Raw genomic sequence first — 46,308 nt, 5'->3', positions numbered from 1 at the left:
GTGGCGGGGACCGCCCTCCGGGTTGCGGTACTGGTTCTCCAGGAACAGCTCTCCCTTGATGCCGGTCTCGCGGACGAAGTGCTGGACGCCGTGTGCGATCGCCCCGCACACCCAGGCGCGCACTTCGCTGGAGGAGTTGCCTCCGAGCGCCGGACGGTTCTGGACCAGCACCACGGCGCTTTCCTGCCGGGCCGCTGCGATCACCGCGCAGATCCCGGCAAGGCCTCCTTTCCCCGATGGTCAGGTCGGTACGGATGTCGAGTTGTCGCATGCGGAAACACCCCGGGGATTGATGTGAACGGTCGGCAGCGGCTCGAGCAGGGTAGCGATTCAGCGCACCCCACATGCTCGATTCTGTTGGATTTCAATGGATTGTGCGAGAGGTCTAGACAACTGGCGACAGTGACCATACCGTCCCGCCAACTGGCCAACCACTGCTAGGAGTTGCCCCATGCGCCGTGCCTCCCTGTGTCTGCTCGCGGGGGCGGTGGTCATCTCCACCGCAACCGTGGCCGTCCCCTCGGCCGTGGCCACGGTCGCGCCGTCGGCCGCCGCACTTCCGGCTGCGACCGACGGTGCCAACGACCGGTTCGCCGACGTGATCGACCGCACCGGCATGCCGACCGTCGCGGAGAACGGCTTCGCGAGCAGACTGAGCCCGATGGCTGACCTGGGGTCTTACCACGCCTACGGCCTCCCGGCCGTGGGCGACACCCACGCCTTCGGCGGTTTCACGGGCCCCTGGTACATGGCCCAGGAGTTCCCGTGGTGGATGAGCAAGGCCTTCACCCGGATCCGGCTGACCGACACCGAGACCGGCAAGGTCCTGCCCCTCTCCGCACCGACGACCCACTCCTACCCCGGACGTCTCACCCAGACCTACTACACCGACGGGGTGACGCTCGACCTGACGCTGCGCTTCACCGCCCAGCACACCGCCTTCGTCACGGCCGACGTGACGTCCACCTCGGCGCGGAAGCTCAAGGTCGCTTGGACCGGCTCGCTCCTGCGCCCGGCAGACGAGCCGCAGCGCTCGGCACTCGGTCTCGCCGGCACCTCCACGGGGGTGGAGGTCCGCTTCAAGGCCACGAAGACCGGCGGCTTCTACGCCGACGGCACCGAGAAGCTGGCCGTGCGCCACGCGGACGGGGTGACCACCACCGTCACCGGCGACTCCTACGTCACCGAGCGCCGCAAGGTGCTGGCCACCTCCCCGAAGCCGAAGCGCCTGGTGTGGACGGAGTCGTTCACCTTCGACGACGAGGAGCGCGCCGCCGAGGAGTCCGCGATCACCGCGACGCTCGACTCCCCCGACACCGCCGCCCGGCAGACGGACAACCGGTGGCAGGGCTACGTCGACAGGGCGACCGAGGGTGTCGACCCGGCGTACCACCGCGTGACGGTCAAGGCCGTCGAGACCCTGGTCGGCAACTGGCGCGGCCCCGGCGGCCGGTTCGAGAACGGCGGCATCGTCCCGTCGATGAGCCACCGGTTCTACGCCGGCGGCTACTGGCCCTGGGACTCCTTCAAGGAGGCGGTCGGCACCGCGACCTTCTCTCCGGAGCTCGCCAAGTCCGTGGTCCGCGCGCAGTTCGAGCACCAGATCGCCTCCGGCAACGAGCACGGCATGCTCCCCGACGTCACCGGCTTCCGTGAGCCGTCCACCGGTACCGGACACCACAACCTGCGCAACACCAAGCCGCCGCTCGCCGGCTGGGCGGTGGCGGAGATCTACGAGGCCGACGCGGACAAGGACTTCCTGGCCGAGATCTACCCGAAGCTCGTCGCCGAGCACGCCTGGTGGATGCGCAACCGCGACCACGACCGCAACGGCGTCCTGGAGTACGGCGGGACCGCCGAGCACAACAAGACCGTGGAAGACGCCCGGCTGTCCGCCGCCTGGGAAAGCGGCATGGACGACGAGCCCCGCTTCGACTTCGGCAACGGCCTGGAGGTGCTGAAGAACACCGACAGCACCGGCAACCACATCGGCTGGTCCCTCAACCAGGAGTCCGTCGACCTCAACGCCTTCATGGCGAAGAACAACCGCGCACTGTCCGAGATCGCCACGGCACTGGGCAGGACGGACGAAGCGAAGTCCTTCGCGGACCAGGCCGCGCACCTGGACCACAAGATCCGCACCACGATGTACGACCCGGTCAGCGGCTACTTCTACGACACCCGGCTCGGCACCGGTGCGCCCCTGACCGTGAACGGCAAGGGCATCGAGGGCATGGTCCCGCTGTTCTCCGGCTCCGCCACGTACGAGCAGGCGAACGAGACGCGCAAGGCGCTGCTCGACCCCGAGCAGTTCAACACCCACGTCCCCTTCCCGCCCGTCCCGAAGAACCACCCCACGTACGACCCCGACTCCTACACCCGCGGCAGCGCGTGGCCGGACCAGGTCTCGTTCGGAGTGACAGGGCTGGAGTCGTACGGTTTCGGCAGCGACGCCCACGCGCTGCGCTCCAAGCTCTTCGACAACGCCTACGGACTGCTCGACGGCGACGAGCCGATCTGGGAGAAGTACGACTCTGCCACCGGCGCCGGCAACAACACCGGCAACTTCAGCTGGTCGGCCGCCGGCATCCTGAAGCTGGTGCACAGGGGATCCTCCGGACCCGTCCGTTCGGCCTCGGGCAAGTGCGTCGACGTCAAGGGCGCCGACCCGGCCGACGGGACGCCGCTCCAGCTGTACACCTGCAACGGCACCCCCGCCCAGGACTGGAGCCTGCCCGGCGACGGGACCGTCCGCGCCCTGGGTAAGTGCATGGACGCCCAGAACGGCGGCACCGCCAACGGCACCGTCGTCCAGCTCTACACCTGTAACGACACCGCGGCGCAGCAGTGGGTGAACCACGCGGACGGCAACCTGGTCAACACCAAGTCCGGGCGCTGCCTCGACATCGAGAACGGCGGCACCGCGGACGGTACGCGCCTGCTGCTCTGGGACTGCCACGGCGGCGGCAACCAGAGGTGGACCGTGGGCGGCTGACCTCACCCGGCCTCCCACAGGAACGGTGCTCCACGTCGTCGGCGGCGTGGAGCACCGCGCTGTTCCACCACAGGTCACGGGCGACCGCAGGGCTGGGCCGGGAGGCACAGTTCGGCCCAGACCACATGGCCGGAGCGGATCCGGCGGTAGCCCCACCGCGTGCTGAGGGCGGCCACGATCAGCAGACCGCGCCCGTCGCAGCGTTCCACCGACTCCTCGAACGAGCATGCCCCGGCACGCTGGACCCGCTCCAGGTCGAAGCCGGGCCCGGAGTCGGTGAACTCCAGGCGGACGACGCCCCCTCCGTCGGCCGTGCGCGTCACGGTCATGGTGACGTGGGCCGGGGCTCCGCCGTGCCGCAGGGCGTTGGCGGCGAGTTCACCGGCGATCAGGGTGAGGTCGTCGGAGAGGCCGGAGAGTTCCAGCCGGACGAGGTGCTCCCGCACCCAGTGCCGCAGGCGGCCCGGCTCCTGCTCCTCGGGCAGGAGGTCACGGGCGCAGACCGTACTGGACGGGCGGAGGGTCTGGACTTCTGCGGTGGGGGTCATCGCGGACTCCTGCCATGGGGGGAGGGGCCGGTCCCGGGGTGTGCGGTCCCCGGGACCGGTGGCGGCGATGAGGCCGACCCTGGCAGCGGATGTTCTCATCAACCAAGAGGAGAATATCGTATACGAACTAAATAGGACAAGGGATGCGGCAAGCAAACGGATATCGCATACGATGGAGGGATGACGCAAGGGAAACGAGTGGGCACGCTGCCCCCAGTGAAGAGCAAGGCCGACCTCGTCTACGACAACCTTCACGAGGCGATCGTCAGCGGCGGACTGCGCCCGGGCGAACGTATCAACATGGACGAACTCGCCCGCACGTTCGGCGTCAGCAAGATCCCCATCCGGGAAGCGGTCAAGCGCCTCGAATCGGAGGGACTGGTGGTGTCCCGCGTCCACTCGGGCGTCACCGTCGCCGAGATCGACCGCCACGAGATGCGAGGGGTGTTCCTCGCGCGCGAGGCGATCGAGGGCCTCGTCGGCCGACTCGCGGCGGAGAACGCCGACGACGAGCTGCTGGCCGAGCTCGACCGCGTCCAGGCGAAGATGGGCGCGGCGCTGGAGGCGGGCGAGGTCGACGCGCTGATGGGCCTCAACTCCGAGTTCCACGGCGCGCTCGCCGCGGCGAGCGGCTACCGCATCCTCGCCGAGCTCACCGAGCAGCTCCTGGTGACCGTGCGGCGATACCGGATCGTGGCGCCGGTCGACGACATGAACTGGCGCTCGGTTCTCACCGAGCACGAGGCCATCGTCGACGCCGTCCGCCGGCGCGACCCCGAAGCCGCCGCCAAGGCGGCGCGCGACCACACCAACGCCCAGGCCGACCACGAGACCGCCCCGCAGGGGGACGCGGTCGAAGCCTGAGCCGGGGAGCCGCCCGGCGGCGCCTGAAGCCCTGTGCCCGTCGACAGGCCTGGCACCTACATTTCGTATACCTTATATTCTCCTGCGGCCGTAGGGAGCCTCCCACGGTCACGCCGTGGTGGCGACGGTCTCGGGCCCTCTGCTCCGCTCCTGGCCGTTCGCCGCGCGATCCCCAGGAGGACGGATGAACGGCTCGGGACCACAGGAGACGAGCGCGCTCGAAGGAGCCCCTCGACCACGGTCCGGCGGGCTCGCCGACATGCTGTTCGACGACGCCGGCGCCCCACCGCGACGAGTCGCCGTGAGCGTCCCTGGCGACGGTGGGATACGGCATCTGGACATCCGGGCCTTCCGACAGGAGGTCCTGGCCCTCGCGAAGGGGTTCCTGGCCTCCGGCGTCGGGCCGGGCGACCGGGTCGGCGTGATGTGCCGGACCCGGTACGAGTGGACCTTGATCGACTTCGCCCTGTGGTCGATCGGAGCGGCGTCCGCCCCCGTCCCGTACGGCTCCCCGCTCGCCGAGGCCGAACGGATCCTCGGCGACTCCCGGGCGCGCGCCTGCGTCGTGGAGGACGTGGAGCAGGCCATGACCGTGGCCCCGCTCCTCAGCCGCCTGCCCGCCCTCGACCAGCTGTGGCAACTCGACGCGGGAGCCCTGGACCTGCTGTTCAGGGCCGGAGCGGGGTTCGACGACACCGCCGTGCACCGCTACCGCCTGTCCGTCGGCCCGGGGACCGTCGCGAGCGTCGCACACACCGCCGGAACCACCGGCCGCCCCAAGACGTGCCTGGTCACCCACGGCAACCTGTGGGCGGCGGCCACCGGACTGCTCCACGTCTACGGGGATGTCATGGGGAGCCGCGGCGGAGGGAGCGTGCTGCTCCACGCGCCGTTCGACGACGTCACCGCGCGCGTGGTCGGGATCGCCGCCCTCCTCTCCGGTCACGTCCTCGCCCACCAGCCGCCCTGCTCCCCCGCCGAACTCCTCGCGGTCCTGCAGGAGCTGCGGCCGACCGTGCTGGTGACGGAACCCAGGACGACGGAAGCCCTCGTCTCGTCCTTCCGCAGGAGCGCGGAACTCGAAGGCAGGGCCGGGGGGTTCGGCGCGGCCCTCGACATCGCGGTCCGGCACGCCGAGGCCCGCGAGCGCGGGGCCCTCGGGCAGGGCGCCCGGGTGTGCGTCCAGCACGACGTGCTCGACCGGGGGACCTTCGCGGAACTGCGCCAGTCCCTCGGCGGAAGGCTGGGCCACATCCTCCTCTGCGGCTCCGGCCTGCGCCGCCGTCTCGGACTGTTCTGGGCCGGCGTCGGCATCCAGGCGCACGAGAGCTACGGCCTGACGGAACTGACGGGGGCCGTCACCCTGGGCCCCCCGGGGCGGCTCAGCCAGGGCACGGCGGGCCTGCCGCTCCCGGGCAACACGCTGCACGTGGACGAGACCGGCCACCTGTGGGTGCACGGAGAGCACACGGCGACGTCCTACGCAGCCGACGGTGGAGCCCTGCCGAGGCGCGAGTGGATCGCCACCGGCGACCTCGGCCGACTCGACCCCGAGGGGCGTCTGACGGTCGTCGGGCGGGTGGCCGACGTACTGGTCACCACCGGGGGCACCGAGGTCATGCCACTGCCTCTGGAAGAGGAGATCCGGGCCCACCCCCTGGTCGTCCACTGCGTCGTCGTCGGACACGGGCGCCCTTACGCCGGTGCGCTCATCACCCTCGACCGCGACGCCGTGGCGCACTGGCTCCGCATGTGCGGCAGGCGTCCACTGACGCCGCGCGAACTGACGCACGACCCGGAGCTCCTGGCGGAGATCCACCGGGTCGTTCTCGCGGCCAACAGGAAGGCGCCCGCCGGCGCCGCGATCCGCACCTTCCGTCTGCTGACGGGTCAGTTCACCGTCGAGCAGGGGCTGCTCACCCGGGCCTCGCAGCCGCGCAGGGAGCGCATCGTGCAGACCCACCCCGCGGAGGTAGAGGCGCTCTACCGGGTCTGACCCCATCCGTACGAGCTCGGAGCCGGCCCCGCGCGGGGCCGGCTCCGAGCTCGTACGTTCCGCCGGGAGCGCTGGTCAGACGTGATCGTCCCGGTCGTGGGCCGTCTCCCGGCCCGCGAGCACCGCGAAGGCGGTCACCACGCAGCCCGCGATCACGTACAGGGCCACCGGCGCGACCGAACCGGTCGCGGAGTGCAGCGCGGCCCCGATGAAGGGCGCGGTGCCGCCGAAGAGCGCGCCGCCGAACTCGCGGCCCACGCTGACGCCGCTGTAGCGGATCCGCGCGTCGAACAGCTCGGCGACCAGGGCGGCCTGCGGCCCGAAGACCATGTCCTTGCAGACCGGGATGGCGATCAGCATCGCGAGCACCACCATTCCGGTGCTGCGCGTCTCCAGGAGCCAGAAGAACGGGAACGCGTACAGGACCGTGCACAGGAGCCCGATGCAGACCATCGCGCGCCGCCCGATCCGGTCGCTGAGCCACCCCCAGAAGGGGATGGCCACGATCTCCAGGGCCGAGGCGAGCGTGATCGCCCAGAGCACCGTGGACTTGTCCATGCGCAGCGTCCCGGTGGCGTACGCGACGGCGAACGCCTGGATCATGTACCCCCACACGAAGCCCGAGACCGTGATGCCGAGGACGCGGATCACGGCCAGCGGCTGCCGGCGGAGGATGGCCACGAGGGGACGCTTCTCCCTCTCTCCGTACTCCTCCAGTTCGGCGAAGACCGGCGTCTCCTTGATGCCGTGGCGGACGACGAGTCCGAACAGCACGAGCACCGCGCTCAGCAGGAACGGCACTCGCCACCCCCAGGACTCGAACGACTCCTGGGGAAGCATGGACACCAGCCCGAACACGCCGGCGGCCAGGACGAACCCGGCGCCGGTGCCCATGGCGGGGATGGCGCCGAAGAGGCCCCTGCGGCCCGGCGGCGCGCTCTCCACCGTCAGGAGCGTGGCCCCCGCGAACTCCCCGCCCACGGCGATCCCCTGGCACACGCGGAGGATCACGAGGAGCACGGGTGCCCAGATCCCGACGGCGGCGTACGTGGGGAGGACGCCGATCAGGGTGGTGGTCACGCCCATGCCGAGCATCGTCAGGAGAAGGACGTGCTTGCGTCCGACCCGGTCACCGAGGTGGCCGAAGAGCATCCCTCCGATCGGACGGGCGGCGAAGCCGACCGCGAAGGTGGCGAAGGAGGCGAGGATTCCGCCGGTCGCCGAGGAACCGAAGAAGAGGGGCCCGAAGACGAGGGCCGACGCCAGACCGTAGAGGTTGAAGTCGTACCACTCCATGACCGTGCCGACGGTACTCGCGACCATCGTGCGCCGGTCCGTCCGGGTGCGCGAGGGGAGGGGGCCGGTCGATTCTGCGACGACGACGGTTGTCATGGGCTCACCTTGAGGACAGCGGATCAGAGCAGAGGGAGAGTATTCGATATACTAAGGCAGCACCAGGTCACGGAATAATAGATATCGTATACGATGAACGAATGAACGCGCAGACATGGGCGGGGCGCCTGCCCGTCGTGAAGAGCAAGGCGGATCTCGTCTACGACAGTCTCCGGGCCGCGATCGCCTCGGGTGAACTGCGGCCGGGCGAGCGCATCAACATGGAGGAGCTCGGCCGTACCTTCGGGGTGAGCAAGATCCCGGTCCGCGAGGCGGTCAAACGCCTGGAGTCCGAGAACCTCCTAACGTCACGCGTCCACACCGGCATGACGGTGACGGAGGTGGATCCGGACGAGATCCGCGGCGTATACCTGGCCCGGCAGGCCATCGAAGGGCTCGTCGCCCGCCTCGCCGCGGAGGGGGGCGACGCCCTGCTCGTCGACGATCTGACCACCGCCCACGAGGCGATGCTCCGGGCGATGGAGGAGGACGACGAACAGGCGCTCTCCCGGCTCAACACCGAATTCCACCGCCGGATCGCAGCCGCCAGCGGATACCGCGTACTGGCCGACGTCACCGAGCAGCTGCTCCTCACGATCCAGCGCTACCGCCTGATCATCCCCCGGCGGGACGCGGACTGGCGCTCCGTCCTGGCGGAGCACGAGGCCGTCATCGAGGCACTGCGCACCGGCGGACCCGACGCGGTGGCGGACGCGGCCAGGACCCACACCACCTCACAGGCGCGGCGCGAGGCCGAGGCGCGCCGCTGAGGGCGACGCGCCTCACCCTTCCCCACCCGGGCGCCGGCCTCGTGCCCCGGCTCTGCACCACGTAAGGCCGCAGCCGCCGCCCCCTCCACACGCCCCCCTCGATCGCGAGATAGGGAAGAGGGCGCCGCCCCGAAAGACAGCGGGCCCTACAAGGGCGGCAGGCCCATCCGTCCCCGGTGGGCGTCCCGGAGCAGACTGGCCGGACTCACCACGGAGGCGCCGGCGTCCAGCACCAGCTCCGCCCCGGTCAGCAGGGCGGCCCCGGGGCTCGCCGCGTACGCCACGGCGTCCGCGATCTGCTCGGGCTCGCCGAGCAGGCGCAGCGGATTGCTCTGACGCAGCCGCTCCAGGTCGTCCGGGCCGTCGAGGCGCGACTCCGTCGCCGGGGTGCGCACCCAGCCGGGCGAGACCGTGACGAAGGAGATTCCGTACTGGCCGTAGTCCACGGCGAGTTGACGCGTCAGCGCGGCGATGGCCCCCTTCGCCGCCGCGTACGCGGGCAGCCCCGGCGCGGCGGTGCGGTGGAGGACGGAGCCGACGGTCACCACGGCGCCGGAGCCCGCCTCGATCATCCCCGGCAGGACCTCGCGCACGCACAGGTAGACGGAGCCGAGGTTCGCCCGGAGCACCCGGTCCCACTCCTCCTCGGCGGTCCGGTGCAGCGGCTGCCCCTCGGTGATGCCCGCGCAGGTGACGAGGACGTCGACCGCGCCCCCCTCGGGCACCGCCGAGCGCACCGCGGCGGCGACCTCCGCGGCGACGGTGACGTCCGCCCTGGCAAAACGCACGCCGGGGAGCCCGGGGTCGGACAGGTCCACGCCGACGACCCGGTAGCCGTCGGCGACGAAGCGGGCGGCAACGGCCCGGCCGATGCCGCCGCCGGCTCCGGTGATCAGGGCGGTACGGGTCATCTGTGGCACCTCACTCGTGATGGCCTGGGCGCGGAGCGGATCCCGACGCGTCGGCGGGGTTGAACTGGAGACATGAAAGTATACGATCTACTAAACATCTTCTATGGGCAGGAGGCCCTCGTGCAACCCTCCGACCTTCTCTCCGCGTTCCGGACCCGCCGCGTGATCGCCATCGTGCGCGGAAGCGACAAGGAAGCCGCGCTCGACACGGTGCTGACGCTGGTGCGCAACGGCATAGACCTCGTCGAGGTCTCGCTCAGCGGCGCCGACGCGCTGGACGTCATCCGCGGGGCGCGCGCCGCCCTGGGCCCGGACGCCCTGCTGGGCGCGGGGACCGTCCTCACCGCCGGGGACGCGCGGCGGGCGGCCGAGGCGGGAGCCGCCTTCATCGTGACTCCTGCCGTGACCGAGGCCGTCGGGGCATCCCGCGCGCTCGGGCTGCCGGTGCTCGCCGGGGCGCTGACCCCGACCGAGGTCGTCGCCGCCCGGGCCGCCGGGGCGACCGCCGTGAAGCTCTTCCCCGCCGGCCCGGGCGGCGTGGACCTGCTGCGCGCGCTGCGGGGCCCCTTCCCCGACGTGCCCTTCGTCCCCGTCGGCGGGGTGGACGCGGCCGTCGCCCGGGACTACCTGACGGCCGGCGCGCTCGCGGTCGGTGTCGGCGGCCCCCTCGTGGGGCGCGCTGCGGACGGAGACCCCAGGGGCCTCGACGAGCGCATCACCTCCTTCACCGCCCTCGGCGCCCTCACCTCACACGGCAAGGGGATGTCATGACCGACGTCCTCACCTTCGGCGAGGCGATGGTCTCGCTGCGCGCCGATGGCCCCATCGGCACGAACGGCACGCTGCGGCCGTCCGTCGCGGGGGCCGAGGCCAACGTCTCGATCGGACTGGCGCGCCTCGGCCACCGGGCGCGCTGGGTCGGCCTCACCGGCAAGGACGCCTTCGGGGACCTCGTCCTGCGCACGCTGCGCGCCGAGGGGGTCGACATCGGCCACGCCCGCCGCGTCGGCCATCCCACCGGCATCGTCGTCTTCGAACCGCGGATCTCGGAGCTGGTCCGGGTGGACTACCACCGCCGGGGTTCGGCGGGGTCCCGGTTGGCTCCCGAGGACCTCGGCGACGCCTTGGCGGCGCTCCCCCGGGTGGTCCACGCGACCGGAGTGACCGCCGCCCTGGGGCCCGCCCCGCTGGAGGCGGTCCGCTTCGCCCTGCGGACGGCCTCGGAGGCGGGCGTGGCCACCTGCTTCGACGTGAACCACCGCATGAAGCTCTGGTCCCGCGACCAGGCCGCCGACGCCCTGCGCCCGCTCGTCCGGCACGTCGACGTGCTGGTGGCCTCGGACGACGAACTGGCGCTGGCGGCCCCGGCCGGGGCCCGGACCGAGGCGGACCGGGTCGCGGCCCTGCTGGCCGCCGGGGTCCGCGAAGTGGTCGTGAAGCGCGGAGCGGACGGCGCGGAGGTCTTCGACTCCACGGGGTCCACCGCGCGTCCGGCCGTCCGGGTCGCCGTCCGCGACACCGTGGGCGCCGGGGACGCCTTCGTCGCCGGGTACCTGTCCGGCCTCCTCGACGGTGAGCCGGTGGCCGGCCGGCTGGACCGGGCCGTGACCACCGGCGCCTTCGCGGTCGCGTCCCTGGGCGACTGGGAGGGGCTGCCCGGGCGCGAGGAGCTCGACCTGTTGCGGATCGCCCCGGGGAACGTGCTCCGGTGACCGGGCGCGAGGCCCCGGCGAAGTGGCGGCCCCACTCCTCGGTCCGCCATCACCTGGCGGAGGGCGCCCGGTGGCACGAGGGCCGGCTTCTTCATGTCGATCTGCTCCGCGGCGACCTGTTCCGGAGCGACGTCCGTTCCACGGACCGTCCGGCCCATGTGCTCAGCCTCGGCGTCCCGCTCGGCGCGGTCGCGCCCGTGGCCGCCGGGGGGAGCGACTGGATCGTCGCTGCCGGTGACGGCATCGCCCTGGTCGGCGCCGGCCGGCCGGAGTGGCTGGCCCGCCCCGAGCGCGCTACCGGGCGCTCCATGCGGATGAACGACGGGGCGTGTGATCCGGCCGGCCGGTTCTGGGCGGGCAGCATGGAGGTCCGTGCGGCGGTCGGCGCCGGTTCGCTCTACCGGACGGGGCCGGACGGCTGCGTGGAGCGGGTCCTCGACGGCCTGACCGTGCCGAACGGACCGGCCTTCAGCCTCGACGGGACGTCCATGTACCTGGCGGACAGCGCGCACGGCACGATCACCCGCCACACCGTGGCCCCCGGGACGGGCCGCCTCCTCGGCTCCGAGCCCTTCGCCGAGCTCGCCGCGTACGAAGGGCGCCCCGACGGCATGACCGTCGACGACGACGGGAACCTCTGGGTCGCCCTGTGGGGTTCCGGCCGTGTCCGGTGCTACGGCCCCGGCGGCGAGGTCCTGCGCGACCTCGCGGTGCCCACTCCCCACCCCAGCAGCGTCGCCTTCGGGGGCGGGCTGATGGCCGTGACCACGGCACGGCACGGCCTGGAGCACCCCGACGGCCTGGCGGGCGCCGTCCTGCTCCGGCCGACAACGGTCTCGGCGCCTCCCGCCGCTCCGTTCGGCTCGATACCCGCGGCCTAGAGACCCCTCTGGCCGCGGGGAAGGCGCGCGCGGAAACGGCGGGGAAACTTTCCGGCCACACCCCCTGGCGCGGATTTCGTATATGGAATACCTTCATTCGTATACCCCGCATTCGACCGTTGACCGAGGCGGTGACCCTCCCCCATGAACACGTCCCTCGCGGAGACCCCTGCCATGAACCCCCACAGCCCGGCCGAGAAGCGTCGGCGGACCATGCTGGCGAGCACCGTCGGCACGGTGATGGAGTGGTACGACTTCAACCTCTACGGTCTGGCGTCGGCCCTCGTCTTCGGCCCGCTGTTCTTCGGCTCCACGTCGACCGGAGCCACGCTGGCCTCGTTCGCCACCTTCGCGGTGGGCTTTGCCGCCCGCCCCATCGGCGGCGTGCTGTTCGGCCACCTCGGTGACCGGATCGGACGCAAGCAGGTCCTGCTGATCACCCTGCTGGTCATGGGACTGGCCACCGCTCTGGTCGGCCTCCTGCCGACCCACGCGGCGATCGGCGTCTGGGCCCCGGTCCTGCTGATCGTCCTCCGGGTCGCCCAGGGCGTCGCGGTCGGCGGGGAGTTCGCCGGCGCCACCCTGCTCACCGTCGAGAACGCGCCTCCCGGCAGGCGCGGCCTCTACGGTGCCGTGCCCGCCATGGGCACGGGCGCGGGATTCGTCCTGGCGAGCGCCGTCTTCGGTCTCGTCTCGATGCTTCCGGACGACGCCTTCCTCTCGTGGGGCTGGCGTGTGCCGTTCCTCCTCAGCTTCGGCCTCGTCCTCTTCGGGTTCTGGGTGCGACGCGGCATCGAGGAGACGCCCGTCTTCACGGAGCTGGAGGACGCCGGCGAGAAGGTCCGGTTCCCGATCCTGCACGCCCTCCGCACCGCTCCCGGCGCGGTGGTGCGCACCCTGGGGATCACGGTCTCCGGCTTCGTCTGGGGCTATCTGATCCAGGCGTTCACCCTCGCCTACGCCACCGCCGAGCTGGGCGTCCCCAAGTCCACGATGCTGTGGTCCATCGCGCTCGCCTCGGCCCTGTCGATCGGCACGGTGCCCCTGTGGGGTCTGCTGTCCGACCTCATCGGGCGCCGGACGACGGTCGCCATCGGACTCGGGATGACGGTGCTGTTCGTCTTCCCCTTCTTCGAGATGCTGCAGACCCGCGACGCGTGGGCGATCTTCCTCGCGTACGTCATCGCCATCCCGATCTGCAAGGACATGGTCTTCGGCCCCCAGGCCGCACTCGTGGCGGAGCAGTTCGACGCGAAGGTCCGGTTCAGCGGCGTCAGCGCCGGGCGCGAGCTCGGCGGCGCCCTCTTCGGAGGCACCGCTCCCTTCATCGGGACCGCGCTCCTCGCCTCCACAGGCTCGATCACCCCGGTCGCCCTCTACGTCGTCGCCGGCTGCGCGCTGACCGCCGTCGCGGTCTTCACCGGCCGCGAGACGGCCCGGGACTGACCACATCACCACCGCGGCCGGGCGGACTCCCGCCCCGGCGGCATCACCCACTGGAGAACCACCACATGACCACCCAGCCCGTGCGCATCGCCAAGGTCGAGGCGCTGGCCCTGTCGGCCAGCTTCGACGACCTCTACGACTCCCCGGACGACGTGCCGGACTGGCTCCGCTACCCCGCCTCCAGCCATCTGGTCCTGCCCCGGCGCGGACAGTACGCGACCCTCGTCAAGGTGCACGCCGAGGACGGCACCATCGGCATCGGCGAGTGCTACGGGCTGCCCTCGCCGCAGGTGACCGCCACGGTGGTGAGCACGGTCCTCGCCCCGCTCCTCGTCGGCCAGGACGCCCTCGCCACCACCGCCGTGTGGGAGCGGCTGTACCAGGGGCAGGCCGCCGGCGGACACAACCGCGGGTTCTACCTGGAGGCCCTCGCGGGCATCGACCTCGCCCTGTGGGACCTGCGGGGCAAGCTCGCCGGCGTCCCGGTCCACCGGCTGCTCGGCGGCCCGATACGCGAAAAGATCGACTGCTACGCCAGCCCCGTCGCACTGCACGCCGACCCGGCCGACTCCGCGCGGCAGGCCCTCGGCTTCGTCGAGCAGGGCTTCAAGGCGTTCAAGGTCAAGATCGGCCGGGGCGAACGCACGGACCGGGCGCATCTCACGGCCGTACGCGAGGCCGTCGGAGGTGACATCGAGATCCTCACCGACGTCAACTGCGCCTACGACCTCGACGAGGCCACCCGCGTGGCCCGCGTCCTGCGCGACCTGGACATCTCCTGGTACGAGGAGCCGCTCCAGGTCGACGACCTCGCCAACCTCGGCGAGTTGCGCCGTCGCACCGGCCTGACGATCGTCAACGGCGAGACCCACTTCACCCGCTTCGACCTGCGCGACTCGCTGCTCCACCGGGCCATCGACGTCTTCATGCCCAACGTCGCACGCTGCGGCGGCATCACCGAGGCCACCCGCCTCTCCGCGCTCGCCTCCGCCTTCCACGTCGACATCGCCCCGCACGGCGTCGGCTCCGGCGTCAGCCTGTGCGCGGCGCTCCAGCTGTGCGCGGCCACCCCGAACCTGCGCACCTACGAGTACAACCGCCTCCCCAACCCGATCCGCGAGCGCATCCTCACCAACCCGCCGGAGTTCCACGACGGCGTGCTGTACGTCCCCCAGGGTCCCGGCCTCGGCGCGACGCTCGACGACGACATCGTCGACCGCTACACGATCTCCGCCCACTGACCCCTTCCAGACCGACGGTGGCCGGGTCCCGTCCCGGCGCCGGCCACCGTCCTCCGTGCACCACCCCTGCCCCGTCTCTTTCCTGCCATCAAAGGAGATGCCATGTCCTTGCACGGTTCCCAGGGTCCGAGCCGAAGGTCGATCCTGCGGGGGGCGGCCGTCGCCGGCGCCGCCGCCGCGCTGTCCTCGGTCGTCAACCTCTCGACCGCGCAGGCCGCCACGTCCGGCGCCTACACCATCCGGTTCGACAGCGGCCGCCGCCAGACGATCTGGGGTCTCGGCTTCGAGATCCAGTCGGACTCGATCGGCTCGAACAACGAGGGCCTTCCCGACACCGTCAGCGGCGTGCCGTACGACCTGACCGACTCCGAGCGCACCCGCTTCTACAACGAGATGCTCAAGGGCGGACGCTCGGACCGGGGATTCCGCTACTGTCGGCTCGCCATGGGCCTGTACTACCGCGGCCTCGACCCGACCAAGAAGCTCATGCGCGGGCGCTACCCCGGCCAGACCGCACTCCTCGCCGACATGTGCGACCGGGCCGGCGTCGAGGGACTCTCCGTCGAGTACTGGTCCCCCGCGCCCGGCTGGAAGTCCAACGACTCGTACATCGGCGGCACGCTCAAGTCCTTCGAGCCCGCGTTCCTCGACCAGTTCGGCGACGCCCTCGTCGCCGACCTCGACTACCTGACCGCCGGCGGCCTGCGGATCTCGCAGTGGGGGCTGCAGAACGAGCCGCGCTACAGCACCCCGTACTCGTCTTGCGTCTACAACGCCGAGCAGTACCTGAAGACGTTCAAGGCCGTGGCGCCGAAGATCCGCGCCAAGTACCCGAACGCGCTGATCACGGCGGACAGCCAGGACGGCTGGGGCGGGGCGATCGGCGGCGCCCTCCTCGGCGACGCGGCGGCGCTGGACCTCGTCGACGCCTGGACGTACCACCGCATCGGCTACGACAGCAACTACCAGATCGACAACGACTTCAACCGGCTCGCCCAGGGCAAGATCGTCTTCAACAACGAGTTCGAGTACCTCGACAACAAGACCTCGGACTGGCGGACCATCAACACAGCCCAGTCGATCATGAACTGGATGACCTTCCAGAACTCGCCCACCTGGTACTGGCTCCACGCGCTGAAGCCGATCGCCAACGCGGAGGCACCGGGTTACTCCCTCGGGTTCTGGCGTCCGCCGCACGACACGGACTTCTCCCGCTTCCCGGACCTCAAGCCCGGTCACTGGACGTGGAACGCGCAGAACTGGAACGGGCTCGCCGGCTTCGTGAAGTACATGCCGTGGGACTCCGTGCGCTACCACGTCGAGGAGTCCACCACCCAGCGGGACCAGCGGATCATGGCCTGGAAGACCCCGGCCGGCAAGCCCGTCTTCGCCATCACCAACCGGTCGGCCACCGAGTCGTTCACGTACACGATCGACACCCAGACGGCCGCCGCCTTCGAGGGCCACCGCTACAGCCCCACCATCAACGACCAGCGTCTCGCCACGAAGGCCGGCCCGACGCTCACCATCACGGTCCCGCCCCTGTCCGTCGAGTTCTGGGTCCGTACGCCGTAGCCGCTGCTCGGCACACGACCACGGCACCCGCACAACAGCGCCCCCACAGCGCACAGTTCTAGGAGAACGCACCATGGCACGACCCAGAAGCCGCCTGCTGCTGGCGGCATCGCTCGCCACCGCCTGCGCGATGACCGCCTCCGCCTGTTCCACCGCCCAGGGAGGCGGCGGCTCCGCCGGCGACGGCAAGGGCACCATCGAGTTCTGGTCCATGCCGTTCTGGATCGGGCAGGACGGCAAGGTCAAGGAACTCGTCGACGAGTTCAACAAGTCTCAGGACGACGTCACCGTCAACCTCACCCAGCTGGAGTGGAAGGACGGCCGGGACAAGATCAAGCAGGCGATAGCCGCCGGCAAGGGGCCGGACGTCTGGCTCATGAACAACGGCCTGGAGCTCGACTACCTCAAGGCCGGCTCCCTCGCCCCGCTCGACGACCTCGGCTACACGAAGAACGACACCGCCGCCTTCCTCGACCTCGTCAAGGTCAACGAGTACGAGGACAAGCTCTACGGCGCCCCGCTGTACTTCGACGTCAGCGTCATGCTCTACCGGACTGACGTGCTGAAGAAGTACGGCGTCGCCAAGCCGCCCGCCACCTGGGACGAGCTGAAGACGGCCGCGTCGACCATCACCACGAAGTCCGCCGCCGACGGCAGCAAGGTCAGCGGCTGGCAGTTCAAGGGCATGGACGACCACGTCAACGGCATCAACTCCACCTGGGAGAGCTTCCTCTGCCAGGCCGGCGGCAACCTCACCTCCGACGACTACACCAAGTCGACGCAGAACTCGGAGGCCGGAAAGACCGCGATGGAGTACATGAAGTCCTTCTACCAGGACAAGACCTCGCCCGTCGGCACCAGCGCCCTCAACGGGTTCGTCGACGGCAAGGTCGCCATGTTCTCCTTCTTCCAGTCCGTCGCCGCCAACGTCGAGGCCGGTGGGGCCAAGACGGAGGGCAAGTGGGCGATCGCCCCCATGCCGAAGGGCCCGAAGAGCGGCTGCTCCATGGTCGGCGGGCACAGCCTCGTGGCCAGCTCGCAGAGCAAGGACCTCAAGGCCGCCGGCTCGTTCATGAAGTGGCTCGCCTCCCCCGAGCGCAGCGCGCAGTACATGGACTTCCGCGCGATCTTCCCGTACCAGCCCGCGAAGGTCACCCCGGCCGTCAAGGCGGCGTACGACAAGCAGGTCAAGAGCGACCCGAACTGGGCTCCGATCCTGGAGCAGCTCGGCCGCAACACCCCTGACCTGCTCCTGCAGGACCGGCACGGCTGGGCCACCCGCTGGGAGGCGCAGAAGGCGTCGGTGGTCGCCGGCGTCGGCGGCCAGGTCCCCGTCGAGCAGGCCCTGAAGTCGATCGACGACGAGGTCGGCAAGGCCCTGGGCACGGAGAAGTAGTCACCTCATGAACACCTCTACGGAGCTTCCCCCGAAGCTCTCCACGGACTCCGGGCGCGGTACCGACCGCGCCCGGGGCACCGGGCGCACCCGACGGCGCAGGCCGACCGGGGCGCTCGCCGGGTGGCTCTCCGTCGCCCCCGCCCTGCTGGTCATCCTCGGCTTCACGTTCTACCCCATGGTGCAGTCGATGCTGCTCAGCACCGACCGGTGGAACATGCTGGGTCCCCGGCAGTTCGTGGGCACGGAGAACTACGAGACGATCCTGTCGGCCGGCACCTTCCGGGAGAGCCTGTTCAACACCCTGGTGTTCACGGTCATCACCCTGATCGGCACCTACACGCTCGCCCTCGCGACCGCCATGGCGGCCAACCGCGAGCTGCGCTCCGCGCGCATCATCCGCACCATTACCGTCCTGCCCGCGGTCATCCCCATGGTCGTGGCAGGCCTGATCTGGAAGTGGCTCTACGAGCCCGACCACGGCCTCATCAACAACCTGATCGCCCTGGTCGGCGTGGACGGCGCCCGCTGGCTGTTCGACAACGACCTCGCCCTCCCGGCCGTCGCGGTGGTCAGCATCTGGAAGGACTTCGGCATCTACGCGCTGATCCTCCTGGGCGGCCTCCAGCGCATCCCCGCCGAACTCTACGAGGCGGCGACGATCGACCGCGCCGGCCCGTGGCGGCAGTTCCGCTCCGTCACCCTGCCCATGCTCCGACCCGCGGGAGCCGCCGTGTTCCTGCTCCTGGTCTTCAACTCCTTCAAGGTCTTCGACCAGGTGTGGGTGATGACCGAGGGCGGACCGGGCACGGCGACGCTCACGGTGGTCACGTTCATCTACACCAAGCTCCTCACCGACGTCGGCGTCGCGTCGGCCGCCTCCGTGGTGCTGTTCGTGATCCTCCTCCTCATCACGCTGATCCGGCTGCGCCTGACCTCCCGGGAGGAGTCATGACGAAGAGTCGCGCGAGCGGGCTGCCCCGCACCCTCTGGCTCGTCCTGATCAGCGTCTTCGCGGGCCTGCCCGTCCTGTGGATGGTCGTCACCTCGCTCCAGCCCATGGAGGAGCTGCTGGGGACCGACGCGAGCCTGATACCGGGCTCGGTGTCCCTGGACGCGTACGCGGAGGTGCTGAACCGCTTCCCGTTCTGGCAGTGGTTCATGAACTCGGTGATCGTGGCCGCGGCGGTCGTCGCGGGCAACCTCGTCTTCGACACTCTGGCCGCGTACGGTCTCAGCCGGATCAGGTTCCGCGGGCGGCAGGCGGTGCTCACGCTCATCCTCGCCACCCTGATGATCCCCACCCAGGTCATCCTCGTGCCGCTGTACCTGGTCATGCGGGACCTGAACTGGATCGACACCTACTGGGCGATGATCATCCCGTTCCTCGCCAGCCCCACCGGCATCTTCCTGCTCCGGCAGCACTTCGTCACGCTGCCGATCCAGCTGGACGAGGCGGCCGCCATCGACGGCGCCGGACGCCTCCGCACCCTGTGGAGCATCCTGCTGCCGAGCTCGTGGCCGGCGCTCGGCACGGTGGCGGCGCTGAAGTTCATGTGGACGTGGGGCGAGTTCGCCTGGCCCTCACTCGTCACCAACGACGAGCTGCTGCGCACCCTGCCCGTCGGACTGGCCCGCTTCCAGAACCAGTTCGACCCCCGCTGGGACCTCCTCATGGCGGGCTCCGTCATGGCCGCCGTCCCCGTCGTGCTCTGCTTCGTCTTCCTCCAGCGCTTCTTCGTGAGCGGACTGACGGGCGGCGCGGTGAAGGAGTAGCGGACGCGGGCAGAGGGGCCGGCCGGAATCCCGGACGGCCCCTCTGCCACACGCCGAAGCACCGGCGGACGGCTCTCTCAGGCACGCGCCGTCAGGCGGGGGCGGGCAGCCCACGGCCCGCCGAGCACGGGTGGAGAAGCCACGACGCGCCGGTCCGGCGTGGACCGGGACGCCGGGTGGGCGGGCGCCGCCCACTGACCGGGACCGACGGATCAGCGGGCGGCGCACTCGGCCCAGACCCGCTGGCCGAGGGCCAGGCGGTCGGCACCCCAGCTCGTGCTCAGGGCGTCGACGAGCATCAGGCCGCGGCCATGGCAGTCCTCGAGACCGTCGGCCGAGCCCCAGGAGGTCCTGATGTGCTCCGGGTCGAATCCCGGGCCCGCGTCCGTGACGCCGATCCGGACGTACGCGCCGGGCAACCGGGTCAGGGTGACCCTAGCGGGGGTGTGACCGTGCCGGGCGGCGTTGGTCGCCAGCTCGGTGGCGATGAGCCGGAAGTCGTCGGCCAGGTGTCCCAGCCTCCACCGGCGCAGGTGGCCGGTGACCCAGTTGCGCAGCCCGGCGATGGGGTCGTCCCCCTGCGCCAGGGGGAGGCTGTGGCTCTCGGTCCTGTGGGAGGGGGCGGGCCGGGCAGGAGCACGGGGAGAGGCGGGCGGGGGGACAGGAGCGCCGTCACGCACGTCGAAGGAGTGGCAGCGGAGCAGCCCCCAGAAGGGGGCGACCGCCCTGGGGCCAGAACGCGCGGGACGGGAGACGTCGAAAGCGCCCGGTTCATGGCCTGTGGCCACCCGCGCCCCGTCTTCGGGGGCGGCCGGACGGTCGAGGTCGGTGCTGCTCATCGGAATCTCCTGCGGTGAGATGCGTGTCCCCCGCTTTCCACGGTCGGTATCGGACCGTCGCGGAACAATACGGACCCCGAACCTTGGGGATACCTAGAAAACGCCCCACCATGTGGTGCCCCGCGGCTCGGCAGCCGCGGGGCACCAGGTGTGACCATTCGGTCACGCTGTGCGCGTGCCGGTCGGCGTCAGGCGCAGGTGATCTTCAGGTCCGCCCAGTCCGCGTGGTCGTACGCCGCGCCGTCGCCGCCGTCGGTGACCACCAGGCGGACGGTTTCGGCGGTGCTGACGTCGGCGGTGAGCGACCGTGCCGCGTCGGCGTTGGTCATCTTCGGGATGGACGCCACCTGCTGGTGGTCGGCCCAGATCTCGAAGGTCACCGTGCCCTGCGTGCCCGCCTCGTCGTCGAGGCCGACCTGGGCGGTCACCCGGGTGCACCGACCGGCGGTGTAGTACTCGACGGAACTGGGCGAGTTCACGCCGAGTCCCTTGGCGAAGACCGTGCCGTTGATGGTGATCGGGCTGCCGTCGCCGGCGTTGGACTCGCCGTTGCTGAGGTCCTTCTCCACCGGTCCCCAGCCGTTGGTCGCGGCGAGCGGGGCCTGGTCACCGAGGTAGGACTCGCCCGCCGGAGGACGGGTGACGCCGACGAGTACGGGCACCGGGATCGCGCTGGTGAAGGTCAGCCCGTCACGGGAGCGGTACTTCGTGGTGAGGGTGAGTTCGTGGCGGCCCGTCGCGCCGGCCGGGACGGTGACGTCCCATTCCGTGCCGAGCGTGGCGCCGGCCTTCAAACGGTCGGTGGAGGCCGCCGTCACGGGCTGCGCGGTCCAGCCGTCCCCGCCGGTGAGCGTGAGGGTCACCGTCCCGGTCGCGGCGCCGCCGTGGTTCGTGACCGCGGAGGCGACCCGCTGGGTGGTGCCGGGGCGGGCCACCGCGTCACCGGAGATGGTGGTGTCGAGCAGCGGCGGGAGCTGCGACCATTCCCGGTCGGCCGACACCTTCAGAAGGACGGTCCCGTGGGCGGGCACCGTCGCCGCGATCGTTCCCGACGTGCCTTTCTCCAGAGCCGTCCACAGGTCGCGCGCCTTGTAGCCGCTCGCGGCCGGCAGGCCCACCGCCCCGGCCGTGGTCGCGATGTGCCGGGGCCGGTTCGTCTCGTTGAACAGGGCGACCGCCCGGCTGCCGTCGGCCAGCTCCTTGGAGATCACCCAGCGGCCCGCGTCGGAGGCGACGACCTCACCCGGCTTCCCCCTGGGGTCCTGGTCGACGGCGATCACCTCGCGGTTGGTGAGGATCTCGGCCGAGACGGCGTCCAGCTTGCGCAGGTCCGAGCCGATGACCAGCGGGGCCGCCATGACGGACCAGAGGGAGAACTGGGTCCGGTACTGGGTCTCGGTCATGCCGTAGCCGCCGACGTGGAGGGCGTCCGGGTCGTTCCAGCGGCCCGGCCCGGTGTGTGCGGCGAGCGGCAGGTTCTGCTTGACGCGGGCCAGGACGCTCCCCCAGCCGTCGGTGCCGGCGCCGGTGGTGCGCCGGACCTGGGCGACGTCGCCGTCCCATTCCCAGGAACGGTTCGCGCCCTGGTCGGCGACGGTGAGGACGACGGGCCGGCCGGTGGCGCGGAGGGCGTCGCTCATCGCGGCGTACCGCTGCTCGGCGTCGCCGCCTCCGCCGCAGTCGGCGTACGTCAGGTGGTCGACGCCCCAGTCGGCGAACTGCCGTGCGTCACCGGCCTCGTGGCCGAGGGAGCCCGGGAAGCCGGCGGGGTCGCAGGTCCGGGCGCCCGCTCCGGCGAGGAGTCCGAACTTCAGGCCCTTGGCGTGGACGTGGTCGGCGAGGGCCTTGATGCCGTTCGGGAAGCGGACGGGGTCGGGGACCAGCCTGCCCTGGTCGTCCCGCGCGGGCCTGGCCCAGCAGTCGTCGAGATTGACGTACGTGTATCCGGCGTCCTTCAGGCCCTTGGCGACGAGGATGTCGGCGATCTTCTTGACGTAGGCCTCGTCGAACTCGGCGCGGCAGCGTGTCGAGTCGCGGTTGGTGAAGCCCATGGGGGGTGCCGGGGCGGTGACGGCCGCCTCGGCCGTTCCGCCGGCGGGGGCGGCGGCCGCATGGGCCGGGGCCGCCAGCGTGGCGGCGGCCATGAGCACCGCTGCCGCCACGCCGAGTGCTCCGCGTGCGCGGGGAGCGGGCGGGGAAAGGTCACGCATCGTTGCGTTCTCCTTGGCTCGTGTCGTGTGTGGTCGGGAACCCGCCGGGGAGCGCGGGACGTCATGCCCGGGCGAAGGAGAGCGCTCGCTCGGCGTTGTGCGCGGCGATGCCTTCCATGAACGCCCGGTCGGGGAAGTCCCCGTCGAGCAGGCGGAGGGGGCCCGCGGTGAGGGAGAGGGCCTGCGCCAGCCGGTAGAAGGTGAGCCGGTGCTCGTCGAGGCCTTCCGCGTGGAGGTGCCGGTACGCCTCGTCGAAGCGCAGCCGGAGGTAGTCGTGTTCCCATTCGGCGTCGAAGTACATGCAGCCTTCGAGGTCGATGAGCACGGGTGCCCCGTCGGTGTCGACGAGGACGTGGTCAGAGCCCAGTTCGCCGTGGACGAGGCCGTACTCGGCCCGGGGCGGTACCGCCCCGCGCAGGGTGCGCAGGCGTTCGTCCAGGCGCTCACGGTCCTGGTCGATCTCCGGGAGGCGCGAGGCCGCCTCGGCGAGGTCCCGCAGTGCGCGGTCGAGGACCACCGCCTCGCACGAGGTGCCGCGGGATCGGCCCCCGGCCTCCACGACGGCCACCTTGCCGTACGCGGGTGCCCGGTGTCGTCCCATCGCGTCGAGCGCCTGGCGGAGCCGGCCCATGACCTCCACGGCCCCGTGCGGGTCGCGGCCGAGCAGGGTCTGGAGGGTCTCGCCCCGGACGTCCTCGACGATCACGAGGCCGGAGGCTCCGGGGGCCGTGCGGTCGACGCCGCCGGCGGCTTCGGCGGCGGTGTCGACATGGCGAAGCCTCGGGACGCGGACCCCCAGTGCCTCAAGTCGTGTGTGCGCGGCCAGGAACAGGCCGCTGCCGAGCCCTGGCGAGAACGGGTCGGTGATGTCGTCGTCCCCGTCCGCGGCCGGCCAGTAGTTCTCGGCTTCGTCCCACACGTAGGCGACCTGGGTCGTCATGTCGTCCAGCCGGAGCCGGTAGACGCCCTTCTTGCTGCCGCCCCGCATCCGCTCGACGGCGTCGAGGCGTCGTCCGCCGCCGGTGGCGGACCGGACCGCCCGTGCCAGGCGTTCCTTCAGCGTCGTATGGGGTTCCACGTTCGTGTCGATTCCTCGCCGGTGGGCCGTGCCGCCGTGGTCCGCGCCCCGCGGCGGGTGCCGGGGGGCGCGGACCGGGGTCAGCGGTAGTCGATGGTGTTGTAGTAGAGGGCGTTGAGGGCCGCCGGGCCGACGTCGTAGCCGGCGGCGGCGCGCTGGTTCCAGAAGTCCCGGAAGCTGGAGGACCGGTGGTCGAGGAAGGTGGTCCACAGCGGTCCACGCGGGTCCTCGGCGAACTTGTCGCCGGATTCGTGGGTGCTGGCGTCCGACAGGTCGTGGAGGGCACCGGTCACGCGGCCTTCGACGGCGTCGCCGTTCTCCCAGGCGCGGCCTGGTTCGACGGTTCCCCAGGTGGCGTTCTCGTAGTCGAGCAGACGGCCGTCTCCCCAGCGGAAGTACGGGTCCTGAAGGACCGTTCCGGCGAAGTAGGTCGCCCACCCCTCCGTCCAGGCGCAGCCGGCCGAGCTGACCTTGTGCATGATGTGCGGAGAGCAGTTCGGGGTGTCGGGCCACCAGTCGTCGTAGACGTCGTCCATGAGGGAGTGGCCGAACTCGTGGAGGGTGACGACGGCCGTGTCGGGGGTGCTGCCACCGATGTAGGAGGCGTCCTCCTGCAGGTTGGCGTAGCAGCAGGTGGTGGAGTCGGGCTCCCAGTTGACGGCGCCCTGGCGGCACGTGGCGTCCCGGTCGTCCCAGCAGTCGCCGGGGGTGAAGTTCCAGGCGGTGCCGAGGGTGTCGAAGGCCTGGACGGCCCGCATCAGTTCAGGAGCGGCGGGCTGTACGGCGCCGAGGTCGACGGTCTGCCCGGTCTTGACGTTGCTCCGGATGCCGGTGTCGAAATGGTAGGCGGCCTTGGTGCGGTTGGCCTGGATCTTCCAGTGGACGTTCTCGGTCGCGAACCGGACGAAGACGTCCTGGGTGCGGTCGCCGGGATCCTGGTTGTCGAAGCACAGCCGGTAGCGGCCGTACTCGTCGGTGAGGCCGGTGGCCAGGAGCTCGTCCTCGCCGTTGGGGTCGGCGTCGTACGCGCTCACGCCGGCGTTGGCGGAGACGCGGGTGTAGCCGGTGTGCTCGACGTAGTTCCAGCTGCCCTTGACGCACGCCTGGCCCTTGCCGGGCTGGGCCGGGGCCGTCGGGGCGGCGACGGGCTTGTGGGCCCAGAGCAAGCTGGCCCGCGTCGACGGGGAGTCGGTCACGGCCACGGCGTTCACCGTGCGGACCGCGATGCCCTCGGTGGAGTTCGCGCCGTCCAGGGTCAGGAAGCTGCTGCCGGACGCGGTGTCGACGGCTTTGTCCGCCGTCGCCGTGGCCCGGATCTCCGCCGGCCCCTCGGCGACCGCCCGGACCCGGCCGGTGAGCGTCAGCGGGGCGTCGGCGGCGACGGTGCGGCTGCCCCGGGCGCGGTGGACCTCGCCGCCTTCCACGGGAATCGTGGAGGCCGCGGTGGTCACGTCGAACCCTTCCGGGGCCTGGACCCATGCGAGGTGGGCGGGGAGGAGGAGTTCGAGGTCGAGGGCGTCCTGGGTCGCGGTGGTGCGGACCTGGACGGTCACCTCCGTCTCTTCGCCGACCTCGGGGAGGTCGGCGAGGGCGACGGCGACGGCGAGACAGCTGTCGTCGTGGTGAGCGTCCTCGGGCGACTGCGGGGATATCGGCGCACAGTCGCGGGATTCGGTTCCGGTGAGGGTCGGTGCGCCGGGTGCGGCGAGTACTGGCGTGACCGGGCCGAACAGCAGGCCGGCCACGGCGGTGCTCAGCGCGAGGCGACGGAAGCGCATGCGCGCCTTCCTTTCTTCGCGGTCTGGTGGGGACGGGGCGACGGGGCAGCCGTCGCGGGTGGTTCGTCGGTGCGGGGTGCCGGGCCGCCGGGCGGACAGGTGTGTGCCCGCCCGGCGGGCGGCGGCGGGACGGAGCCGGTAGCCGGTTGTGTCGGCGGCCGTCCGTCCCCTGGCGTGTCTCGCCCCGCGGATCGCCGTGCCGTGCCCTGCGCGGGACCACCGGATCCGGACTCACTCCCGACCGGGACCGGTCACACGGACCAGGCAACAACGATGAACATAATGTGACGAGAACGAACACGCGGCCCGCATGTTTCCGCCCTCTCGGGCCTCACGTCAAGGACGTGCGCCGACATCCGCGCCCATCCTCGCCACTGTCTGGAGGCGGACACCGAACGCCTTGCCAGTGCGCTACAACTGGGCGGCGCCTTGTACCCATCCATCCCGCGAGGAGACCTGTGAGCGACCAGCTCGCCGCCGCCCCGATCGTGCTCCACTTCCGGTCGTCAGGATGTTCGCTCCTGTTGGAATCGCCTCCCGGCCGGCTCCCGCTCGTCCGGCACTGGGGGGCGGACCTGGGGCCGCTGGACGGGTCCGCGGCCCGCGCCGCCTGTCTGGCCGCCGCCGTCACCGGGCGGCTGCCCGGCGAGCTGGACACCGGGCCGGCGTCCCTGGTGCCCGAGCCGTGGACCGGGTGGATGGGCCGCCCCGGCCTGGTGGGCTCGCGCGGGGGACGCGACTGGTCCCCGGCATTCACGGTGTCCTCCGTCCGTCTGGACGGGACGGAGGTGACGGGGTACGAGGAGGCCGGTCCCGCGATCGCCGAGATCACGGCCGTCGACCCGGAGGCCCGGCTCCGCCTCGTGCTCACCGTCGAGATGCTGGCGTCCGGGCTGGTACGGGCCAGGGGCCGCGTCGAGAACGAGGGCGCCGCCTACGACCTCGCGGAACTCTCCCTCTACCTGCCGGTGCCGACGCGCGCGACCGAGCTGATCGACTTCTCCGGACGCTGGGGCATGGAACGCCAGGTCCAGCGCCACGGATTCGGCGTCGGCTCCCACGTACGGGAGAACCGCCGGGGCCGTACCGGCCTTGACTCCGCCTACGTCCTGCACGCCACGGAGCCCGGCAGCGGCTTCGCCCACGGCGAGACCTGGGCGGTCCACGTGGCGTGGAGCGGAAACCACCGCCACGTGGCGGAGCGGGACAGCACCGGGCTCGCGCTGCTCGGCGGCGGAGAGCTCCTCCTGCCGGGCGAGATCCGGCTGGAGACCGGTGAGGCGCACACCGGGCCCTGGGTGTACGCCGCGTACGGCGAGGGCCTGGACCGGGTGGCCCACCGCTTCCACGACCACCTGCGCGCCCGCCCCGGGCACGTCGCCTCCCCCCGTCCGGTCACGCTGAACACCTGGGAGGCCGTCTACTTCGAGCACGACCACGACAAGCTCCTGGAACTGGCCCGGCTGGCCGGAGAGATCGGCGTCGAGCGCTTCGTCCTGGACGACGGGTGGTTCGGCGCCCGGCGCGACTCCCGGGCAGGTCTCGGCGACTGGACGGTCTCCGAGGACGTGTGGCCCGACGGCCTCCACCCGCTCGTCGACGCGGTCCACGCCCACGGCATGGAGTTCGGCCTCTGGGTGGAGCCCGAGATGGTCAACCCCGACTCCGACCTGGCACGCACCCATCCAGAGTGGATCATGGCCGCACGGACCGAATTGCCCGTGGAGCAACGCTCCCAGCACGTTCTGAACCTCTCGATCCCCGAGTGCTACGACACCGTGCTCCGCCAGCTACTCGCCCTCTTGGAGGAGTACGACGTCGGCTACCTCAAGTGGGACCACAACCGGGATCACGTGGAGGCGGGGCTCCGCCCGCTCGGCGGCGTCCCGTCCGAGCACGCGCAGACCCTGGCCGTGTACCAGCTGATGGCGCAGGTCAGGGCCGCCCGCCCCGGTCTGGAGATCGAGAGCTGCGCGGCCGGCGGCGGCCGGATCGACCTCGGGATCATGGAGGTCACCGACCGGGTGTGGGTGTCGGACGTCAGCGACCCCCTGGAGCGTCAGCGGCTGATGCGCTGGACCGGACAACTGCTCCCGCCCGAGCTGATGGGCGCCCATGTCGCCTCGCCCCACTCACACACGACGAGCCGTCGTCACAGCCTGTCCTTCCGCGCCGCGAGCGCCTTCTTCGGCCACTTCGGCGTCGAGTGGGACCTGACCTCGGCCACACCCGGGGAGCGGGCGGAGCTGGCCGGGTGGATCGCCCTCCACCGCACGCACCGCGAGCTCCTCCACACCGGACGGGTGTGGCGCGGCCCGGATCCGGCCGACGGCATCTGGAGCCACGGCGTCGTCGCCCAGGACGGTTCGGAGGCCCTCTACACCTTCACTTCCCTGACCTGGTGCGCCACCGGCGCCCCTCCGCACGCCCGCCTGTCCGGCCTGGACCCGGATGCCCGCTACCGGGTCCGTCCGCTGAGCGTCGGCGGTCCGCCGGCCGGTTTCGTCGCACCGGCCTGGTGGACCGAGAAGGGCTTCGAAGCGCCCGGTTCCGCCCTCACCCGGATCGGCCTCCAGGTCCCGACGCTCCACCCCGAGCAGTCGGTCCTCGTCCACGTCGAACGCCTCGCGTGACCGGCGGCATGGGCCCGCCCGCGCCGCCCGGCTCAGAAGTCGTCGGGCCACTGGCCCAGCAGATCCTCCTCGGACAGGTCCACAGTGGGCGCGGCGGCCGTGACGGCCTGCTCGGTCCAGATGGTCTTGCCCCGGTCCAGATACCGGGTGCCCCAGCGGTGGGCGAACTGCGCCACCAGGAAGAGGCCCCGGCCGCCCTCGTCTCCTGGAGCCGCCCGGCGCAGGTGCGGGGCGGTACTGCTGCCGTCGGTGACCTCGCAGGTCAGGACGGCACCCTCGTGGATCAACCGGAGGCGGGCGGGCTGTCTGCCGTAGCGGATCGCGTTGGTGACGAGTTCGCTGACGATCAGTTCGGTGCCGTACGAGAGGTCTTCCAGGCCCCAGTCCGCGAGCCGCCGCGCCACGTCGCGGCGGATGGGGGCGACCTCCGCCGGATCATCCGGGATGTCCCATTCGGCGACGCGGTCGCGGTCGACGAGCCGGGTCCGGGCGATGAGCAGCGTGACGTCGTCGGCGGGCCGTGCCGGCACCAGCCGCTCCACGGCGGCGTCGCAGCCGGCCTCGGGGTCGGGGCCGGCCTGGGCGAGGGCGGCGGTCAGCAGGACGACGCCGGCGCCGATGTCCCGGGTACGGTCCGCGACGAGGCCGTCCGTGAAGAGCGCGAGGGCGCTGCCTTCCGCGACGGGGAAGGCCGTGGTCTCGAAGGGGACTCCTCCGCCCGCCCCGAGCGGCGGGGACACCGGCACGTCAGCCTGATGCGCCGTACCGTCCGACGCCACCACGAGCGGGGCGGGGTGACCCGCGGTGGCGAGCGTGCAGACGCCGCCGACGCGGTCGTAGACGGCGTACAGGCAGGTGGCGCCGGTGAGGAGCGGCCCCGCTCCCTCGCTGTCCCCGTCCTCGGACGTCTCCTCGTCGGTGCGGGCGACGAGTTCGTCGAGGTGGGCGAGGAGTTCGTCGGGGGCCAGGTCGAGGGCGGAGAAGTTGCGGACGGCGGTACGGAGCCGGCCCATCGTGGCCACGGCATGCAGGCCGTAGCCCACGACGTCGCCGACGACGAGCGCGACCCGGGCACCGGAGAGCGGGATGACGTCGAACCAGTCGCCCCGGACGCCGGATGCGGAGGGGACGTAGCGGTGGGAGAGTTCCAGGGCCGCGTGCCGCCGTGGCGCGCGCGGCAGCAGGCTGCGCTGGAGGGCCACCGCGACGGTGTGCTCGCGGGTGTAGCGGCGGGCGTTGTCGATGGAGAGCGCGGCGCGGGCCGCCAGCTCCTCCGCGAACGCCACGTCCTCCGCTCCGAACCGTTCTTTGTCCGAACGCCAGAAGTCCGCGCAGCCCAGCAGGACGCCGCGCGCTCGCAGGGGAACCGACACCAGGGAGTGGATGCCGTAGGCCAGGACTCTCCCGGCGCGCTCCGGGTCCTGGGCGTGCCAGGCATCCGCCGCGGTGAGGTCCGCCAGGAGGGCGGCCCCCTCGCGGCCGATGCCCTCCGTCTCGGGGCTGCCGGGCATGGAGGTGAGTTCCGTGCCGACCGGGTAGAGCGGGTGGTCGTCGTGGACGCCTACGGAGGCGACCCGGCGCATCCGGGCACCGTCCTCCGGTTCGTCGCCGGACAGGACGGGTTCGAGCAGCTCGACGGTGACGAAGTCGGCGAAGCGGGGAACGGCGACCGCCGCGAGTTCCTCCGCGGTGCGAACCACGTCGAGGGTGGTGCCGATGTGCACGCCGGCGTCGTAGAGGAGGCTCAGTCGGCCGAGGGCCGCGTCGGCGCGGGCGGAGACGGCGCGCAGTTCGGTGGTGTCGCGCAGGGTGGCGACGCTGCCGGACGAGCCGGCCGTCTCGATGGGCCGCTGGTTGACGGAGACGAGCCGGTCACCGATGAGCCGTACGTCGTCGTCGGTCATGGCGCCCGAGGCGAGGAGGGCCGCCAGGTCGGGTGGCAGTCCGAGGTCGCGTACGTCGCCGCCGGCGTCGGGGGCGAGGGCGAGGAGCTTCCGGGCCTCGTCGTTGACGAGGACGAGTCGGCCGTCGTCGCGCACGATGACGACGCCCTCCCGTACCGCGTGCAGGACGGCGTCGTGGTGCTCGTACATCCGGGTCATCTCTGCGGGCCCCAGGCCGTGGGTCTGGTGACGGAGCCGCCGGGTGACCAGGGTCGTCCCGGCGACGGCGAGGACCAGCGCGATCGCCGCCGCTCCGAGCAGCAGGGGCAGCTGGCGGGTCACGGCTCCCTGGACGCTGCGGACGGTGATGCCGACGGAGACGAGGCCCACGGGGGTGCCCGTGTCGTCGAGGACGGCGACGGTGGTGTCGACGGCCCGGCCGAACAGGGTGCTGTCGAAGGTCTCCTGGAAGGGCTCGCCGCCGAGGGCGGGCGCGAACTCCCCCGAGACGTGGCCGCCGATGAGGCTCGGATCGGGGTGGCTCCACCGGATGCCGTCGGGATCGAACGCCACGACGTAGGTGACGCCGGCCGTCCGCCGGGTCGCCTCGGCGCTCGGCTGGAGGAGCGCCGAGGGGTTCCGCGACTCCATGGCCGTGCGGGTGCCGGGAGCGTGGGCGAAGGTCTCGGCGACGGAGAGGGACCGGTCGTACGCGTCCTGGGTGGCGTCGTGCCGGGCCTGGAGGAAGACGGCCGCCGCGGCGGCCACCACGAGGACCGTCACGAGCAGGACCTGCTGGAGCAGCACCTGTCCGGCGACGCTGGAGGGGGTGAGTCGCCGCCGGACGCCGGCGGCCGCATGACGAGGGGTCGACCGCACGTTTCCGCACCTCCGGCAGGCACCCGGTACTTGGATGTACCCGGGCACGGTACCGATCACCGTACGAACCGGTTCAGAGGCGCGCGTGAAGGTCATCCCCGGAAGGAGGGGCGGGCGGGTGCCGTGCCGCCGCCGGACGGGGTCCGGCGGCGGCACGGCGGACCACTCACGGCCGCGGGGCCGGCGCCGTGGTGGAGCGGATGATCAGCTCCGGGTCGAAGAGGAGCTCTCCCACCGGTACCTCGCGGTTGCTGACCAGGGCCAGGACGCTGCGGCCCACTTCGAGCGCCAGCCGGTCGGCCGGCTGGCGCACCGTGGTGAGCGGCGGGTCGACGAACTCGGTGATCATCGAACCGTCGTAGCCGACGACGGACACGTCCTCCGGGACCGAGCGGCCCTGGCGGCGGATCCCCCGGATCGCGCCGAGCGCCATGTAGTCGCTCGCCGCGACGATCGCCGTGGCGCCGAGGCCCAGCAGCGTCTGGGCGGCCGCCTGTCCTCCCTCCACGGTGTACGACTGCCGGATGACCAGCCGCTCCGCGTCTTCGATCCCGCGCTTCGCCATGGCGTCGAGGAAGCCCTGGACGCGCCGGTCGGCGGGGTGGTTGCCGCTGGGCCCCGAGGCCATTCCGATGGCCCGGTGTCCCAGCCGGTACAGGTGGTCCACCGCCAGCTCGGCGGCGAGCGTGTCGTCGGTCGAGTACACCGGCACGGCCACGCCGTCGGCGAAGACGCCGTTCACCCCGATGTAGGGGATGCGGCGGGCACGGAGGAGTTCGTACGGCTCGATGTCCGCGCCTTCGACGGTGTTCGACGAGGAGAGGAAGACGACGGCCGCGATCCCCTTGTCCACGATCGCGCTGATGTACTCCGGCTCCTGCACGCCCCCCGGGAACGCCGGGCAGAGCACGGTCTTCAGTCCGTGGGGGGCGAGCGCCGCCTCGATCCGCTCGGCCACGTCCGCGAAGAACGGGTTGGACACGTGTTCGGTGACGAGGGCGACGAGCTGTCCCTGCACCGGACGCTCGTAGCCGAGCTCCGCCATCGCGGTCTCGACCGCGTCACGGGTCTTCTTGGCCACTCCCTGGCGCCGGTTGATGACACGGCTGACGGTGGCCTCGCTGACTCCCGCGCGTGCCGCGACCTCGACGATGCCGACCTTCATGCGCTTCCCTCCGACTCACGTGTCACGCGGTGTTCCTGATCGATCCCAGACCCATGCGCGGCACCGGCAGGCGGTGCAGGCCGGTCGTGAGCTCGGTGCGGTAGTGCTCGATCATACGGCCGTCGGGGCCGCGCACCTCGATCTCCACCGTGGCTCCGGCGTCCACGACGTCCACGACGAGCCGGTCCTCGGCGGTCCCGTTGACCAGCACGGTGCGGGCCAGGCCGGCCGGGCGCACCGGCACGGGACGGTCGGCGTGGACGGTGGTCACGTTCACGCCGTCCGACTCCGAACTCACGAGGGTGTAGAGCTCGTCCGGCCGGCCGGGCTCGACGGTGCCGTCGAGCAGCTGCGGCCTGAGAAGTCGCCAGGTGGCGAGCCAGAAGCGCAGGGCATCGACGTGGTCCTCGGGGAGGGCGTCGAGCCGGACGGAGACCTGGGGGACGGAGTGGAGCGTGCCGATGAGCTGACGGGCCGCGGACTCGACGGGAGCGCCGGTGTTCCACAGCAGCGGATCGGAGTGGACGGCCCCGCCGACCGCGAGCAGACCGGTGTCGATGGTGCGGACCCGGTTGGCCACGGAGTCGGCCGGGCAGTCGAAGGAGCGCAGCATGTTGCCGTAGGAGACCATCCCCGGACCCACGTACGGCTGGCGCAGCTCCAGGAGCAGTCCGGGCCGGACGGCTTCGAGGCCCGCGCGCAGTTCGGCGAGGAGCAGGGTGAGGGCCTGGCCGACGTCGCCGTGTCCGTCGCCCGCGTAGACCATGGCCTCGTTGAGGAAGTCGACCTTCAGCCCGTCGAGGCCGTAGTCGCGGACGACCCGCACGCAGGTGTCGACGAGGTGGGCGCGGACCTCCGGGTGGCGGGGGTCGAGGACGTGCGCCCCGGGTACGCCGGAGGCGCGGGGGGCGGAGGTCGCCCACCGGTCGTAGCAGTCGGCCTTGGGGCCGAGGAGCAGCGGGGCGATCCAGGCGAGGTAGCTCAGCCCGGTCTCCCGCACGCGTGCCACGTGGGCCGCGAAGTCGGGGAACTTCTCCTCGTCGGGGATCCAGTCGCCCACGCCCGCGTAGCCGCGACCGCTGCCGAACCGCTGCCAGCCGTCGTCGAGGATCATCGCGCCGAAGCCGATGTCGGCGGCCAGCTCGGCCTGCTGCTCGACGGTGGCGGCCTCGATCTGCTGGTTGAAGGCGTACCAGGTGCAGTACAGGGGAAGGCGTGCCGCATCGGGTACGGGCATGGCCGGCATGGCGTCCTCGTACCAGCGGCGCAGCTCGCCGAGGGCCGTGGCGACCGTCGGCCGGCGGGGCACGAAGACGAAGCGCTGCGGTCCCGCCGAGGCGGGGAGGTGGAGGTGGACGACGTAGGTGTCGTTCTCCTCCGAGACGCCCCAGAGGAGGGAGACCTCGGGCACCGGGTCGGCGGTGCCGAAGGTCAGCAGGGTGGCGCCCCGGTAGTCGTAGAGGCAGCCGGCGGCGAGGCCGTCGACGAGGCTGACGGTCGAACGGCCCTCCCAGTCGGCGACGATCGTCCGCTTCCAGCCGGCCTTGGGGTGCCAGTACCCGGCGGCGTCCCCGAGCGGCAGGGAGAGCCGGATCTCCACCGGCGCGCCGTCCCCGTCGACGTGCAGCATGTGCAGGCCGTCGGGCAGGACGGAGACGTGCCACCGGGGCTCCTCCTCCCCCGCCAGCACGGCGATCTCGACGGTGTCGAGCAGGGGCCGGTACGTGGCGGGGGCGAGCTCGGCGGTGGTGACCGCCTCGTGGGTCAGGGTCGTCACGTTCGGTTCATCCCTTCACGGCACCGGCGAGCAGGCCGGAGACGAAGTGGCGTTGCAGGGCGAGGAAGACGAGGGCCATGGGGATCGCCGCGACGGCGGTGCCGGTGAGGATGGCGCCGTAGTCGGTGTCGTCGACGCCCTGGAGCGAGGCGAGGGCCACGGGGATGGTGAACGACGCGTTGTCGCGCAGGACGATCAGCGGCCAGATGAAGTCGTTCCACTGGAAGAGGAAGAGGAAGATGCCCAGGGCGGCGAGCGCCGGCTTCATCGGCGGCAGGACCACCTTGAAGAAGAGCCGGAACTCTCCGCATCCGTCCATCCGGCCGGAGTCGAGGAGCTCGTCCGGCAGGGCGCCCATCGACTGGCGCATCAGGAAGATCCCGAAGGGCAGGGCAAGGTTGGGCATGATGACGGCCTGGTAGGTGTTGAGCCATTCCAGGTCGGCCATCAGCTTGAACAGGGGGACCAGAGTGACCTGCGCGGGGATGACCAGGCCGAGCATCAGCACGCCGAAGAGCGCGTCGCTGCCCCGGAAGCGGTACTTGGCGAAGGCGTAACCGGCCAGGGTGCAGACCGTTCCCGCGCACAGCGTGTAGAGGACCGCGATGAACAGGGAGTTGAGGACGACCTGCCCGAAGGAGACGGTGTTCTGGAGCGAGGCCAGGTTGTCGTCGAGGTGGTCGCCGGGCAGGAGGGGCGGCGGCGAGCCGAAGATCTCCCCCGAGCTGTGCGTGCTGGCGATGATGAGCCAGTAGAAGGGGACGAGGACGGCGGCGAGGGTGATCGCGAGACCGGAGGTCAGCAGGATCGACCTGCCCGCCCGGGTGGGCGGGCGCTTGCCCCGGTTCCGTGTCCGGAGAGGACTCGTCGTGGAGGTGGTCATTTCTTGTCTCCCAGGACGCGGAACTGGATCAGTCCGAGGATGCCGATGAGGACGGCGAGGGCGTAGGCGATGGCCGAGGCGTAGCCGAAGTCGAAGTAGACGAAGGCGTTCTGGTACAGGTACACGCCGATGGTGAGGGTGGCGTTGTCCGGTCCGCCGCGGGTCAGGACGTACGGCTCGTCGAAGATCTGCAGGGTGCCGATGGTGGACAGCACCGTGGTGAGCAGGATCGCCGGGCGCAGTCCGGGCAGGGTGACGTGGCGGAAGGCTCCCCAGGCTCCGGCGCCGTCGACCGACGCCGCGTCGTAGAGCTCGCGGGGGATGGTCTGGAGCCGGGCGAGCAGGATCACCGCGTTGTAGCCGGTGTAGTGCCAGGTGAGGGCGAGGCCCAGGGAGACCTTGGCCCACAGGGGGTCGGTCAGCCAGGGGACGTTGTCGACGCCGACGAGCGAGAGGGCCCAGTTGACGAGGCCGTACTCCTCGTTGAGGAGGACCGAGAAGACGATGCCGTAGGCGACGAGGCCGGTCACCATCGGCAGGAAGAAGCCGAGGCGGAAGACCGAGCGTCCCTTGAGGAGTGTCGAGTTGAAGGCCACCGCGAGTCCCGTGGCCAGGGCCAGCATGACGGGCACCTGGACGAGCAGGATGATGCCGGTGTTCTTCAGGGCCGTCCAGAACAGGGGGTCCTGGAGGAGTCGGCTGTAGTTCTCGCCGCCGACGAAGGTGTCGACGCCGCCCACGGTCTTGAAGAGGCTGAGGACGAACGACCAGCCGATGGGGTAGAGCTTGAACACCGCGAACAGGGCGATCGCGGGCAGGACGAAGAGGTACGGGGCGAGGCGCCGGCCCGACAGGCGCGGCGGGCGGGTGCGCTGCGCCTGTCGGGGGGTGGCGCCGCTGCGGGTGCGCGGCGGGGTGTTCACGAGGGTCACCGGACGACCTTGCGCCCAGTCTGCTTGGCGAGCTGGTCGGCGGCGGCGTTGAGCGCGGTAGCCGGGTCGGCGCCCTTGAGGAGGACCTTGGTCTGGGCGTCGGTGACGGCCTTGAGGGCGCGGGCGTAGTCGCCGGTGTAGTTGTAGGCCGGCTGCGGGACGCGGAGGGCGTCGTAGAAGATCTCGCCCTTCTTCTGGCCTCTGAAGAACGCCGACGGCTGGTGGAAGACCGGGTCGTCGTAGGCCTTGAGGAGGGCGGGCGCGATGCCCTTGCCCTTGTAGATGGCGACCTGCGACTCGGGGCGGGTGAGGACGAACTCGACGAAGTTCCAGGCGGCGGCCTGCTGCTTGCTGACGCCCGCGACCGCGAGGTGGGTGGAGTTCACGGTGGCGGCCTGGGTGCCGGTGGGGCGGATGGCGGGAGGCAGCCGGACGCCCCACTTGCCGGCCTGGTCGGGCACGGTCTCCTCGATGATGCCGCCGAACCAGGTGGGCCAGGGGAGGACCGCGGAGGTGCCCTTCTTGATGGAGCTGATGAGGGAGTTCCAGCCGCCGGAGATGTCGGCGACGAGGCCGGCGTCGTTCATGTCCTTGATGATCGTCATCGCCCGGACGGCCTCGGGCGAGCCGAGCATGATCTCGCCGTCGAGGTTGAAGAACATCGTGCCCTGGAGCTGGAGCAGCATCTGGAAGAAGTTCGCCGAGTCGGCCTGCGAGGCCGGCTTGTCGATGCCGAGCAGGGTATGGCCGGTCTTGGCCTTGATCTTCTTGCCGGCCTCGATGGCGTCGTTCCAGGTGCCGATGGCGGCGACGTCGACGCCCGCCTTCTCGAAGATGTCCGCGCGGTAGTAGAAACCACCCGAGTTGGCCTCCCAGGGGAGGGCGTTGACCTTCTTGCCGTCCGGACAGACGGTCTCCCAGAGGCCGCTGGCGAAGGCGCCCTTGTGGGCGGTCGCGCCGAGGGGGCCGAGGTCGGCGAGCTGGCCGGGGAACTTCTCGACGTAGCCCGGCAGGTAGTCGACGCCGATGTGGAGGACGTCCGCGAGGCCGGCCCCACCGGCCGCCATCGCCGTGGTGATCTTGTCCCAGATGGCCGGGTTGCCGATGTCCTGGACGGTGACCTTGATGCCCGGGAACTTCTTGTTGAACGCGGGCACGAGGGCCCGCATCTCCGCGGCGGGACCGGCCCAGCTCCAGACCGTGATGTCGCCCTTGTTCGGGTCACCGGCCGCGCCTGAGCCGCTCGACGAGCTACCCGTCCCCGAACAGGCGGTGAGTCCGCCCAGTCCGACACCCGCGGCGACGACGCCCCCCACCTTGAGGACTCTGCGGCGACTCATGTCCATGGCACTTCCACCTTTGCTCACAGATCGACGCCCCGGCGATCACCGGGCCGACGCCACGGGACGTTAGCAATCAGCCAACTTCACTTGCAAGACTTCATCGAAAGTTTACTGCCACGTCCGACAAGTTGATGTTGCAGGAGTATTGAAAGCCTCGTAGAGCGGCTGTTAGCGTCCGGCCACCCCCACCCGACCTTTTCGGACAGGAGCCCCCCGCATGCAGCCGTCCCGACCCCTGTGTCTCTCCCTCCTGGCATCTCTCGCGGTCCTCGCACCGCTCACCCCGCTCGTGGCCACCGCACCCGCCAGCGCCGCCGCGAGCGCCGCGCCCACGGTGACGAACCCCGGTTTCGAGCAGGGCACCACCGGCTGGAACTTCACCTCCGGCACCGGCATCGCCACCAACGCCCCCCACGGCGGCACCAAGCTCGCCTACCTCGACGGCGGCACCGGCAAGAAGGTCTCCCAGACCCTCACTGCCACCGGCGACGGCCTCTACGACTTCTCCGCCTGGATCGCCACCGGCGGCACCGGCGGCAAGTTCGTCGCCCGCGTCAACGGCACCGCGGTCCGCACCGTGGAACTGCCCAGCCGCAACGCCTACGCGAAGTACACGCTCCCCCACGTGACGCTGAAGAACGGCGACACCCTGGAGCTCGCCTTCGAGTCCGGAAACAGCTGGGTCAACGTCGACGACGTCGCGGCGACGGTCGCGGTACCGCCGCCGGTCGACGTGGCCAACCCCGACTTCGAGCAGGGCACCACCGGCTGGAACTTCACCTCCGGCACCGGCATCGCCACCAACGCCCCTCACGGCGGCACCAAGCTCGCCTACCTCGACGAGGGCACCGGCAAGAAGGTCTCCCAGACCCTCACCGCCACCGGCGACGGCCTCTACGACTTCTCCGCCTGGATCGCCACCGGCGGCACCGGCGGAAAGTTCGTCGCCCGCGTCAACGGCACCGTCGCCGGCTCGGTGGACCTGCCCAGCCGCTCCTCGTACGCCCGCTACACCGTCAGCCGCGTCTCGGTGAAGAACGGCGACACCCTGGAGCTCGCCTTCGAGTCGGGGAGCGGCTGGATCAACGTCGACGACCTGATGGTCTCGCCCGGCGCGCCCGTGGACCCGGTGGTGACCTCGTCCGACCCGAAGGTCGTGGCGATGTTCGACTGGGCCAAGCGCAAGGCCAACAGCTGGGTGCAGCTGCCCGGCGCCGTCGGTCCGCTCAACATCGACGAGAACAACCGGTCCGGCACCGGCGTCGGCGTCTACGCGCCGTCCTACTGGGCGGGCTACGCCCACCGCAGCGCCTCCTACACCCGCGACCTCGCCCACCAGGTGGCCGGCGCCTCGGTGATCGGCCTGCACGCGGAGAACAAGTCGATGCTCCGGGCCTACGCCGGTTCGGCCACGGCGGAGCACAAGTACTACCCGGTCTGGGCCCTCAACTTCGACAACCAGACCTATCTGAAGACCGACTACATCAGCCCCACGTTCTTCGTCCGGGAGGTTCCGGCAGCCTTCGAGCTGGTGGAGAAGGCGAACGCCGCGTACCGCTGGAGCGGCGACAGCACGTACGTGAACGACCCCGAGTTCTGGAACTACTACAAGCACGCCACCAAGGAGTTCATCGAGCTCCACGACGCGAAGAAGGCCAACGGCGTCGCCGAGGGCACCGGCGACGGCATCTTCTCCGGCGCCGTCAGCTACAACGAGACCGGCGAGCACCACCTGATCGAGGCCGGCGACGCCATCGCCAGCCAGTACCAGGCGTTCCGGGCCGTGGCCGCACTGGCCAAGAGCAAGGGCGACACCACCCTCGCCGACCAGTACACGCAGAAGGCCGCCGACCTCAAGGCCTACTACAACGACACCTGGAGCGGCAGCGGCAGCGGCGCCTCCATGATCCGCGGCTACACCCGCGAGGGCGGCACGCTCACCGGCTGGGGCCTGGAGAACAGCTGGTTCGTGCCGATGAAGCAGCTCATCGAGCCCGGCAGCCGCGCCGAGGCGTACCTCGACTTCATCGACCAGCAGGCGAGCGGCAGCGGCAAGCCGTCCAACATCGAGGCGATCTCGTACCTGCCGGACACGTTCTTCGCCTACGACCGCAACGACACCGCCTGGAAGTGGATGAAGTACGTCTACGACCAGCGCGACGTCCAGCACCCGGTCTCCAAGCAGGGTCCCAACGGCGACTACCCCGAGGTCTCCTACACGCTGCTCAGCCAGACCGTCGAGGGTCTGATGGGCGTTCAGCCCGACGCCCCCGCCAAGTCGCTCGCCACCGGCTCCCGGCTGCCGTCGGGCATGGGTTGGCTCCAGGTCAAGGACGTCAAGATCGGCGGCAACACCTTCACGCTCCGCCACGACGGCGTCACCTCGTCGAAGCTGACCAACACCGCCGGCTCCGCCACCTACAGCTGGGAAGCCCGCTTCCCCGGCAACAAGTCCACGATCAAGGTCGACGGTGTCTCCCAGACGGTGAAGACGAAGACCGTCAACGGCAAGACCTACACCTACGCCACGGTCTCGGTCGCCCCGGGCCAGACGGCCACCGTCACCGTCTCCTGACCCCTGCGCCCCTTCCCCGACACACCCGAGTACGGAGTAGAGATGAACCGTCGCTCCTCCCTGGGCGCGGCCGTGGCCGTCGCCCTCACCGCGACCGCGATGACCCAGGCTGTGACCCCCGCCGTCGGCGCGGGCAGCGCCCACAACGGCCTCCCCCATGGCACCAAGACGCAGAAGAGCCTGGTCATCGGCATCGACGGTGCCATGTTGTCCAAGTTCTCGACAGCGAACATGCCGAACATCCAGGGGCTGCGCAGCCAGGGCCTCAGCGCTCCGAGCCGGCTCTACGCCAACCCGCTGGCCCCCACGTTCTCCGGCCCCGGCTGGGCGACGATCGCCACCGGCGTCTGGCCGGACAAGCACGGCGTCAAGGACAACAGCTTCTCCGGTTCGAAGTTCGGCCAGTACCCGGACTACCAGACCCGCCTGGAGTCGGCGAACCCCGCCGTCTCGACACTCGTCGTCGGCACCTGGAGCAACATCGTCGGCAACGTCTTCGCCGGCACGGCCGACGTGAAGAAGACCGGCGCCAACGACGACGAGACCACGAACACGGCCGTCGACTACCTGAGGAACGGCAACCCGGACAGCGCCTTCGTCCACCTCGACGACGTCGACCACGCCGGCCACGACCACGGCGCCGCCAGCCCCGAGTACAAGGCCGCGCTGGAAGCCGCCGATACCCGGGTCGGCAAGCTCCTGACCGCCATCGCCGCCCGCCCTACGTACGCGAACGAGGACTGGCAGATCCTCGTCACCGCCGACCACGGCCACACCGAGTCCGGCGGCCACGGCGGCAACTCCCTCGCCGAGCGGGAGACCTTCGTCATCGCCAAGGGCTCCGACTACACGGCCGGATCCGTCCGCCACGACCTCAAGCTCGTCGACATCGCCCCGACCGTCCTCGCCCACGCCGGCGTCAGCGTCCCCTCGGGCCTCGACGGCAAGCCCGTACCGGACGTGTCCCCCGACGCGTTCGACACCCTGCGTCCCTCCCTCAAGGCGGCCGTGGACGAGACGTCCGTCCCGAGCGGGGTCAAGGGCTGGACCACCACCGCGCCCAGCGGCTGGAGTGTCGACAACGCGAAGATGCCCACGGGCGGTGTGACCGAGTGGCGGGGATGGTCCTTCGCCACGGACGAGTTCTGGACCCAGACCGACCGGGGCCAGGGCCGCGAGACCAACGTGCGCGCCCGGAACGTCTTCGCCGTCGCCGACTCCGACGAGTGGGACGACAAGTCCCACGGCACCGGCCAGTTCGACTCCACCCTCAAGAGCCCGGCCTACTACACCCCCGACGACCGCACCATGCAGATCCGGTACACCACGAACTACACGGTGGACGGCCCCCAGACCGGTGACGTCCTCGTCTCCTTCGACGGCGGCACCCCCCAGGTGATCAAGTCGTACCGCGACACGAACGTCAACAAGCAGGAGCAGGTGAACTTCGACGTACCCGCCGGCGCGGAGACCGTCCGGGTGCACTTCCGCTACACCGGCACCAACAGCGCCTTCTGGACGATCGACGACTTCCGCATCTACGGCTGAGGCAGCGCCGGTCTGAACCCCTGAGCCCGGGTTCTCCGGTCGGGACCTCGCCGGTACGAGGTCCCCCACCCCCCACACCGGAGACCCGAGGTGCCGCCGGGCGGAAGCCATCCGCCCGGCGGCGCTTCTCCGTCTCCTCGACCGGTGCGTCACTCCCGTACCACCGGGTGGGGGCCGAACGAACGCGCGGGCGGTGCCGTCACCGTGGTCACCGAGGCGAGCACCGCGCCGTCGAGCGGACCGGGGCGCTGGAGCCGGTGCGAGGCCGTCGTCACGAACATCAGCCCACAGCCGAAGGCGACGCTGGTCGTGTCGGTCGCGGGAGTCTGCACCGTGCCGAGCCGCTCGCCGTCCACGTCGAGGCACACGACACGGCCGCCACCCCGGAGGGCCACCCACAGGTGGCCGTCGTCGTCGACCGTCATGCCGGCGGGACGCCCCTCGTCCTCGGCGAAGCGGGCGAACACCTCCGCGGGGCCGACCCCACCCGTGACCGGATCGACGGCGTGACGGTGAACGGTCCGCAGGGCGTCGTCGGCCAGGTACATGAGTTCGCCGTCGGAGGTGAACGCGGGCCCGCCGGGTGCGGTCAGCCCGTCGAGCACCTCGCTGACGGTTCCGTCGTGGTCCACGCGGTAGAGGAATCCGGCCCCGTCCTCGGCGCGAGCCTCCATGCTGACCGCCCAGAACCTTCCGTGCGGATCACAGGCCCCGCCGTTCATCCGCAGGGAACGGCGCGACCCGTCCCCCGGGCGCGCCAGCCACTCCAGACCGCCGCGACCGCCGGTGCGGGCGATGCCGGTGCCCGCCGCGACCACCCACCCGCTCCCGTCCGCGAGCGGGGCGGCGGCGCCGAGCGGCACGCCCAGGCGCATCAGCGGGGTCGGCGGCCCCCCGCCGAGACCGCGGAAGCGGTAGAGGTCTCCTCGCGACAGATCGACGAAGTGCAGCGCGCCGTCGACCCACCGCGCCGCCTCCGCTCTCCGGTGCCGGGCCGAGGTGCAGGCCCGCCACACCGGAGCCGTACGCGTCTCCACGCTCATGGGCACACGCCCCTTCTTCCCTTAACAGCCATACGGGCACAAAGGCCGCTCTCCACCTCCCACGGTAGTTCGATGAAAACTTTCATAAAAGTTGCGTTACTCAAATGCAATTACTAGCCTGCTTCGTACCGCAGGCTGGTCCACCTCCTTCCCGAACGGGAGCCTCGTGCCGGCACCTCACTTCCTTGCCCTCCTCGCGTCCCGCCGCCGGCTCCAGGTGCTCCTGTTCACCTCCTTCCTCGGCAGGCTGCCACTCGGAGTGGTCACCGTCCTTCTGCTCTTCGCCCTGAGCCGGGACGGCTCCCTGGGCCTGGCCAGCCTCGTCAGCGGTGCGGCGGTCGCGGGCCTGGCGACCGGGGGTCCCGCCCAGGGACGCCTGCTCGACCGCTTGCCCACCCGCCCGGTCCTCGGCTGCTCCGCCCTGCTCCAGGCCGCCGCCCTCCTCGCCCTGACGCTCGCGCTGGGGAGCGCCCCGGGCTGGCTCCTGGTCTGCCTGTCCTTCTTCCAGGGCGTCACCGTCCCGGCCCTGCCCGTCTGCGTACGCCTCGCGCTCCGCCGCGCCATCGGGGCCGAGGACCCGGGGCCCGCCTACGCGTTCGACGCCGTGGTCATGGAGGTCGTCTACCTCGCGGGCCCCGCCCTGGCGGCCTGGGGGACGGCCGTCCTGGACCCCCGGCTCCTCCTGGCCGGGTGCGCGGTGCTGGTCGTGGCGGGAACGGCGGGGTTCCTCGCGGCGGCACCCGCCTCCTGGACGACCCCGGTGACGCCCTCCTCACCCGCGCCACGGCAGGGCGACGAACTGAGCGCCCCCGCCGGACACCCCATCGCTCCGGTGATCTGCTTCGTCGCGGCCATGGCCCTCCTGGCCGCCCCCTTCGGGCTGAGCGAGGTCGCCCTCACACGGCTCGCGGCCGATCTGGGCACGGGACTGGCCCCGGTGGGCACCACCCTCACCCTCATGGGGCTCGGCAGCGTGGTGGGCGGCCTGCTCTACGGCACCGTCCGCCGACGCCTCTCCCGGGAGCACCGCTTCCGCCTGCTGGCCCTGACGCTCGGCTGCGGCATCGGTGCCGCAGCCCTCGCGCCCGGTTTCGCCGCGGTGCACGCGCTCTTCACTCTGGCCGGGCTCGCCGTCGCACCGCTGGCGGGGCTCTGTTTCGAGATCCTCGACCGTCTCTCCCCGCCGGGGCAGTGGATGCGCGTCCAGAGCTGGGGCTCGGTCGCCCACGCCGCCGGGCACGCCGGGGGTCTGGCCCTGGCAGGCGCTCTCGCCGGTCACGCGGGTGCCGACGGCCTCCTGCTCCTCGCCGGCCTGTCCGTGGCGGCGGCGACCCTCGTCGCCGCCCCGGCCCTCGCCGCGTTGCGGCGCACCGGGAGGCCGGTCGCCGACGGAGCACCAGCACCGGACGGCCCGCCTCCGGGCGCGTCCGACGCACCGCCCGCCCCCGGCCGGCAACCGCCGACGACAGGGGAAGGCGAGCGGCACGGCCAGCGGCCACGCCGGAGCACCAGGTGGTGACCGGAGCGGAAGGAGCTCGCCTGCTCGGTGCGGCCCCGGGGTCTGCGACCGCCCCTACGAACGGGCCTTGGCCGTCCGGGTCCGGCTCACGGAGCCGAAGACCTCGCGGTCGTTGAGGAACCCCTCGAAGGCAAGGGCAGCCGCGCCACGGCTCACCGCGTCGTGCGGCAGCGAGCTCAGGCGGAGGGTGACGGCACGCAGGGACGGAGCGAGCGTGTGTTCGGAGAGGGCCGCCCGGGTCTCGGCGAGCAGACGTTCGCCGAGGTGGGCGGCGACCTGGTCGCCGAGAACCAGCGCCTCGGGGTTGAGGATGTTCACCAGGTTGCCGACGGCCGCGCCCAGATAGGCCGCGGTGCGTCTGATGACCTCGAGGGCGACCGGATCGTCGTCCGCGGCGCGGAAGGCGAGACCGGCGAGCAGCGGCGCCGTGAGGTCGCCGGCTCCTGTGAGCAGCGGGTCCTCGGGGGCGAGGGAGCGAAGCGTCTCGGCGATGCCGGTGGACCCGACGTACGCCTCGACGCAGCCGAGGCTGCCGCAGCGGCAGCGGCGCCCCTGGAAGACCAGGCAGCTGTGGCCCCACTCCCCCGCGCTGTTGGTGGCGCCGCGGTAGAGGGTGCCGTCCAGAGCGAGCCCGGCCCCGACTCCCGAACGGAGCATGACGACGACGAGGTTGTCGACGTCGCGGCCGGCGCCGAACCACATCTCCGCGAGGGCACTGGCCTTGAGCGGGTTGTCGAGGTGGACCGGCAGGTCGAGGCGTTCCGCCAGAAGGTCCCGCATGGGAACGTCCCGCCAGGCCCAGTACGGGGAGTAGGTCGACACACCGCGCTCGCGCTCGACGAGTCCGGGGAGGCTGATACCGGCGCCCAGGACGCGCGAACGCGGAGAACCGGCGGCGGAGAGGACGGCGGCCACTCCCGTCTCGATCAGTCGCGTGATCTGCTCGGGGGTGACGTCGGCCGGGGTGACCGGAGACTCGTCGACGGCCAGCTCGCCCAGAGCGAGGTCGAACAGCTCGGTGCGGACGGAGGTCTCGCCGACGTCGACGCCGATGAGCGTGCCCCTGTCCGCGTTGAGGGTGAGCAGGGCGCGGGGCCGCCCTCCGCTGGACTCGGCGTGTCCGGCCTCGACGAGCACGCCGGCGTCGATCAGCTCGGCGGTCAGGTTGGAGACGGTAGCGAAGGAGAGTGCCGTCTCCGCGGCGAGGTGCTGCCGCGTCCGGGGTTCGGCGGTCGCGTGGAAGCGACGCAGCACCTCGAACCGGTTGAGGCGTCTGATGTCCTGAGCGCTGCGGTTGACCACGACCCTGCCCTTCTTCGGCGGCCACGACTCCGGGGCCTTCTTCCAACCGTTGCACAATGTACCTCGGGTGTATTTACAACAGTTAGAGGAACCATTAGGTTTTCCTTCGGGAAGGACCTCACCACATGCACCGAACCATCGCCCTGCCCTGCGCGCCCGAGCCCGGCCGGCTCACCGAGGGGCCCGTCTGGGACCACCGTTCGCAAGAACTCCTCTGGGTCGACATCACCGCCGGGCTCGTCCACCGCGGGATCCTCACTCCGCGGGCCGACGGCGGCGAACTGCCCGACATCGCCGTCCGCGAGTCCCTCGACCTCGGCACCACCGTCGGCGCCGTCCTGCCCCCGTGGAGCGGAACTCCGCTGGCCGCCGCCGGTACCTCGGTCCTCCGCCTGGGGCCCGGCGAACCCGCGAGGATCGCCACCCTGCCCGAGCGGTCCGACCACGTACGCCGGCGGTTCAACGACGCCGCGTGTGATCCGGTCGGCCGGCTCCTCGCCGGAACCATGGCCCTGGACACCACACCCGACGCCGGCACGCTGTACCGCCTCGACCCGTCCGGGTTCACCCCCGTCGTCGACCCGGTCACCATTTCCAACGGCCTGGGCTGGAGTCCCGACGGACGCCTCATGTACTACGCCGACAGCCCCACCCACCGCGTGGACGTGTTCGACTACGACCTCGCGACGGGCACCCCCCTCAACCGTCGGCCCTTCGCCCGTTTCGAGACCGGAGTGCCCGACGGACTGACCGTCGACGCCCACGGAAACGTCTGGGTGGCGGTATGGGGCGCCGGCGAGGTCCGCGCCTTCGCGCCGGACGGAGCCCTCCTCTCCGTGATCGACGTCTCCGCGACCCACGTCTCCAGCTGCGCCTTCGCCGGACCCGGACTGGACGTCCTGGTGATCACCACCGCGCGGGAGGAGCTCACCACGGCACAGCTGCGGAGGCAGCGGGACGCCGGCCGCCTCTTCGTCTGCCGCCCCGGCACCACCGGCCAGACCCCCCACCTGTACGAAGACCTCACGACGGAGCACACCTCATGACCCTGCTCACGACCGCCCTCGCCGAGACCCCCGTGGTGGCGATCCTCCGCTCCACCTCCGCGGCCCGCTTCCCCGAGGTCGCCGAGACGCTGTGCGCGGAGGGCATCCGGGCCGTGGAGTTCACCCTCACCACACCGGGCGTGCTCGACGCGCTGCGCGAGTTCTCCCAGGATCTTCCCGAGGGACTCACCCTGGGGGCGGGCACCGTCGTCACGCCGCGCCAGGCCGAACAGGCCGTCGCGGCCGGAGCCCGGTACCTCATCACTCCCGCCTTCGCCGCAGACGTCGTCGCGGAGGCCCTCCGCCTCGGTGTGCCGGTGCTGCCCGGGGCCGTCACCCCGACGGAGATCCTTTCCGCCTGGCAGGAGGGCG

Annotated in this window: 35 protein-coding genes (1 of these 35 running past the window's edge); 19 read left to right on the top strand and 16 right to left on the bottom strand. The window is 71.4% G+C overall.

Going from position 1 to position 46,308, the window contains the following annotated elements:
- Window positions 1–171, bottom strand: a 171-nt coding sequence (locus tag AB0E19_RS25690; RefSeq protein ID WP_362184547.1) for a hypothetical protein, incomplete at its 3' end; no start/stop codon positions are given.
- A gap of 280 nt (window positions 172–451) precedes the next feature.
- On the opposite strand from AB0E19_RS25690, the gene AB0E19_RS25685 reads away from it, so the two are divergent.
- On the top strand, window positions 452–2,995 hold the full coding sequence (locus tag AB0E19_RS25685) for a ricin-type beta-trefoil lectin domain protein (protein WP_362184542.1): 2,544 nt from the start codon (window positions 452–454) through the stop codon (window positions 2,993–2,995).
- 74 nt (window positions 2,996–3,069) lie between these two features.
- On the opposite strand, the gene AB0E19_RS25680 is transcribed toward AB0E19_RS25685, so the two are convergent.
- Window positions 3,070–3,543 carry an ATP-binding protein gene (locus tag AB0E19_RS25680; protein ID WP_362184541.1) on the bottom strand — a complete coding sequence of 158 codons (474 nt, stop codon included), beginning with the start codon at window positions 3,541–3,543 and terminating at the stop codon, window positions 3,070–3,072.
- Between the two features lie 216 nt (window positions 3,544–3,759).
- On the opposite strand from AB0E19_RS25680, the gene AB0E19_RS25675 reads away from it, so the two are divergent.
- On the top strand, window positions 3,760–4,407 hold the full coding sequence (locus tag AB0E19_RS25675) for a GntR family transcriptional regulator (protein WP_362184540.1): 648 nt from the start codon (window positions 3,760–3,762) through the stop codon (window positions 4,405–4,407).
- Between the two features lie 184 nt (window positions 4,408–4,591).
- Complete coding sequence (locus tag AB0E19_RS25670) at window positions 4,592–6,403, top strand: AMP-binding protein (RefSeq protein WP_362184539.1); 1,812 nt, start codon at window positions 4,592–4,594, stop codon at window positions 6,401–6,403.
- A gap of 75 nt (window positions 6,404–6,478) precedes the next feature.
- On the opposite strand, the gene AB0E19_RS25665 is transcribed toward AB0E19_RS25670, so the two are convergent.
- Window positions 6,479–7,795 carry an MFS transporter gene (locus AB0E19_RS25665; RefSeq protein WP_362184538.1) on the bottom strand — a complete coding sequence of 439 codons (1,317 nt, stop codon included), beginning with the start codon at window positions 7,793–7,795 and terminating at the stop codon, window positions 6,479–6,481.
- A gap of 101 nt (window positions 7,796–7,896) precedes the next feature.
- Here AB0E19_RS25665 and AB0E19_RS25660 point away from each other — a divergent pair, with 101 nt between their 5' ends.
- Window positions 7,897–8,565: a GntR family transcriptional regulator gene (locus AB0E19_RS25660; protein ID WP_362184537.1), complete on the top strand. Its 669-nt coding sequence runs from the start codon at window positions 7,897–7,899 to the stop codon at window positions 8,563–8,565.
- 146 nt (window positions 8,566–8,711) lie between these two features.
- On the opposite strand, the gene AB0E19_RS25655 is transcribed toward AB0E19_RS25660, so the two are convergent.
- On the bottom strand, window positions 8,712–9,476 hold the full coding sequence (locus tag AB0E19_RS25655) for an SDR family oxidoreductase (protein WP_362184536.1): 765 nt from the start codon (window positions 9,474–9,476) through the stop codon (window positions 8,712–8,714).
- Between the two features lie 120 nt (window positions 9,477–9,596).
- Here AB0E19_RS25655 and AB0E19_RS25650 point away from each other — a divergent pair, with 120 nt between their 5' ends.
- From AB0E19_RS25650 to AB0E19_RS25610, 9 genes are all read left to right on the top strand, one after another.
- On the top strand, window positions 9,597–10,247 hold the full coding sequence (locus tag AB0E19_RS25650; protein WP_362184535.1) for a bifunctional 4-hydroxy-2-oxoglutarate aldolase/2-dehydro-3-deoxy-phosphogluconate aldolase: 651 nt from the start codon (window positions 9,597–9,599) through the stop codon (window positions 10,245–10,247).
- Window positions 10,244–11,188: a sugar kinase gene (locus AB0E19_RS25645; RefSeq protein ID WP_362184534.1), complete on the top strand. Its 945-nt coding sequence runs from the start codon at window positions 10,244–10,246 to the stop codon at window positions 11,186–11,188. Before AB0E19_RS25650 ends, AB0E19_RS25645 begins: the two co-directional genes overlap by 4 nt.
- Window positions 11,185–12,069, top strand: a complete 885-nt coding sequence (locus tag AB0E19_RS25640) for an SMP-30/gluconolactonase/LRE family protein (protein WP_362184533.1) — start codon at window positions 11,185–11,187, stop codon at window positions 12,067–12,069. Before AB0E19_RS25645 ends, AB0E19_RS25640 begins: the two co-directional genes overlap by 4 nt.
- Before the next feature lie 174 nt (window positions 12,070–12,243).
- Complete coding sequence (locus AB0E19_RS25635) at window positions 12,244–13,515, top strand: MFS transporter (RefSeq protein WP_362184532.1); 1,272 nt, start codon at window positions 12,244–12,246, stop codon at window positions 13,513–13,515.
- A gap of 65 nt (window positions 13,516–13,580) precedes the next feature.
- Window positions 13,581–14,756, top strand: a complete 1,176-nt coding sequence (locus AB0E19_RS25630) for a mandelate racemase/muconate lactonizing enzyme family protein (protein ID WP_362184531.1) — start codon at window positions 13,581–13,583, stop codon at window positions 14,754–14,756.
- A 102-nt stretch (window positions 14,757–14,858) separates the two neighbouring features.
- Window positions 14,859–16,331 (top strand): hypothetical protein, encoded by a 1,473-nt coding sequence (locus AB0E19_RS25625; RefSeq protein ID WP_362184530.1) that lies wholly within the window; start codon window positions 14,859–14,861, stop codon window positions 16,329–16,331.
- Between the two features lie 73 nt (window positions 16,332–16,404).
- The gene (locus AB0E19_RS25620; protein WP_362184529.1) at window positions 16,405–17,727 is read left to right on the top strand and encodes a sugar ABC transporter substrate-binding protein; all 1,323 of its coding nucleotides are present in this window, start codon (window positions 16,405–16,407) and stop codon (window positions 17,725–17,727) included.
- 7 nt (window positions 17,728–17,734) lie between these two features.
- Window positions 17,735–18,682 carry a sugar ABC transporter permease gene (locus AB0E19_RS25615; RefSeq protein ID WP_362184528.1) on the top strand — a complete coding sequence of 316 codons (948 nt, stop codon included), beginning with the start codon at window positions 17,735–17,737 and terminating at the stop codon, window positions 18,680–18,682.
- The gene (locus tag AB0E19_RS25610) at window positions 18,679–19,503 is read left to right on the top strand and encodes a carbohydrate ABC transporter permease (protein ID WP_362184526.1); all 825 of its coding nucleotides are present in this window, start codon (window positions 18,679–18,681) and stop codon (window positions 19,501–19,503) included. The genes AB0E19_RS25615 and AB0E19_RS25610 overlap by 4 nt, the downstream gene beginning before the upstream one ends.
- Window positions 19,504–19,715: 212 nt before the next feature.
- On the opposite strand, the gene AB0E19_RS25605 is transcribed toward AB0E19_RS25610, so the two are convergent.
- The 4 genes from AB0E19_RS25605 to AB0E19_RS25590 form a co-directional block, all read right to left on the bottom strand.
- Window positions 19,716–20,342 carry an ATP-binding protein gene (locus AB0E19_RS25605; protein WP_362184524.1) on the bottom strand — a complete coding sequence of 209 codons (627 nt, stop codon included), beginning with the start codon at window positions 20,340–20,342 and terminating at the stop codon, window positions 19,716–19,718.
- A 188-nt stretch (window positions 20,343–20,530) separates the two neighbouring features.
- Window positions 20,531–22,552 (bottom strand): NPCBM/NEW2 domain-containing protein, encoded by a 2,022-nt coding sequence (locus tag AB0E19_RS25600; RefSeq protein WP_362184522.1) that lies wholly within the window; start codon window positions 22,550–22,552, stop codon window positions 20,531–20,533.
- A 61-nt stretch (window positions 22,553–22,613) separates the two neighbouring features.
- Window positions 22,614–23,630, bottom strand: a complete 1,017-nt coding sequence (locus AB0E19_RS25595) for a phosphotransferase (protein ID WP_362184520.1) — start codon at window positions 23,628–23,630, stop codon at window positions 22,614–22,616.
- A gap of 80 nt (window positions 23,631–23,710) precedes the next feature.
- Entirely contained in the window at window positions 23,711–25,408 is a 1,698-nt protein-coding gene (locus AB0E19_RS25590) for a hypothetical protein (protein WP_362184518.1), read from the bottom strand.
- 458 nt (window positions 25,409–25,866) lie between these two features.
- Between AB0E19_RS25590 and AB0E19_RS25585 the strand changes: the two genes are divergently transcribed.
- On the top strand, window positions 25,867–28,041 hold the full coding sequence (locus tag AB0E19_RS25585) for an alpha-galactosidase (protein WP_362184516.1): 2,175 nt from the start codon (window positions 25,867–25,869) through the stop codon (window positions 28,039–28,041).
- Between the two features lie 32 nt (window positions 28,042–28,073).
- Here the strand turns inward: AB0E19_RS25585 and AB0E19_RS25580 are convergent, their stop codons facing one another.
- The 6 genes from AB0E19_RS25580 to AB0E19_RS25555 form a co-directional block, all read right to left on the bottom strand.
- Window positions 28,074–30,803, bottom strand: a complete 2,730-nt coding sequence (locus tag AB0E19_RS25580; RefSeq protein WP_362184514.1) for a SpoIIE family protein phosphatase — start codon at window positions 30,801–30,803, stop codon at window positions 28,074–28,076.
- Between the two features lie 166 nt (window positions 30,804–30,969).
- Complete coding sequence (locus AB0E19_RS25575) at window positions 30,970–31,968, bottom strand: LacI family DNA-binding transcriptional regulator (RefSeq protein ID WP_362184512.1); 999 nt, start codon at window positions 31,966–31,968, stop codon at window positions 30,970–30,972.
- A 22-nt stretch (window positions 31,969–31,990) separates the two neighbouring features.
- Window positions 31,991–33,745, bottom strand: coding sequence for a glycoside hydrolase family 36 protein (locus tag AB0E19_RS25570; RefSeq protein WP_362184510.1), 1,755 nt, complete (start codon window positions 33,743–33,745; stop codon window positions 31,991–31,993).
- A gap of 7 nt (window positions 33,746–33,752) precedes the next feature.
- Complete coding sequence (locus AB0E19_RS25565; RefSeq protein WP_362184508.1) at window positions 33,753–34,628, bottom strand: carbohydrate ABC transporter permease; 876 nt, start codon at window positions 34,626–34,628, stop codon at window positions 33,753–33,755.
- Window positions 34,625–35,560: a sugar ABC transporter permease gene (locus AB0E19_RS25560; RefSeq protein WP_362184506.1), complete on the bottom strand. Its 936-nt coding sequence runs from the start codon at window positions 35,558–35,560 to the stop codon at window positions 34,625–34,627. The genes AB0E19_RS25565 and AB0E19_RS25560 overlap by 4 nt, the downstream gene beginning before the upstream one ends.
- Window positions 35,557–36,900 carry an extracellular solute-binding protein gene (locus tag AB0E19_RS25555; RefSeq protein ID WP_362184504.1) on the bottom strand — a complete coding sequence of 448 codons (1,344 nt, stop codon included), beginning with the start codon at window positions 36,898–36,900 and terminating at the stop codon, window positions 35,557–35,559. Before AB0E19_RS25555 ends, AB0E19_RS25560 begins: the two co-directional genes overlap by 4 nt.
- 220 nt (window positions 36,901–37,120) lie before the next feature.
- Here AB0E19_RS25555 and AB0E19_RS25550 point away from each other — a divergent pair, with 220 nt between their 5' ends.
- Entirely contained in the window at window positions 37,121–39,478 is a 2,358-nt protein-coding gene (locus tag AB0E19_RS25550) for a hypothetical protein (protein ID WP_362184502.1), read from the top strand.
- Window positions 39,479–39,520: 42 nt separating this feature from the next.
- Window positions 39,521–41,026: an alkaline phosphatase family protein gene (locus AB0E19_RS25545; RefSeq protein ID WP_362184500.1), complete on the top strand. Its 1,506-nt coding sequence runs from the start codon at window positions 39,521–39,523 to the stop codon at window positions 41,024–41,026.
- 149 nt (window positions 41,027–41,175) lie between these two features.
- Here the strand turns inward: AB0E19_RS25545 and AB0E19_RS25540 are convergent, their stop codons facing one another.
- A complete protein-coding gene (locus AB0E19_RS25540) occupies window positions 41,176–42,069 on the bottom strand; it encodes an SMP-30/gluconolactonase/LRE family protein (RefSeq protein ID WP_362184498.1) in 894 nt (297 codons plus the stop codon).
- A 166-nt stretch (window positions 42,070–42,235) separates the two neighbouring features.
- Between AB0E19_RS25540 and AB0E19_RS25535 the strand changes: the two genes are divergently transcribed.
- The gene (locus AB0E19_RS25535) at window positions 42,236–43,588 is read left to right on the top strand and encodes an MFS transporter (RefSeq protein ID WP_362184496.1); all 1,353 of its coding nucleotides are present in this window, start codon (window positions 42,236–42,238) and stop codon (window positions 43,586–43,588) included.
- A gap of 54 nt (window positions 43,589–43,642) precedes the next feature.
- Here AB0E19_RS25535 and AB0E19_RS25530 read toward each other — a convergent pair whose 3' ends face one another.
- Window positions 43,643–44,890, bottom strand: coding sequence for an ROK family protein (locus tag AB0E19_RS25530; protein WP_362184494.1), 1,248 nt, complete (start codon window positions 44,888–44,890; stop codon window positions 43,643–43,645).
- Window positions 44,891–45,015: 125 nt separating this feature from the next.
- On the opposite strand from AB0E19_RS25530, the gene AB0E19_RS25525 reads away from it, so the two are divergent.
- Window positions 45,016–45,936 carry an SMP-30/gluconolactonase/LRE family protein gene (locus tag AB0E19_RS25525; protein WP_362184492.1) on the top strand — a complete coding sequence of 307 codons (921 nt, stop codon included), beginning with the start codon at window positions 45,016–45,018 and terminating at the stop codon, window positions 45,934–45,936.
- Window positions 45,933–46,308: the 5' portion of a bifunctional 4-hydroxy-2-oxoglutarate aldolase/2-dehydro-3-deoxy-phosphogluconate aldolase gene (locus AB0E19_RS25520; protein WP_362184490.1), read on the top strand. The gene runs 263 nt beyond the window's last position; only the first 376 of its 639 coding nucleotides appear in the window; the start codon lies at window positions 45,933–45,935; its stop codon lies off the right edge, out of view. The genes AB0E19_RS25525 and AB0E19_RS25520 overlap by 4 nt, the downstream gene beginning before the upstream one ends.

The sequence above is a fragment of the Streptomyces sp. NPDC047974 genome (assembly GCF_040653375.1).
Taxonomy (GTDB): domain Bacteria; phylum Actinomycetota; class Actinomycetes; order Streptomycetales; family Streptomycetaceae; genus Streptomyces.
Note: the sequence above shows the minus strand (reverse complement) of the source record. Positions and strands in the feature narration are given on the sequence as shown.

What these genes read in the sequence shown, in the direction of transcription:
- AB0E19_RS25615 (WP_362184528.1), top strand. Translation starts at nt 17,735, where the DNA reads ATGAACACCTCTACGGAGCTTCCCCCGAAGCTCTCCACGGACTCCGGG.
- AB0E19_RS25660 (WP_362184537.1), top strand. Translation starts at nt 7,897, where the DNA reads ATGAACGCGCAGACATGGGCGGGGCGCCTGCCCGTCGTGAAGAGCAAG.
- AB0E19_RS25590 (WP_362184518.1), bottom strand. Translation starts at nt 25,408, where the DNA reads ATGCGCTTCCGTCGCCTCGCGCTGAGCACCGCCGTGGCCGGCCTGCTG.
- AB0E19_RS25685 (WP_362184542.1), top strand. Translation starts at nt 452, where the DNA reads ATGCGCCGTGCCTCCCTGTGTCTGCTCGCGGGGGCGGTGGTCATCTCC.
- AB0E19_RS25665 (WP_362184538.1), bottom strand. Translation starts at nt 7,795, where the DNA reads ATGACAACCGTCGTCGTCGCAGAATCGACCGGCCCCCTCCCCTCGCGC.
- AB0E19_RS25620 (WP_362184529.1), top strand. Translation starts at nt 16,405, where the DNA reads ATGGCACGACCCAGAAGCCGCCTGCTGCTGGCGGCATCGCTCGCCACC.
- AB0E19_RS25525 (WP_362184492.1), top strand. Translation starts at nt 45,016, where the DNA reads ATGCACCGAACCATCGCCCTGCCCTGCGCGCCCGAGCCCGGCCGGCTC.
- AB0E19_RS25680 (WP_362184541.1), bottom strand. Translation starts at nt 3,543, where the DNA reads ATGACCCCCACCGCAGAAGTCCAGACCCTCCGCCCGTCCAGTACGGTC.
- AB0E19_RS25550 (WP_362184502.1), top strand. Translation starts at nt 37,121, where the DNA reads ATGCAGCCGTCCCGACCCCTGTGTCTCTCCCTCCTGGCATCTCTCGCG.
- AB0E19_RS25575 (WP_362184512.1), bottom strand. Translation starts at nt 31,968, where the DNA reads ATGAAGGTCGGCATCGTCGAGGTCGCGGCACGCGCGGGAGTCAGCGAG.
- AB0E19_RS25540 (WP_362184498.1), bottom strand. Translation starts at nt 42,069, where the DNA reads ATGAGCGTGGAGACGCGTACGGCTCCGGTGTGGCGGGCCTGCACCTCG.
- AB0E19_RS25645 (WP_362184534.1), top strand. Translation starts at nt 10,244, where the DNA reads ATGACCGACGTCCTCACCTTCGGCGAGGCGATGGTCTCGCTGCGCGCC.
- AB0E19_RS25600 (WP_362184522.1), bottom strand. Translation starts at nt 22,552, where the DNA reads ATGCGTGACCTTTCCCCGCCCGCTCCCCGCGCACGCGGAGCACTCGGC.
- AB0E19_RS25655 (WP_362184536.1), bottom strand. Translation starts at nt 9,476, where the DNA reads ATGACCCGTACCGCCCTGATCACCGGAGCCGGCGGCGGCATCGGCCGG.
- AB0E19_RS25610 (WP_362184526.1), top strand. Translation starts at nt 18,679, where the DNA reads ATGACGAAGAGTCGCGCGAGCGGGCTGCCCCGCACCCTCTGGCTCGTC.
- AB0E19_RS25605 (WP_362184524.1), bottom strand. Translation starts at nt 20,342, where the DNA reads ATGAGCAGCACCGACCTCGACCGTCCGGCCGCCCCCGAAGACGGGGCG.
- AB0E19_RS25545 (WP_362184500.1), top strand. Translation starts at nt 39,521, where the DNA reads ATGAACCGTCGCTCCTCCCTGGGCGCGGCCGTGGCCGTCGCCCTCACC.
- AB0E19_RS25565 (WP_362184508.1), bottom strand. Translation starts at nt 34,628, where the DNA reads ATGACCACCTCCACGACGAGTCCTCTCCGGACACGGAACCGGGGCAAG.
- AB0E19_RS25625 (WP_362184530.1), top strand. Translation starts at nt 14,859, where the DNA reads ATGTCCTTGCACGGTTCCCAGGGTCCGAGCCGAAGGTCGATCCTGCGG.
- AB0E19_RS25630 (WP_362184531.1), top strand. Translation starts at nt 13,581, where the DNA reads ATGACCACCCAGCCCGTGCGCATCGCCAAGGTCGAGGCGCTGGCCCTG.
- AB0E19_RS25635 (WP_362184532.1), top strand. Translation starts at nt 12,244, where the DNA reads ATGAACCCCCACAGCCCGGCCGAGAAGCGTCGGCGGACCATGCTGGCG.
- AB0E19_RS25670 (WP_362184539.1), top strand. Translation starts at nt 4,592, where the DNA reads ATGAACGGCTCGGGACCACAGGAGACGAGCGCGCTCGAAGGAGCCCCT.
- AB0E19_RS25555 (WP_362184504.1), bottom strand. Translation starts at nt 36,900, where the DNA reads ATGAGTCGCCGCAGAGTCCTCAAGGTGGGGGGCGTCGTCGCCGCGGGT.